The organism is uncultured Photobacterium sp. (genome assembly GCF_947039875.1).
Lineage (GTDB): Bacteria > Pseudomonadota > Gammaproteobacteria > Enterobacterales > Vibrionaceae > Photobacterium.
In genome coordinates this window covers 1-54,924 of sequence record NZ_CAMRAN010000027.1, presented here as the reverse complement: position 1 = coordinate 54,924, position 54,924 = coordinate 1, and the positions used below count along the sequence as shown (strand labels likewise).

The 54,924-nt window shown below is 38.6% G+C and carries 45 protein-coding genes; 19 read left to right on the top strand and 26 right to left on the bottom strand.

From position 1 onward, the window contains the following. Both folE and Q0V26_RS11080 read left to right on the top strand, forming a co-directional pair. The coding region (gene folE / locus Q0V26_RS11085; protein ID WP_297481740.1) for a GTP cyclohydrolase I FolE at window positions 1-401 on the top strand (401 nt) is incomplete at its 5' end. 88 nt (window positions 402-489) lie between these two features. After that, entirely contained in the window at window positions 490-1,425 is a 936-nt protein-coding gene (locus Q0V26_RS11080) for a LysR family transcriptional regulator (protein ID WP_297481739.1), read from the top strand. Here the strand turns inward: Q0V26_RS11080 and Q0V26_RS11075 are convergent. Next, a complete protein-coding gene (locus Q0V26_RS11075; protein ID WP_297481738.1) occupies window positions 1,416-2,288 on the bottom strand; it encodes a YjjW family glycine radical enzyme activase in 873 nt (290 codons plus the stop codon). The genes Q0V26_RS11080 and Q0V26_RS11075 overlap by 10 nt on opposite strands. 17 nt (window positions 2,289-2,305) lie before the next feature. Next, window positions 2,306-3,838 (bottom strand): YjjI family glycine radical enzyme, encoded by a 1,533-nt coding sequence (locus Q0V26_RS11070; RefSeq protein WP_297481737.1) that lies wholly within the window; start codon window positions 3,836-3,838, stop codon window positions 2,306-2,308. A 662-nt stretch (window positions 3,839-4,500) separates the two neighbouring features. On the opposite strand from Q0V26_RS11070, the gene Q0V26_RS11065 reads away from it, so the two are divergent. After that, window positions 4,501-6,282, top strand: a complete 1,782-nt coding sequence (locus Q0V26_RS11065) for a L,D-transpeptidase family protein (protein WP_297481736.1) — start codon at window positions 4,501-4,503, stop codon at window positions 6,280-6,282. A gap of 148 nt (window positions 6,283-6,430) precedes the next feature. Continuing rightward, complete coding sequence (locus Q0V26_RS11060; protein ID WP_297481735.1) at window positions 6,431-7,162, top strand: HAD family hydrolase; 732 nt, start codon at window positions 6,431-6,433, stop codon at window positions 7,160-7,162. An 86-nt stretch (window positions 7,163-7,248) separates the two neighbouring features. Here the strand turns inward: Q0V26_RS11060 and Q0V26_RS11055 are convergent, their stop codons facing one another. Beyond that, the gene (locus Q0V26_RS11055; RefSeq protein WP_297481734.1) at window positions 7,249-8,202 is read right to left on the bottom strand and encodes a TerC family protein; all 954 of its coding nucleotides are present in this window, start codon (window positions 8,200-8,202) and stop codon (window positions 7,249-7,251) included. A 1,002-nt stretch (window positions 8,203-9,204) separates the two neighbouring features. Between Q0V26_RS11055 and Q0V26_RS11050 the strand changes: the two genes are divergently transcribed. Continuing rightward, window positions 9,205-9,603: a hypothetical protein gene (locus Q0V26_RS11050; protein ID WP_297481733.1), complete on the top strand. Its 399-nt coding sequence runs from the start codon at window positions 9,205-9,207 to the stop codon at window positions 9,601-9,603. 73 nt (window positions 9,604-9,676) lie between these two features. Here Q0V26_RS11050 and Q0V26_RS11045 read toward each other — a convergent pair whose 3' ends face one another. The 4 genes from Q0V26_RS11045 to Q0V26_RS11030 all read right to left on the bottom strand — a co-directional run bounded on the left by Q0V26_RS11045 (window position 9,677) and on the right by Q0V26_RS11030 (window position 15,400). Further along, window positions 9,677-11,047 (bottom strand): DASS family sodium-coupled anion symporter, encoded by a 1,371-nt coding sequence (locus Q0V26_RS11045; RefSeq protein ID WP_297481732.1) that lies wholly within the window; start codon window positions 11,045-11,047, stop codon window positions 9,677-9,679. 429 nt (window positions 11,048-11,476) lie between these two features. Then, window positions 11,477-12,313, bottom strand: a complete 837-nt coding sequence (locus Q0V26_RS11040) for an ElyC/SanA/YdcF family protein (protein WP_297481731.1) — start codon at window positions 12,311-12,313, stop codon at window positions 11,477-11,479. A 210-nt stretch (window positions 12,314-12,523) separates the two neighbouring features. Continuing rightward, window positions 12,524-14,212 carry an NAD-dependent malic enzyme gene (locus Q0V26_RS11035; protein WP_297481730.1) on the bottom strand — a complete coding sequence of 563 codons (1,689 nt, stop codon included), beginning with the start codon at window positions 14,210-14,212 and terminating at the stop codon, window positions 12,524-12,526. Window positions 14,213-14,503: 291 nt separating this feature from the next. Next, window positions 14,504-15,400, bottom strand: a complete 897-nt coding sequence (locus tag Q0V26_RS11030) for a 1,4-dihydroxy-2-naphthoyl-CoA synthase (RefSeq protein WP_060998009.1) — start codon at window positions 15,398-15,400, stop codon at window positions 14,504-14,506. 198 nt (window positions 15,401-15,598) lie between these two features. Between Q0V26_RS11030 and Q0V26_RS11025 the strand changes: the two genes are divergently transcribed. Continuing rightward, window positions 15,599-17,998, top strand: coding sequence for a helicase-related protein (locus tag Q0V26_RS11025; RefSeq protein WP_297481729.1), 2,400 nt, complete (start codon window positions 15,599-15,601; stop codon window positions 17,996-17,998). A gap of 110 nt (window positions 17,999-18,108) precedes the next feature. On the opposite strand, the gene Q0V26_RS11020 is transcribed toward Q0V26_RS11025, so the two are convergent. The 3 genes from Q0V26_RS11020 to Q0V26_RS11010 all read right to left on the bottom strand — a co-directional run bounded on the left by Q0V26_RS11020 (window position 18,109) and on the right by Q0V26_RS11010 (window position 20,627). Next, window positions 18,109-18,564, bottom strand: coding sequence for a TerB family tellurite resistance protein (locus Q0V26_RS11020; RefSeq protein WP_080157335.1), 456 nt, complete (start codon window positions 18,562-18,564; stop codon window positions 18,109-18,111). A gap of 104 nt (window positions 18,565-18,668) precedes the next feature. Further along, complete coding sequence (locus Q0V26_RS11015) at window positions 18,669-19,643, bottom strand: zinc transporter ZntB (RefSeq protein ID WP_297481728.1); 975 nt, start codon at window positions 19,641-19,643, stop codon at window positions 18,669-18,671. Between the two features lie 123 nt (window positions 19,644-19,766). Continuing rightward, on the bottom strand, window positions 19,767-20,627 hold the full coding sequence (locus Q0V26_RS11010; RefSeq protein WP_297481727.1) for an AraC family transcriptional regulator: 861 nt from the start codon (window positions 20,625-20,627) through the stop codon (window positions 19,767-19,769). Window positions 20,628-20,753: 126 nt separating this feature from the next. On the opposite strand from Q0V26_RS11010, the gene Q0V26_RS11005 reads away from it, so the two are divergent. Together Q0V26_RS11005 and hrpA are read left to right on the top strand one after the other, a co-directional pair. After that, window positions 20,754-22,145 (top strand): MATE family efflux transporter, encoded by a 1,392-nt coding sequence (locus Q0V26_RS11005; protein WP_297481726.1) that lies wholly within the window; start codon window positions 20,754-20,756, stop codon window positions 22,143-22,145. Window positions 22,146-22,447: 302 nt separating this feature from the next. Next, a complete protein-coding gene (gene hrpA / locus Q0V26_RS11000; RefSeq protein WP_235865913.1) occupies window positions 22,448-26,287 on the top strand; it encodes an ATP-dependent RNA helicase HrpA in 3,840 nt (1,279 codons plus the stop codon). A gap of 93 nt (window positions 26,288-26,380) precedes the next feature. On the opposite strand, the gene Q0V26_RS10995 is transcribed toward hrpA, so the two are convergent. The 5 genes from Q0V26_RS10995 to Q0V26_RS10975 form a co-directional block, all read right to left on the bottom strand. Further along, window positions 26,381-27,814 carry an amino acid permease gene (locus Q0V26_RS10995; protein ID WP_297481725.1) on the bottom strand — a complete coding sequence of 478 codons (1,434 nt, stop codon included), beginning with the start codon at window positions 27,812-27,814 and terminating at the stop codon, window positions 26,381-26,383. A gap of 424 nt (window positions 27,815-28,238) precedes the next feature. Beyond that, window positions 28,239-29,543: an inosine/guanosine kinase gene (locus Q0V26_RS10990; RefSeq protein WP_107275822.1), complete on the bottom strand. Its 1,305-nt coding sequence runs from the start codon at window positions 29,541-29,543 to the stop codon at window positions 28,239-28,241. A gap of 297 nt (window positions 29,544-29,840) precedes the next feature. Next, the gene (locus tag Q0V26_RS10985; protein ID WP_297481724.1) at window positions 29,841-30,539 is read right to left on the bottom strand and encodes a DUF2786 domain-containing protein; all 699 of its coding nucleotides are present in this window, start codon (window positions 30,537-30,539) and stop codon (window positions 29,841-29,843) included. Between the two features lie 143 nt (window positions 30,540-30,682). Beyond that, the gene (locus Q0V26_RS10980; RefSeq protein ID WP_297481723.1) at window positions 30,683-31,063 is read right to left on the bottom strand and encodes a DUF4156 domain-containing protein; all 381 of its coding nucleotides are present in this window, start codon (window positions 31,061-31,063) and stop codon (window positions 30,683-30,685) included. 181 nt (window positions 31,064-31,244) lie between these two features. Beyond that, a complete protein-coding gene (locus Q0V26_RS10975; RefSeq protein WP_297481722.1) occupies window positions 31,245-31,544 on the bottom strand; it encodes a DUF3861 domain-containing protein in 300 nt (99 codons plus the stop codon). 107 nt (window positions 31,545-31,651) lie between these two features. Between Q0V26_RS10975 and Q0V26_RS10970 the strand changes: the two genes are divergently transcribed. Further along, window positions 31,652-32,080 (top strand): MarR family transcriptional regulator, encoded by a 429-nt coding sequence (locus Q0V26_RS10970; RefSeq protein ID WP_297481721.1) that lies wholly within the window; start codon window positions 31,652-31,654, stop codon window positions 32,078-32,080. Between the two features lie 65 nt (window positions 32,081-32,145). Beyond that, window positions 32,146-33,105, top strand: coding sequence for a hypothetical protein (locus tag Q0V26_RS10965; protein WP_297481720.1), 960 nt, complete (start codon window positions 32,146-32,148; stop codon window positions 33,103-33,105). A gap of 116 nt (window positions 33,106-33,221) precedes the next feature. Here the strand turns inward: Q0V26_RS10965 and Q0V26_RS10960 are convergent, their stop codons facing one another. Beyond that, complete coding sequence (locus tag Q0V26_RS10960; RefSeq protein ID WP_297481742.1) at window positions 33,222-33,677, bottom strand: DUF411 domain-containing protein; 456 nt, start codon at window positions 33,675-33,677, stop codon at window positions 33,222-33,224. 680 nt (window positions 33,678-34,357) lie between these two features. Between Q0V26_RS10960 and Q0V26_RS10955 the strand changes: the two genes are divergently transcribed. After that, the gene (locus Q0V26_RS10955; RefSeq protein ID WP_297481719.1) at window positions 34,358-34,720 is read left to right on the top strand and encodes an XRE family transcriptional regulator; all 363 of its coding nucleotides are present in this window, start codon (window positions 34,358-34,360) and stop codon (window positions 34,718-34,720) included. 81 nt (window positions 34,721-34,801) lie between these two features. Here Q0V26_RS10955 and Q0V26_RS10950 read toward each other — a convergent pair whose 3' ends face one another. Further along, the gene (locus Q0V26_RS10950; RefSeq protein ID WP_297481718.1) at window positions 34,802-35,527 is read right to left on the bottom strand and encodes a phosphatase PAP2 family protein; all 726 of its coding nucleotides are present in this window, start codon (window positions 35,525-35,527) and stop codon (window positions 34,802-34,804) included. 451 nt (window positions 35,528-35,978) lie between these two features. On the opposite strand from Q0V26_RS10950, the gene nagE reads away from it, so the two are divergent. The 3 genes from nagE (at window position 35,979) to Q0V26_RS10935 (ending at window position 39,546) form a co-directional block, all read left to right on the top strand. After that, window positions 35,979-37,361 carry an N-acetylglucosamine-specific PTS transporter subunit IIBC gene (nagE, locus tag Q0V26_RS10945; RefSeq protein ID WP_297481717.1) on the top strand — a complete coding sequence of 461 codons (1,383 nt, stop codon included), beginning with the start codon at window positions 35,979-35,981 and terminating at the stop codon, window positions 37,359-37,361. Window positions 37,362-37,544: 183 nt separating this feature from the next. After that, complete coding sequence (locus tag Q0V26_RS10940) at window positions 37,545-38,222, top strand: response regulator transcription factor (RefSeq protein WP_297481716.1); 678 nt, start codon at window positions 37,545-37,547, stop codon at window positions 38,220-38,222. Beyond that, the gene (locus Q0V26_RS10935) at window positions 38,203-39,546 is read left to right on the top strand and encodes a HAMP domain-containing sensor histidine kinase (RefSeq protein ID WP_297481715.1); all 1,344 of its coding nucleotides are present in this window, start codon (window positions 38,203-38,205) and stop codon (window positions 39,544-39,546) included. Before Q0V26_RS10940 ends, Q0V26_RS10935 begins: the two co-directional genes overlap by 20 nt. 102 nt (window positions 39,547-39,648) lie before the next feature. Here Q0V26_RS10935 and Q0V26_RS10930 read toward each other — a convergent pair whose 3' ends face one another. The 6 genes from Q0V26_RS10930 to Q0V26_RS10905 form a co-directional block, all read right to left on the bottom strand. Then, a complete protein-coding gene (locus Q0V26_RS10930; protein ID WP_297481714.1) occupies window positions 39,649-40,365 on the bottom strand; it encodes a DUF3581 domain-containing protein in 717 nt (238 codons plus the stop codon). 175 nt (window positions 40,366-40,540) lie between these two features. Then, window positions 40,541-42,319 (bottom strand): bifunctional molybdopterin-guanine dinucleotide biosynthesis adaptor protein MobB/molybdopterin molybdotransferase MoeA, encoded by a 1,779-nt coding sequence (locus Q0V26_RS10925; RefSeq protein WP_297481713.1) that lies wholly within the window; start codon window positions 42,317-42,319, stop codon window positions 40,541-40,543. Next, window positions 42,306-42,899 carry a molybdenum cofactor guanylyltransferase MobA gene (mobA, locus tag Q0V26_RS10920; RefSeq protein WP_045039561.1) on the bottom strand — a complete coding sequence of 198 codons (594 nt, stop codon included), beginning with the start codon at window positions 42,897-42,899 and terminating at the stop codon, window positions 42,306-42,308. Before mobA ends, Q0V26_RS10925 begins: the two co-directional genes overlap by 14 nt. Next, window positions 42,886-43,599, bottom strand: coding sequence for an energy-coupling factor ABC transporter ATP-binding protein (locus Q0V26_RS10915; protein ID WP_297481712.1), 714 nt, complete (start codon window positions 43,597-43,599; stop codon window positions 42,886-42,888). The genes mobA and Q0V26_RS10915 overlap by 14 nt, the downstream gene beginning before the upstream one ends. Window positions 43,600-43,612: 13 nt before the next feature. Continuing rightward, window positions 43,613-44,314, bottom strand: a complete 702-nt coding sequence (locus Q0V26_RS10910; RefSeq protein WP_297481711.1) for an ABC transporter permease — start codon at window positions 44,312-44,314, stop codon at window positions 43,613-43,615. Between the two features lie 162 nt (window positions 44,315-44,476). After that, a complete protein-coding gene (locus Q0V26_RS10905; protein WP_297481741.1) occupies window positions 44,477-45,250 on the bottom strand; it encodes a substrate-binding domain-containing protein in 774 nt (257 codons plus the stop codon). 361 nt (window positions 45,251-45,611) lie between these two features. Between Q0V26_RS10905 and Q0V26_RS10900 the strand changes: the two genes are divergently transcribed. The 3 genes from Q0V26_RS10900 to Q0V26_RS10890 all read left to right on the top strand — a co-directional run bounded on the left by Q0V26_RS10900 (window position 45,612) and on the right by Q0V26_RS10890 (window position 49,977). Beyond that, window positions 45,612-47,072 (top strand): sigma-54 dependent transcriptional regulator, encoded by a 1,461-nt coding sequence (locus Q0V26_RS10900; RefSeq protein WP_297481710.1) that lies wholly within the window; start codon window positions 45,612-45,614, stop codon window positions 47,070-47,072. 10 nt (window positions 47,073-47,082) lie between these two features. Then, window positions 47,083-49,128 carry a cache domain-containing protein gene (locus tag Q0V26_RS10895; RefSeq protein WP_297481709.1) on the top strand — a complete coding sequence of 682 codons (2,046 nt, stop codon included), beginning with the start codon at window positions 47,083-47,085 and terminating at the stop codon, window positions 49,126-49,128. Window positions 49,129-49,539: 411 nt separating this feature from the next. Beyond that, window positions 49,540-49,977, top strand: coding sequence for a hypothetical protein (locus Q0V26_RS10890; protein WP_297481708.1), 438 nt, complete (start codon window positions 49,540-49,542; stop codon window positions 49,975-49,977). A 71-nt stretch (window positions 49,978-50,048) separates the two neighbouring features. Here Q0V26_RS10890 and pbpG read toward each other — a convergent pair whose 3' ends face one another. From pbpG to fdhD, 3 genes are all read right to left on the bottom strand, one after another. Further along, window positions 50,049-50,948, bottom strand: coding sequence for a D-alanyl-D-alanine endopeptidase (gene pbpG / locus Q0V26_RS10885; protein ID WP_297481707.1), 900 nt, complete (start codon window positions 50,946-50,948; stop codon window positions 50,049-50,051). A gap of 421 nt (window positions 50,949-51,369) precedes the next feature. Next, on the bottom strand, window positions 51,370-52,281 hold the full coding sequence (locus tag Q0V26_RS10880) for a helix-turn-helix transcriptional regulator (RefSeq protein ID WP_297481706.1): 912 nt from the start codon (window positions 52,279-52,281) through the stop codon (window positions 51,370-51,372). Further along, complete coding sequence (fdhD, locus tag Q0V26_RS10875; protein WP_297481705.1) at window positions 52,281-53,126, bottom strand: formate dehydrogenase accessory sulfurtransferase FdhD; 846 nt, start codon at window positions 53,124-53,126, stop codon at window positions 52,281-52,283. The genes Q0V26_RS10880 and fdhD overlap by 1 nt, the downstream gene beginning before the upstream one ends. A 276-nt stretch (window positions 53,127-53,402) precedes the next feature. Between fdhD and Q0V26_RS10870 the strand changes: the two genes are divergently transcribed. Continuing rightward, window positions 53,403-53,894 carry a DUF3305 domain-containing protein gene (locus tag Q0V26_RS10870; RefSeq protein WP_107275843.1) on the top strand — a complete coding sequence of 164 codons (492 nt, stop codon included), beginning with the start codon at window positions 53,403-53,405 and terminating at the stop codon, window positions 53,892-53,894. Next, window positions 53,884-54,609: a DUF3306 domain-containing protein gene (locus Q0V26_RS10865; protein ID WP_297481704.1), complete on the top strand. Its 726-nt coding sequence runs from the start codon at window positions 53,884-53,886 to the stop codon at window positions 54,607-54,609. The genes Q0V26_RS10870 and Q0V26_RS10865 overlap by 11 nt, the downstream gene beginning before the upstream one ends. The last annotated feature ends 315 nt before the right edge of the window (window positions 54,610-54,924 follow it).

The following is a 54,924-nucleotide window of genomic DNA, read 5'->3' as shown; positions in this document are numbered from 1 at the left end:
TCACAGTGATTGAAAATAAAATGAACTGTGATGAAATGGTGCGAGTAAAAGACATCACATTAACCAGTACTTGTGAGCACCATTTAATTACCATCGATGGTAAAGCGACAGTTGCTTATATTCCACGTGGGAAAATTATAGGTTTATCAAAAATTAACCGTATTGTGCGTTTCTTTTCTCAACGCCCACAAGTGCAAGAGCGACTAACGCAACAAATTTTAGTGGCATTACAAACGCTACTTGAAAGTGAAGATGTTGCTGTTACTATTGATGCAACCCATTACTGTGTTAAATCTCGCGGTGTAATGGATGCAACCAGTGTAACGACAACGACGGCACTCGGCGGAATTTTTAAACGCAATCCTGCTACGCGTGCTGAATTTTTAAGTGGTATTCGTTAAGCGCTGTGTCTGTTGTAACTGATTGTTATTTAAATGCTAGTCAATACATGTTGACTGGCATTTTTTATTTATATTCAAGAGATAGTAAATGGATTTAATTAAGCTATCACGCATTAGCATGAAGCACCTTATTACCTTACACGTTATGTTAGACACCCTCAGTGTGACAGCGTGTGCCCATCGATTATGTGTCAGCCCATCCTCCGTTAGTAAAACCCTCACCCAGCTTCGAGGCACTTTAAATGATGAGTTATTTTACCGTAATGGTAATCGCTTAGTTTCAACGCCATTAGCGCGTCGTTTAGGGCCAACAGTACATCAAATGATCAATGACATGAATCAAATTATGACTCAGGAACAATTTGATGTTGCGCATTATGCGGGGAGTTTTTCATTGTCGATGCGTGAAAGCACTTTTGAGTTACTTGCAGCACCGTTATGTGAGCAAGTATTAAAGCTGGCACCCAATATTCGATTAGATATTTGGTCTAAAGATAATATTGGTGTTAGCGGGTTAGCAAAAGGGGTGTTAGATTTTATTATTCTGCCTCATGATCTTAGCCAGCCACCAAATATCGATAATAATTTGGTTTGGGAAACCTTATTTACCGATGAAATGGTGTGTTTAATGTCTAATGAACACCCATTGGCGACTCAATCACTGACGATCGATGATTATTTACATTACGATCATATTGGAATTGTTGATAATGATCTTAGTGTGCCATTTTTTGAAATGCAGCTTATTCAGCAACATAGAAAACGTAAAATTATGGTCAATGTCGCCGATTTTGGTGCGGCAGCGACACTGTGTAAAAATACTAAATTACTGTTTACTTGTTCAAAGAAATGGGCAAAAGTAGCAGCGCAAGCACAATCATTGACTATGAAAGCATTACCGTTTAATTATGGTCAAGTCGGGTACAGTTTAGTGTGGTATCAGCCATGTATGAACGATCCTGCAGTGCGGTGGTTGTATCAACAGATTACAACCGTTGGACATAAAATCGGTCGTTACACATAAACCGTTGGAAGAATTAGGTTAGTGACATTACGTTCGGTTAGTTGCGTTGCTAATGTTTCAATATCGGTTTGGTTACACGTTGTCCAATTTAATGATTCACCGGTAACCCCATGATGTTGAAATGCATTAAGCTTTATACGAACGTCATTACCTAATGTTGCTAAATATCCCGCAACATCATCGATGTATAGCTCATAATCAGTGACGTCTGGAATCTGCAATAAGCGTATCTCATATAATTTTTGATGTTGACTTAACCAACAAATACTCGCCAATACTCGGTCATTATCACGGCCGGTTAACCACCGATGAGTGGTGTTATTCCATGCTTTTAAATCAATCATCGCCCCATCAAGGTAAGGGGAGACTGATTGCCACCCTGTAATACTTAAACTACCGTTACTGTCGATCATACAGCTGAGATGTTGCAAGCTGGGATCGAACTTAATCGCCTTAAAGAGGGCAATTATATATGGTAATTGTAATGTTGCTTCGCCCCCCGTTACCGTAATACCATTAATAAAGAATACGTTATCTCTGATCAATGCCAAGGTATCAGCTATTGTTAGCTGATGTGTTTTTGGTGTTGATTGTCTATTACACGCGATTAAGCATGCATCGCATTCAGTACAGGTTGGCATGTTCCACACGACAAATGGTTTATTGTTTTGTGTGGTGAGCTGTAATGATTGCGTTGGGCAACTTGGTATACAATCACCACATTGATTACACATATCTATAGTTTGTGGATTATGGCAGTTTTTGCAGCGGTAGTTACACCCCTGCAAAAACAGCACCATACGATTACCTGGCCCATCAACACATGAGTAGTTCAATATTTTGCTGACGGTAGCTGAAATCATAATATGGTGCTCTTCATTTATTTTGATGGGTAAACAGGTGACATTTCACGACTAACAACACGTGGCTGACGCTCTAGAATATGTGTATTTTCAGAAGCTTCAGTACCTAACCAAGTTGTATTTGTTCGTGAGCCTTGTTGTTTGAATTTCGCAATATCAGATAGTTTAACCATGTAACCAGTGACACGTACAAGATCATTGCTGGCAACGTTTGCGGTGAATTCACGGAAACCTAACGCTAATGCACCTTTACATAATTGCATTAATGCGAGTGGGTTGTTTTTAATGGTTTCTTCAAGAGTTAAAATTTCACTGATACCCGATGTATAGTATTTATGATGAGCGGCTAATGCTTTAATGTGCATTACAGGATCGGGTTCGGTACCGTAAGGAATACGAATGCCAGGTGTGACTTCATGATCACAACTAATGCCACCTTGAGAGTGTAATAATGCTCGACCATTAAAACCGTATTTTACTGGGGTTGTTGTTACAATGTCACTTAATGTTTCACTGATTTTTAGTGCAATAGTATTTGCCTCTTCGTTATGTCCGTATTTAGCTACTGAGCCTGATTTCTCCATCAGAATATTAACGGCTTCTGCCATGCCATAAATACCAAACATAGGGGCAAAACGATCTTCATTAATCAAACCCTCTGTGGTTAAGAAACCAGTAAAGAAGTTTGATTCTTGATGTAAAAATGCTGAACGTGCGTCAATCAGTTCAAACATTAGTGCACAATAACGAGGCAAGGTCGATGTTAAAAAATCTTCAATGCTATTACTTTGCAATGCCACTTCTTTTAGATTAAGACGGACAAGGGTGTTTGCACCACCGGCAAGCGGAAGAGAGTTATAGCAACTTACAATACCGAATCCCGGTTTGCCAAAAGCATCTGAGAACATTGGGTAGTTAGCGATATGTGGCTTACTGCACTCGCAGATATTATTACATGCTTGTTGTAGCAGGCTATCTGGCGTGGTTGTGGGGTCGTACATAAAGGTTAAATTGGGTGCGACTTGTTTAAGTTCGGCATCGATAGTCAAAATCATGCGGCAAACAATGTTGTCAGTTGGGCCGACATTGACGTGCATGAAGGCATCAGGAAGAGTACGGTCAAGCATAATCCAGAAATTTTTCAGCTTATGGTATAAAATATCTTCGCTGATACCCGTAGTAAATGGCAGTAATATTTCGTCAAGTTGACCAAGATAAACGGGAATATTAGTGACTGACGGTACATGATGATAAATAATAGTCAGTAGATTGATGGCTTCATCTAAATTTGTTGCAGGTTCCAGTTCTAGATACTCTGAACCTTGCTGTAAAAACTTGGCATAATCAGGAAGAACATAACGAGGTTTGAAAGGGGCATTACCTTCAAACATATCACAAATAATTCCAGCTTCTTTGGCCGCTAAAATAGCGCTAGAAATAGGCATGTAATCGACAAGTGCTTCAGCTTCTGATGACAGGAACAACGTTTTTTGTTTTGCACTTAATGTTGCATCAGTAATGATGTTTTTGATATTACTCTGTAGTGTCATTGTTATGTTCTTCTTATATCCATAAGTTTTATATGGTTAATCTAGCGTATATTTTCTTTTTCCCGAAGTGAAAAAGGAAGAATTTGGTTTTTCCAAAATAGAAATTCGTATTGTAAGTATGACTCAGCATCATATTGATGAGTGATAATAAGTATTGCCATTAGGTGCAATACGAAAGTGAAAGCACATATATGCAATAGTGATTATGTAACAGCGATGCGAATAGGGAGGTTGTTGCTATTTTAGGCATGAAGAAGAGGTATAAAGGATCGATATTATTATAGTAGAAATAACCATAGAGCTTAATTATTGAGCAAATATTAGGCGGAAAAACGAAAAATCTATTTTTTTACATTAGATAAAATTTTTAATAAAAAACTGTTTTTTTTAGTGTTAAAATAAAAAGATAAAATTTAATCTCTTTATAATCAATGTTTTATTTATTTTTTTTGTGAGGTTTATAAATAAAAAATCATGATATGGCATAATTAATTTTTAAAGTTTCATTTTTTAAATTGTATCATTTGCCAAAATTTGTCTAAATATACTTAGTTAGTTTTTTTATGAACTATGGATTGCCGTCATTGCATATCAATAAGATAAGCTGTAATGCTAGGTATGGTATTTTTTGTTCTATTTTATAGGTAAGGATCGCTTTGACGATGTTTAATCCTCAACGTATTGTTGCTAAACGTGTAAGTAAACTTTTAATGTTATCATTGATGGTGCCTGGTAGTGTTTTTGCTGCTGAGGTAAATTCTACTATTCCAGAGAATGTTGCTGTTGTATCACAAAATAACGATGTGCCGATTGTCGGTTCTAGTACGGCATTACCTGAAATTCCTGCTGAGACGCGAAAAGCACCGTTAACAACGGGCAGTGTTGATTGGTCTTCATTGAATAATCTACATTTGAAAAGTACGAAAATTTTATGTGGTGAAACAACCAGTAATGTGTGTTTCGTGCCACAAATCGAACAAGCTTATGCGCAAAATAAATTTTACCCGCTCTGGAATACAGAGGCGCTACGTAATGAGTTGTCATTACAGCTTCAAGTACTCGCAGATAGCAAAATGCTGCCGGGTATTGCACAGCGTTTAGCTGAAATGAAGAAACTTGAACAAGAAGGTAATCTACGTGGTTATGATTTACTAGCGACAGATACTTACTATGTTTACCGTGCATTTCAGAATTACATCGCTCAGCACCGCAATGTGTTATTTTTGTCTAAACCTGTCAAAATGACTCATAGCATGATGGAATATGCAAAGGGTGATGACGCATATCCAATGACATTGGCTAAATTAACAAAGTACCGCCCTACATATGTTGATTTTGAGTCAACGATGAAGGTTATTCAGAAATTTGAAAAATTAGCACCACACCATTTAGTTGCATCAAATTTTAAAGGCATATATCGCCGAGGTGCTGTATTACCAAAAGGACATGAAATTGTTAAGGTTCTATATAACCTAGGTGATATGTCCGCAGCTGATCGAGATACCTTATTAGCTCAGTCAACAATTAAAAATACAGGCATTATGTTTAATAGCCTGAAGACCTTTCAAAAGCGTCATGGTCTAAGTGTTGATGGCGTTATTGGTTCGGGTACTGTTAAACAGTTAGTGATGCCTTATAGTGATATTGCACGTGTTCTTGCATTGAATACGCTACGTTTATCTGCTTTAAACCGTCATAACGATACGCGTGCGCATATCTGGGTAAATATTCCGAACTATAAGTTAGAAGTATTCGATAATGGTAAAAAAGTATTTGAGTCTAAAGTTATTGTAGGCCGTGATACTCGTCCAACAAACTTGTTCTCATCTGCGATCACAACCATGGTTGTGAATCCATATTGGAATGTCCCAATTACTATCAAGCAAAACGATGTTATTCCGAAAGTGAAAAGATCGCGTAATTACTTGAAAGCACATAATATGCAAATTCTAAATAGCTGGCGTGATCGTACTGTTATTTCACCAAGTAGTATTAATTGGGCTACAGTAGATCCAAAAACATTCCCTCATGAATTCCAGCAAGGCCCTGGTCCTCGTAATTCATTGGGTACAGTGAAATTCTTAATGCCAAATGACTATGCTATTTTCTTACATGATACGCCTGCACATGGTTTATTTAGCCGCAATAAGCGTGATCTAAGTTCAGGTTGTGTTCGTGTTGAGCGTGCTGATGATTTAGCCAACTACGTTATTAATTATCAAAATCGTAGTAATATGAAATCATTTAAAACAATGTTAGATTCCAAGAAACATAAAGTTGTGAGCCTATCTAAACGTATTGATGTTGACTTTGTGTACTTAACTGCATGGGTTGATCAAGATGGACATCTACAAATGCGTAGTGACATTTATGGTTATGACTCACCACAAGCTAAGCCAATCAAAGTTAAATTTATTACCATGAAAGATTTTGTAAATCACTAAATAATTGTTGATTACGCACTCTGTTTAAAGCCAGCATTTAGATGCTGGCTTTTTTATGTGCGCAATTTGATAACTCAGGGTAGAATTTGGTTATTATTTTTAAACAATATAGTTAGGGTGTCTTAATGTACGGCACAATGGGAACGCAATGTTAAAAGCTATTTTTTTAGATATGGATGAAACTTTATGTGCGACATCAGTTGCAGATAAACAAGCATTAACAACATTAAAATACCATGTTCAATCACAGTTTCCGGCATTGAATGCAGATGTTTTTTGCCAACGCTACATTGCTGGAATTTATAAACAGTTAAATAGTGAATTTCCACAATTAGTGGCGTTATTAGATAATGAATTACTGTTTCGTCAAACATTAGTACAAACACTATTTGCTCAGCAACAGCTCTCTCTTTCTTTTGAGCAAGCAAAGGCTATTCAAGCGGTGTTTGATGATGGCCGTATGGCTGGGTTTGACTTCTTTCCTGAAGTTAAAGCGATGCTTGCGACGCTTCGTCAACACTATAAGCTGGTGGTGATCACTAACGGCCCTGTTTTTTCTCAGTATCCTAAACTAGCCGCTACAGCGATGGATCAACATGTAGACCATATTATTGTTGGTGGAGAAGAACCTGAAGAGAAGCCTGCATTAAGTATTTTCAAAAAAGCATTAAATTTGGTGAAGTGTGAGCCAAATGAAGTTCTTCATATGGGAGATTCATTAGCGGCTGATATTGCAGGTGCGAATAGAGCGGGTATTACTAGTGTGTGGGTTGATACAGGCAAGATAAGTGATCATGATAAGCTATCACAAATCACTCCATCATATATTGTGGCTCAACCACAACAATTACTGAACGTGATAACGCAGCATTTTGCTTAGTACATAGTTAACTTTTTATAAGTAAAAAAACGCCACAGGCTATCTATTTTGTTTAGTTGGCCGTGGCATTTTTATTGAGTCAGTAATTATTGTTCAGTTGTTTCTATATTGCGTGTTTTCCATAGTGATGCACTGATAGCAATCGTAATAGAAAGAATGATCACGCAAAGTGAAATCACTGTTGGAATTGCATATGGCGAACCAACAAGTAACATTTTGATACCAATGAAACTTAATATAAATGCTAATGCAACACGTAAATAGCAGAAACGCGTTAACATACCTTCTAATACGAAATATAGTGAACGTAAACCTAATAGAGCAAACACATTAGCGGTAAAGACTAGAAATGCTTCTTGTGTTACTGCAAATATTGCAGGAATTGAATCCAGTGCAAACATTACATCTGTTAATGAGATAACAGCTACTACGACTAATAATGGTGTTGCAAGCCAACCTTTGCTGTCTTTAATGAACATTTTATGATCGTGATAATCATCAGAAACTCTAAAGAAGCGTTTTACAATACGTACAGGCGCTGAGTTTGAGAAGTCTTCTTGTTCTTCTTCACCTTCGCGCCAAAGTTTAAAACCAGTGTAAAGTAAGAAAACGGCGAAGATGTATAGGATCCAGTGATAATCAGCTAATAGTTTTGCACCAACACCAATCATACCTGCACGTAGGAAGAGAGCACCAACAATACCTAACATTAGAATACGAGGACGTAGACGTTCAGGTACAGCAAATTGGCCAAAGATTAATGCAAAAACAAATAAGTTATCAACACTTAAAGATTTTTCTAATAAATAGCCAGTAATAAATGATGTTGCTGCTTGTTTATTTGTATATGTACTTTCTGGCGCCATTTGAGGCCAGTATAGGTAAATAAACCCCATAAAAACAAAGGCTAAACATACCCAAAACACGCTCCAAATAGCCGCAGTTTTGATCGAAATTTTACCACCACGTGTTTGGTATAAATCCAATGCAAGCATTAATACTGTTAATACAGCAAACCCTTCATAGCTAAAAATACTCATAGAGTTCTCTCTTTATATAAATATCTCGTGCGATAATTTATTGTTATTAATTTTATTGCTTATTTAATGCTATTTAGAAAGGATCGAATTAAATAAACTAGTAATTATAACAATGTGTTATTACACAGAATAAAATACGAAAGGTATGCGATAGGCGAGCCTAAACAAAACCTTCCGCACATTAAAAAACCCATACATTATCTTGTATAGGTTCGATTACATTTTCATGTAAACGATAATGGCATTGGTCTCGTCAAAATGGTGCTAGCAGTGGTGTCTATTGCAGACAATAATTACTGCGAGCAAATCCATTTACGGCTGCCGGAAGTTTGTGACTTCGAGATGACGACAGGCGAACAATTGTGACTACTCCCCAAACGAGGCAATTTTAGACTTGTAGCTCATAAGTTTCCAGTCGTTTTTATGGTTAATTTTACTCAATATTTAAAATGGCGTTAATTTAATGCAATTAATTTCCAATACGGTGAATAAATTATCGTTTTATTGTGATGATAAAGTCAGTATTTTAGGGCGTTAATAATAACTGGTGATATTTTACACTCGTAAGGTAGTTTGTTAAATATAGGCAATGTTATCAATTATAGAATTAACAGTATCAATAATGGGATTTTTACTTACATTTGGGGCCGACTAACAATACGTCCAATGATGTAGGATTATTGAATGATTATTTATTAGGTAGTGATGTTGCTATAAATTGTTTTACAGGAATAAGGTTAATTATTGCTAGCAACGATTTTTTGTAAATGCAGTATAATTTTATAGATATTAAGTTATTTATAAAGTATTCTTTGTAACTTTTTTGTTAAATATTTGTTTTTTATTGTTTTTTTGTACGTTGAAGTGTAAATAGAATGAGATGTTCATCACAGACTTTAATTGTGAAATGTACAATTAGAATTGATATCAACGTATAGTGATATCATTAGGTATTCCCTCATTATACCTAAATGAATTGTATGTTTCTGACTAAGGATAGCTATGGAAACAGGAGTTGATAAGATTATAGAAAAGGATGTAATTTTTGATTATACAGCATTTTTATCTAAATCATGCCAGCAACGTTTATCATTTATGGATGCTTTAACATATTTAATTCCGTTATTTGAAGCGACAGTAAAAACAATAGGTAAAAATAATTTATCTAGTGCTGAGCAGTTAGAAAAAAAAGCATTGAAAATATTATCAAGCCATACCAGTGATATTAATAATTTAATTCGATTGTCATCTTTAGCGAAACAAGAAGGTATTATGCGGCTTGTCGTTTATCTTCCATATTCGCTTGAAGAACGACAATTAATTGAATTAAAAAGTAGAATAAAGGGGACGGTTGATTTTGTTCGGGGTAATAGCGAGCAGCTATTATTTACTCTTGATTAAAGTAACTGATAAAAAGGTGATGCTTTGCATCACCTTTCTAATATATCAATATATTATGTAGTTATTAGTGTTTTTACCAAAATAGCCACGTAAATATAGTCAAAAATATAATACAAACAATATTTAAATAAAGTCCAACTCGCATCATTTCACTTTGCTTTATATAACCGGTACTAAACACAATCGCATTGGGTGGGGTGGCAACAGGGAGCATAAACGCACAAGACGCACTAATAGCAATTAAGGCTGATAATACAACAGGTGATACACCTAACGCTTCAGCTACCGTAGCAAAAACAGGGACTAATAACGCGGCACTTGCTGTATTACTGGCAAATTCAGTAAGAAAAACCACAAAAATAGCTACAGCTAGAATAGTCAGTAGTAGCCCAGCTTGATGTAGCATGTCACTGAGAGCTGTGGCAAGAAAGACACTTGTTCCTGTTACTTTAAGCACGTTACTTAAACAAATACCGCCTCCAAACAGTAATAACACCCCCCAATCTGTTGAGTTCTTAATATCTTTCCATTCAACCACTCTCGATACTGCGAGCATGATGATGGCACTTAAAGCAACTAAGGTGTCAAATTTAGCATAGCCACCTAAAAAAGCATTAATGGGTTTACTGAATACCCATAAAGCAACAGTTATTATGAAAATAACCATTGTGATTAGCTTACCGTTACTCCATTGAATAGGGGTATGCTCAAGTTCAAATTGGTGGTTTAGATCGGGTTTTAAGGTGATATACAGTAATGCGACAGTGAGTGGCAATAGAATAATAGTAACTGGAACACCAAAGGCCATCCATTCAGTAAAGCTTAAACCCACCTCAGCTGCAGCAATGGCGTTAGGTGGACTTCCAACAATTGTTGCAATGCCGCCGATACTGGCACAATAGGCCGTACCTAATAATACAAAAACATAGGTTTTATGATTACTTTTGGTATTTACTTTACTTAGTACACCGAGGACAAGCGGCAGCATCATTGCGGTTGTGGCGGTATTACTGATCCACATCGATAATACAGCGGTTACACCAAATAACATAATTACCGCCACGGACATACGCCCCTTGGCTGCGATCAGCACTTTATCCGCAATCACTTGGTCAAGTTGTTGTTTATGTAGTGCTGCAGCAAGGGCAAACCCACCTAAGAATAGGAAGATGATCGGATTTGAAAAGCTTGTTAATGCTTTAGATGTATCAAAAACACCAAACCCTACAGCGAGTAGCGGAACGAGTAGGGCTGTAATACTGACATGGAGGGCTTCAGTTAGCCACATTACAGCAACGAAGAATAATATGCTTAAACCAATCACAACATTACGTTCAAAAGGTAATGTATTGATGAGTATGAACATCATTAAACTATTGCCAATCAGAATTAAACTATTCTTATTGAATAGCCAATGTTTGAGTGTAAGAGCAAGCGTTGTCATAGGTGAATCTTCCATATGTTGAGACTATATTATTTTTATAATTAGCTTTTAGTAAGCAGGAGCGATCATACGATGGGTTGCGGTAGTATGAATGTGATAGAAGTATATTTATAAAAGGTACTTGTTGAGTATTTGTGTGTATTGTGATCTTAATGTGATTTTTAATGTGCTAGGTTGTATTTTCTGGAGGCTATATATTGCTGAAATAATGCTTTTTAGCGTTATATAATTTGGCTTAAGATAACTAGTGCTGCGCGATCTAGGTTATGCTATTATAGGCACTGCAATGGAGTGCTTATAAGCATAAATACTAGTGGATAATGAAAGAAAAAAAGATTAGCTTAACTAAAAAAATTCATAGAGAAGCGCAAGAGCATATGAAATGTGTTCGACAGCGGGTTTTTGATAATATGAATAATAGAAATAAAGTCAGTCAAATAGTTTAATAAAAGACTGATTAAAAGCCAGATACCTCATGAGTACGGGTCTGGCTTTTTTAATGTTAATTTTTAATGCTGGTGGTGGTGAAATTGTTTTTATCGCGGCAGAGGGGACGATTATTTTAATTGGAGTCTGATCAGTTATTGGTGCAAGAATATGTTCCACAGGCGCGGTAATTAATGGATCAATGATGGGTTCTTTAGGGCCTAAGAACTTAGGTTGTGCATGTAATATAAATAAATCAATCATTGCTTTTATACGAGCAAATACTTCGCGAACTCGAATTTTAAAACTAGCCATACCGCGACGAGGCTCTTTAACTGCTAGGCAGGTTGCGTTGATATTATAGTGATTAGCAATAAAGAGCGCACGCTCACAATGAAATTGCTGAGTAATAATAACAAAACGATTAGTATCAAAAACTTTTTTAGCTCGAACAACTGAGTCAAGAGTACGGAAACCTGCGTAATCTAATACTATTTCATTCTTAGACACACCCGCCTTTAATAAATCACGCTTCATTGTGCGAGGCTCATTGTACGAACGATGTGCGTTATCACCACTAACTAAAAAAACATCTACTTTATGCTTATTATATAAATCGATAGCGGCTGACATGCGGTAGGTATAATAAGGATTAAGTGTTTTAGCAATGTATTTACTGGTGCCTAAAACTAATCCAACTTTATAATCTGGTAGTTTTGAAGGGTCGTGATAAATCTGGTTTGCTGTTTGTGCAGAAACCCAACGATCAAGTAATAATAACGTGGCAACGAAGATGATAAAGAGAACTGCAGTAATGCGAATAATGTTGAGCAGCTTCATAATTATCCAATCAAAAAATATAATGCTTTCTTAATATCTTACCTTAATAGATGATGTTTTTGTTTAAAAAAGATCAAACAGAAGCGTCAATCAGGACAGTTTGTAGGTTTTGTGCACAATATCATGTATTAAACTGCTTGAAATAAACATTCGAAGTATTAATCAATACTTCGAATGTTGGTAATGGGTTAATAATAAGTTGGTATTTAGTTAAAATGAAGTGCGCTTGTAGCGGCGGTATTCTGATTGCCAGAAGTTAGCATCGATCTTTTCACGAATGCGCTCATCAGAATTTTTAGGTGCTTTGTGTTGTTCCACTGCTTTTTTAGCAACGGCAAAAGCAATCTTACGGGATACTTTTTGAATATCTTCAAGCCCTGGCAGTAATGGACCTTCACCATGAATCGCTAATGGTGAGCATTCTGCTAGTGCACGGCTACTTTCCATCAACATTTCACTGGTTACGCGGCGCGCATTAACAGCTAGAACGCCTAAACCAATCCCCGGAAAGATGTAACTATTATTACATTGAACGATTGGGTAAGTTTTGCCTTCGTAAACGACAGGATCAAACGGTGAGCCTGTTGCGACTAATGCATTACCTTCAGTCCAATGAATGAGATCAAACGGTGTTGCCTCAACACGGCTGGTTGGGTTCGATAATGGGAAAATAATTGGGCGAGGGCAATGAGCATACATTTCACGAATAACTTCTTCGCTAAATAACCCTGGAACACCTGAAACACCAATTAATACTGTTGGTTTAGCGTTGCGCATAACATCTAATAATGAAATATTGCTATCTGATAGTTCCCAATCTTCAATATTAGTGTTCTTTTGTACCAAGGCTTGTTGGAAGTTGAGTAAGTTAGGCATATTCTCAACTAATAAGCCCCAACGATCTACCATAAATACTTGGCTACGCGCTTGAGCATCAGTAATACCGCCAGCGACCATTTGGGCAATGATAGCTTCAGCAATACCACAACCAGCAGAACCTGCACCTAAGAAAGTCACACGTTGATCGGATAATTTGGTGCCAGCCGCTTTACATGCCGCTAATAATGAACCAACAGTAACCGCTGCAGTGCCTTGAATATCATCATTAAAGCAACATACCTTATCTTTATAACGTTCAAGTAATGGCATCGCATTTTTTTGAGCGAAGTCTTCAAATTGGATCAATGCTTCAGGCCAACGGTGTTTAACAGCTTGAATGAAATCATCAACAAAGCTGTCATACTCAGAACCAGTGATACGTGCGTGTCGCCAGCCCATGTACATTGGATCAGAAAGACGTTGTGGGTTATTGGTACCTACATCTAGTACAACGGGTAATGTGTAAGCAGGACTAATACCACCACAAGCGGTATAAAGTGACAGTTTACCGATAGGAATACCCATACCACCGATACCTTGATCACCTAAGCCAAGAATACGTTCGCCGTCAGTGACAACAATCACTTTTACATTTTGGCGAGATGCATTATTTAACATGTCTTCAATGCGATCACGGTTTGGGTATGAAATGAATAAACCGCGGCCACGACGGTAGATATTAGAGAAGTCTTCACAGGCAGAACCAACTGTTGGTGTATAAATGATCGGCATCATTTCTGTGATATGGTTTTCTACAAGGCGGTAGAAAAGCGTTTCATTGGTATCTTGGATATTGCGTAGGTAAATATGCTTATCCATATCGTTATCAAATTTCTGATATTGCTGGTAAGCACGTTCAGTTTGTTCTTCTATTGATTCGATAGCTTCAGGAAGAAGACCTTCTAGGTTGAAAAACATGCGCTCTTCAATAGAGAAAGCACTGCCTTTATTTAGTAATGGCGTCTCAAGGAGTATTGGGCCGGCGTAAGGAATATATAGAGGTCTTTTATTATTGTTCATACGATAAACTCTGTTGCGATTAAGCCAGAAACTGGACTGAGAATTTCTATGCTGCTAATGCTAGAACTTCATCGTTGATAATTCAAAGGGTAGAGTGATTTATTTCGAGAAAGCGGTCATGTTTCTGATGTTTATTTTATTAATAAGCAAAAATAGACCTGTTTTTTATGGCAACTAATAATTAGGGTAAAATAAAAGCCCTTGAATAAGAGCTTTTGTTTATAAAATGAGATATGCCTCAGTGTTAGTAACGCAATAGGATCATCTTGTTACTATTTTTTGTAATCCGTATTAATAATGCCAAGGGAATTTGCTGAAATCTTGATCGCGTTTTTCTAGGAAAGCATCACGGCCTTCTTGCGCTTCTGCGGTGCCATAAGCTAAACGGGTTGCTTCACCGGCGAATAATTGCTGACCAACTAAACCATCGTCTGGTAAGTTAAAGCCATATTTAAGCATACGCATTGCTGTTGGTGATTTACTGTTAATTTCTTTCGCCCAGCGTAGTGCTTCTTCTTCAAGCTCAAAGTGATCAACTACTTTGTTTACCATTCCCATGTCATAAGCTTCTTGCGCACTGTAGTTAAAACCACAGAAGAAGATTTCACGCGCACGTTTTTGACCGATCATCTTCGCTAAATATGCAGAGCCATAACCAGAATCAAATGATGCAACATCAGGATCAGTTTGTTTAAATACAGCATGCTCTTTAGAGGCAAGAGTTAAATCACAAACAACATGTAGACTATGACCACCACCAACAGCCCAACCAGGTACAACCGCGATTACTACTTTTGGCATAAAGCGAATAAGACGTTGTACTTCAAGGATATGCAAACGACCCATACGAGCAACATCAGCAGTACCTTCTTCAGCACCTTCATATTTGTAGCCATCTTTACCACGAATACGTTGATCGCCACCCGATGAGAAAGACCACTGTCCTTTATGAGAAGGGCCGTTACCGGTAATTAATACGCAACCTACATCTGACCATTGACGAGCATGATCAAGCGCTGTGTAAAGTTCATCGACAGTTTTAGGGCGAAAGGCATTTAAGCAATCAGGACGATCAATGGCAATACGTACTGTTCCATGCGCTTTAGCACGATGGTAAGTGATGTCTTCAAAGTTAAAGCCTGGAACGGCTTCCCATAATTCAGGGTTAAAAATGGTTTTGCTAGTCATACGGCACAGCCTCCATAAGTTGATGCTGTAAGGCTAGGGAGTTACAGCAAAAAGTCAATTATTGTAGCGGTAAACTGCCATATTTACTGAAAATTAGTGTTGATTGTTTATGGAATCAACAACTATCAAGGCTAGTCAATGACAACATCGCTGAATATTGTCACAATAACCACGTCAGAATCAGTAATAGATTGAATTATGTACGCTTCATTGCCTATTGATAGTATTAAGTCCGATTTTTTAGTTGCATTATCTCAACAACACATTGTGGTAGAGGCTGAAACCGGATCAGGGAAATCAACCCGTTTACCCTTGTGGGCTGCCGAATTAGGCCGAGTATTAGTGGTTGAACCGCGACGAGTGGCTTGTACATCATTAGCCGAATATTTAACAACTGATGTTGCCAATCCCCAGCAGATATCCGTTGGCTATGCGATCCGTTTTGAACAACATTTTGATGCAGATACTCAAGTGATCTTTGCGACACCGGGGGTTGCATTACGTTGGTTAAGTGATAATCAGTTAGCTTTGTTTGATACGGTGATCATTGATGAATTTCATGAACGGCGTTGGGATACTGATTTACTGCTCGCTCTTTTAAAACAGCGTCAAAGTCATCGTTTAGTTGCTACTTCGGCGACCATGGATAGTCAACGGTTAGTTGAGTATTTAGCGGCGACGCATTTGCATGCAACAGGACGTAATTTCATGGTGGATGTATCTCATCATGCTACTGATACTCAAACCATGCCCAGCAATGAGCATTTGGAACAACGGATCGTTAAGTTAACCAGTCAATATTATGCTGATCATCAAGATATCTTAGTATTTTTACCTGGTAGAAAAGAAATAACGGCTGCTACGCAAGCATTGAGTCGTTATTTTGCTGCTGCCATTGCCGCCGATGAAATAGATGTGATCCCGCTACATGCTTCTGTTACCGATGATGAACGTCAACGGGCATTAACCGCAAGCAATAAGCAACGTATTATTTTAGCGACCAATGTTGCTGAAACATCACTGACGATTCCGGGTGTTACGCTCATTGTTGATTCAGGGTTAGAGCGCCGTACCCACCAGCGTAATGGTCGTACTGTATTAGCATTACATGCCATTTCAAAAGCAAGTGCTGAGCAACGTAAAGGTCGCGCAGGTCGAGTTAAAGATGGTGTTTGTCTGCGTTTATACGGCAAAGCTGCACCACTTGAGCGATTAACGCCCGCAGAATTACAACGTGAAGAGTTAGTTGAACCCTATTTAGCCGCGTTGTGCTGCGAGGCTAAATTTTCACAATTAGCGTTTATTGATCCTTTGCCAGAAAAAACGTTAACGAGTGCGTTTCAAACATTACAAACGATGAAAGCGGTAACGGATGATGAAGTGGTGACCGATTATGGGCGACGTTTGTATCAATTACCGATTGATAGTTTATTTGCCCATTTGATTACTGCAATGCCTGATCGCCGTCATCAAGAAGCTATGGTTGACTTAGCTGCTGCATTATCGATTCCGCAAAAACTGTGGCAGCCTCCTAAGTCAGAACAAGATCAACAGGCGTTATTTTTATGGTTAGGGCAACAATATTGTGATGCGACAGCGTTAATTAAAATTGTAAGGGCAGATGTTGTACCCGAATGGCTAACCGTTGATGACAATATGCGTACAGAAGCACGACTATTGGCAGCAAAAATGCGAGAAGTACTGCAATTACCTCAACTTGAGGCTACTAGTGCTTTTCGTCGTCAACCGTGGATAGATGCTGTTATTACCGCAGTGCCTGAACTTGTTTATGTGCGTCGAGAGCGGCGACGACAAGCTTTAGGTAATGGTTTTAATGAAGTGACACTTAGTCGTGATACTTTATTTGCAATAGAACATGATCAAATGGCAGAGGCTGCGGTGGTATTTGACCAATTTGCTTTACCGGGTAAGGGTGTTAAACAAAATCTAGTCTTAGCCACATGTATCTCACCTGTGACGTTGTCACAAATAGTAGCGCTTGATCTCGGTGAAAATCAATACGGACAAACCATTGAAACCAGTGCAGGCCATTTTCAAACGGCAATTGAACGAATTTATGCTGGGCGGGTGATTGATACCCAATGGCAAGATGTTAGCGGTGCAGCAGCCAGTACTGCTATTGTCGATTTGATTTTAGCTAACGAAGTTTTAGCAGGATTAGCGGCACGCTTAACGACAGATATACACCAATGGAATTTGTACCTTGGATTAGGACGTTATCAAGCTGATATTTGTCAGCGCAAACCTGAAATTGTTGAGGTGACTGAATGGTTATCACAACAGATTGTAGATATTGGAATTGAAACAATTGATGATATTGCTTTGTTCAGTGCCGACGATTTTGTATTCAATGGTATTCCTGAATGGGAACGCGAAGAGTTTGACAATCAATATCCACACAGTGTGAATTTAAATGATTTTGAGCTCCGTATTGAGTATCAGATTAGCCGAAAAACCGTGATTGCGCATTATCTTCATGGAAATCGTAAACAAGATCCTAAGCGATGGGAGTTACCACGTTGGCAAGGATGGCGAATTAAATATAAGAAAGCGAGTCGAACTATTGATATTCATTGATAGGGCGAGATAAATCAGCATAAAAACAACCACGGTAGCAAATGTCTACCGTGGTAGTGTTTTGATTGATCATAAGAGAAGTAAGATGTTATATGGAAAGCATGCAGAAATTATGAGGCTAATTTACCCGCATTGAGCTTGGCGCGAATATACTCAGAGTGATCTAAATAGATCAAATCAGACACCTGTCTGATCACCGCTTCTTCTAAAGGATCTATTACGCCATCAGCATAGGCAACTTGCCACATTGCTTCAATTAATTGATAACGTTGTGGTTGTGATAATTCGCGTAGTTTATTAGTAAATTCATATAAAGAAATAGATTGCTGGCTTTGCTGTTGTGCTTGGCTCAGTAATACCGTTGCTTGTTCTTCTGTGGTATCAAGTAATTTAATCAGTAGCTGCACTTTTGCTTGTTCTTCACGCGGGTCACGATCATGATCGGCATTCGCCACTTCACATAACAATGACGCCATCGCTAAATTAAGTGTGGGTGTATCTACTGCGCCAGCGCTGGCACTTTCATTCATAACTTGTCTAAACAAAGTTCGTAATGTTGAAAACATTGTAGCCCTTATTCTGATGATAATTACGTATAACTAATACCTAAGTTTATATCGATATACGATAAAAATAAAAGCCACTAAAAATACGTTTGCAGTTTTATCTGTTATATCCATTTTCGACGATAAAATAATGCGAGTTGCAGAATCAATACGCCAACTAATAATCCACAGAAGATTGAAAATGACAAATGATCTTCTGCGCCGGGAATACCGTCAAGGTTAACCCCAAATAAACCAGTTAAAAATCCTAGCGGCAAGAATACCGTGGTAATAAGTGAGAGGAAGTATAGTCGTTGGTTTAATGCTTCTGATTGCAGACTCATTAACTCTTCTTGGGTTACATTAGCACGTTCGCGAATAGCATTAAGATCATCAAGCGCATGACTGATTTTTTCATCTACTTCATGAATTTTTTGACGTTCCGCCAGAGATAGTAGTGGTGTCTCTATGGTTATTAATTTTGCTAATGCATCACGTTGAGGTGTCATTGAATGACGTAACTTTACTGTTTCACGACGTAATACAGCGATATTATTACGTAAGTTCATATCGCTATCCGTCATGACTTGCTCTTCAAGCTCGGTCAATTGTTCATCAATGGTATCAATCACCGTCATTTTATGACTTACCAAATGATCACATAAGCTTAAAATAAAGTTACCAATCGTTGTGGGGCCAAAGCCACCTTCAATATGATCGGCTATACGTGAAATAGCGACAATAGGCTGGTTTGACGTGGTAACAATCAAGTTTTTAGTAAAATAGCCACGAATAGAAACCATACTGTCTGACGGTTTATTTTGGGTGTTTTTATCAATATCGATACCACGTAATGCTAAGAAGAACCCATCTTTGGTTTGGTTTAATCGTGGCCGTTCACGATCATTGGTCAGGGAGTCCTTTTCGATATCAGGTAGCTGACTTTGTTGAATCCATTGTTGTGCTTGTGGTTGGGTATAGTCGAGATGCAGCCAAAGTAGACCATCAGTGGATTGCCAGTTATTAATTTTATCAAGGGTCAGTGCGGGTTTGGAATGATCGCCATTAAGTCGATAACAGTAAGCAAAACAATTTGGCATGGAGGGTCCCTTTTAGAGCACTAAGTACTTAAGTCTTATTTATTTTATGACTATAAGCTTAACCGATATAAGTCATCGATAGAAAATAAAATATTTGATGATTATTGATTGAGCTGTTGATGCTTAAGATTCACTCTGAAACCGTGATCTGAATTGACGTGGGCTAAAAGAACTCCAGCTTTTAAAACGGGTACTAAAATTAGTTGGGTTTGGATAACCACAAAAGTCACTAATATGTTGAATTGGCCAGGAAGTGGTGGTTAATAAGCCGGCGGCATGTTCCATACGTAAGTGCGTTAAACGTGCCATAGGGGCTTGGCTATAATATTGCTGACATAAACGGTGTAAATGTGGTTCAGAACATGGATACAGTGCAGCTAGATCTTTTACTTGCCATGGGTGGTGTAATTGCTGTTTAGCATGCTGAAATACACGCTCTAAACGTTGCAATGCTAATGGTGAATGAGGCGAAGTGCGGTTAGCAACAATTAAGCATAGTTGTTCAGTGATATTTGCCGAAAGTTGATCCGCAAGGGGATAGCTCAAACACAGTGCTTGTTGAAGACAACCGATAGTTTGAAATAATAATGTTCCTGATTGGGTTGGATAATAAGTTATCTCATGAGGTAAGCGCCGATCCCAATAACTTTGCTGTTCTAACATTACCCACGCCATATCCCAAATAAGCTCAGGATTCTCGTTGGAATTGATATCAAATCCATTCTCATTGCCTGGTGGTACATAAATAACATGGTCAGGCTGTAAATCCCATTGTTTGGCTGGAGTGTTAAGTATTCCGCGACCTTTAATGGTAAATAGCAACATATGCATATCAGGATTGCGGCGATAAATAGTAAAAGCCTCCTTACCATAATTAGTGCCACATTGAATGATGTGTTTTTGTTCCAAGGCCAAAGATTGAACCTGATCAATAATAATTGATTGGCATCGAGGTGAAATATTTAAATGTTCAAACCACGCCATTATTAGCCCTTATTTAATTAAAGTTGATAGTTTGGCAAACGTTTTTGATTGCTTAGAATAACCGTAATTTAACAACTCTAGGTATGATCGTTGTCACAAGGTAAAACAGTTAATGAGTATGTAACTATGACGACATGGCGCACATCAGCAGATAGAAATTTTTGGAAAAAGACATGGCGGTTAGCATTACCGGTTTCAATGCAGTCAATGTTGTTCGCATTACTGGGGTTAGTCGATGTGCTGATGGTGTCAAAACTGGGCGAATCACCAGTGGCAGCAGTAGGTATTGGTAATCGTATCTTCTTTTTTAACTTATTGCTGGTGGTCGGTGTCAGTGGTGCCGTTGGAGTATTAGCTGCTCAATATTTTGGCGCTGGCAGAATGGACGGTGTGCGTCGCACCTTATTGCAATCTTGGGTGTGTGCGATTGTTTTTACGTTACCTTTTGCGATTATCTATCGTTTATTTCCACAACAAATTGTTAGTGTTATTAGCGATCAGGCTGATTTTGTTGTACATGCTAAAGACTATTTGTACGTTTGTGGTTGGAGCATCATTTTTACTGCGATTGTCGTGCCTTTAGAGGCGGCTTTACGTGCTGTTGGTGAAGCAAAAATGCCAACCTATGTCGGTTTAGTGGCTGTGCTATTAAACGCGACGTTAAATGCGCTATTTATTTTTGGCCTATATGGTTTCCCTGAAATGGGGGTTGCTGGCGCTGCATTGGGAACAACGATTTCACGCGGTATTCAAACAGTAATTTTATTAGCTGTGACTTATTACCGACATCGTGAAATTCTGCCGTTAGCGATTGATATCGAAACAGCAAAAACACCTCAAGCGCGTAAACGTTATTTAACCATTGCATTACCAATGATCATTCATGATGCAGGTTGGGCGATGGGCGTGTTAGTTTACAGTATTATTTTTGCTCAGTTAGGTGTCACTGAATTAGCAATCATTAGTCTACTTGCACCGATTGAGGGCGTATTGATTTCTGCCTTTATCGGTTTTGCCGTGGCCGCTTCGACTATTTTAGGGCATGAATTAGGCGCTGAGAATTACCAGCGGGCTTGGCATCAATCATGGTTCTTTATTGGGTTGAGTGTGTCGATGGCTTTTGTGTTGGGTATTTCAATTTGGCTGGCGAGTGATACGGTAAGTCTGTGGCTTCAACGGGCAGATACACCGAACTTAGCTATGTCATTAAATGTCACCATGGTGCTTGCGCTGGGGCTATTTTTAAAAGTGTTTAATATGGTGGGTATTGGAGGGGTATTGCGTAGCGGTGGCGATATCAAATTCAGCATTTTCATTGATTTGTTCGGTCAGTGGGGTGTGGGTATTCCTTTGGCTATCTTTACCGGCATTTTTCTGGGGTGGCCTTTACATTGGGTGTTAACCGCTATTTTAGCTGAGGAAGTAGTGAAAGTTGCACTGACGACTTATCGTATTCGAGGTCGTAAGTGGCTAGCTAATTTGATTAATGATACTGACCAAGTATTAGTATCGGTGTAATTGTTTGTAAATATACGTTTATAAATAAAATTTTGCCCATTTGAATGCCAACAAATGGGCTTTTTTTATGGCTGATTAGGTCGTTATGAGTAATTGTCTTTTAAGCAGATCTCACACCGTTTCATTTGTGATAGAATTAACAAAATTTCGAATCGCCAAGTTATACCGATAGTATTATTGTATTTGAATGGTCGGTATCATTAGTCATTGAAAAGACAGGAATTACATTGAGTCAGTCGAATCAAACTCAAGCAGACGTGTTAAATAATGAAAAAACATTAAAGTCTGCGATTAAAGATTGCATGATGCGCGATCGTTTTCGTCTACACAAACGTGTACAAGGCGCATCAAGAATTAAAAATGAAAAATCTAAGCATGCAGTATTTGATGAAATTGCGTTAGATATTGCTAAATCAATGCAGACGGTAGAATTACGTCGAAATCATCGTCCCAAAATTATTTATCCTGCTCAACTGCCTGTTAGTCAGAAAAAAGATGACATTGCAGAAGCGATTAAACATAACCAAGTGGTTATCGTTGCAGGTGAAACTGGTTCAGGTAAAACGACCCAGTTACCTAAAATATGTTTAGAGCTTGGTCGTGGTACTCACGGTATGATTGGCCATACCCAGCCTCGTCGTTTAGCTGCACGTTCTGTTGCAACACGTATTGCCGAGGAAATGGAGTGTGAACTGGGTTCACATGTCGGTTATAAAGTACGATTTAATGATCAAGTTTCTGAGCGCAGCCACGTTAAGTTAATGACTGACGGTATTTTGCTGGCTGAAATTCAGCACGACCGTTTTTTAAGTCAATATGACACCATTATTATCGATGAAGCGCACGAACGTAGTCTTAATATCGACTTTATCATGGGTTACTTACGCGAATTATTGCCTAAGCGCCCAGATTTAAAAGTCATTATTACCTCGGCCACTATCGATCCTGAGCGTTTTTCAAAGCACTTTAATAATGCACCTATTATTGAAGTATCAGGCCGTACCTTCCCTGTGGAAGTGCGTTACCGCCCAGTAGTTGAAGATGGCGATGATACAGATCGCGATCAACTCGATGCTATTTTTGATGCGGTTGATGAACTGTGCGATGAAGGCATGGGCGATATTCTGATCTTCATGAACGGTGAGCGTGAAATTCGTGATACTGCTGATGCATTAGAAAAGCGTAATTTACGTCATACTGAAATTCTGCCGCTGTATGCACGATTATCAGCTAATGAACAAAATAGAGTCTTCCAGTCTCACAACGGTCGTCGAATTGTGCTTTCGACTAACGTCGCGGAAACCTCGCTAACTGTACCTGGTATAAAATACGTTATCGATCCCGGTACTGCGCGTATTAGCCGTTATAGCTACCGTACCAAAGTTCAACGTCTACCGATTGAGGCAATTTCACAAGCCAGTGCTAATCAGCGTATGGGGCGTTGTGGTCGTGTGCAAGAAGGTATCTGTATTCGTTTATATTCTGAGGATGATTTCTTATCACGCCCAGAATTTACTGATCCAGAAATTCTTCGTACTAACTTAGCGTCAGTTATTTTGCAAATGACTGCGATTGGTTTGGGTGATATTCAAGCCTTCCCATTTGTTGAAGCGCCTGATAATCGCAATATTCAAGATGGTATTCGTCTACTTGAAGAATTAGGGGCAATTAACCCTACTGCAACCGATCCACGTAAGCGTTTATCAAATCTTGGTCGTCAGTTAGCACGTTTGCCTATCGATCCGCGTTTAGCTCGTATGGTACTAGAAGCACCTAAAACAGGTTCATTACGTGAAGTGATGATCATTGCTTGTGCGCTATCCATTCAAGATCCACGTGAGCGTCCATCAGATAAAAAACAACAGTCAGATGAAAAGCATCGTCGTTTTTACGATAAAGATTCTGACTTTGTCACGTTTGTGAATTTATGGGATTACATTCAAGAACAGCAGAAAGAATTATCTAATAACCATTTCCGTCGTTTGTGTAAGAAAGAATACTTAAACTATTTACGTATTCGTGAATGGCAAGATATCTATTACCAAGTTAACCAAGTAGTCAAAGAGCTTGAGTTAAAAATGAACGGTAATGAAGCTAGCTATGACGGTATTCATATCGCACTGTTGAGTGGTTTGCTATCTCATATCGGTATGAAAGATCAAGAGAAGAACGAATATCAAGGTGCGCGTAATGCTCGCTTTAATATCTTCCCCGGATCTGGCATTTTCAAGAAACAGCCAAAGTGGGTAATGGTGGCTGAACTGGTTGAAACCTCGCGTTTATGGGGCCGGATTGGTGCCAAAATCCAGCCTGAATGGGTAGAGCCATTAGCCGAGCATTTGATCAAGCGCAGTTACAGTGAACCGCATTGGGAGAAAAAATCAGCCGCAGTGCATGCGTTTGAGAAAGTCACTCTTTACGGTATTCCTGTTGTTGGTAAGCGTAAAGTTAACTACGGCAATATTGATCCCGCGTTATCACGTGAAATATTTATTCGTTCAGCATTAGTTGAAGGGGATTGGGAAACCAAGCATAAGTTCTATCAACAAAACCGTAAGCTATTACGTGAAGTGGAAGAGCTTGAGCATAAATCTCGTCGTCGCGATATTTTGATTGATGATGATGAGCTGTTTAATTTCTACGATCAACGTATTGATTTACAAGTTACCTCTGGACGTCATTTTGATAGCTGGTGGAAAAAAGCCTCAAAAGAAAACCCAGAGCTGCTTAACTTTGAACGTGAAATGCTTTTCCGTGGTGATGCCAGCCATGTAACGGATCTTGATTATCCTAATTTCTGGCACCAAGGAAACTTGAAGCTTAAATTAAGCTATCAGTTTGAGCCGGGTGAAGATAACGATGGTGTGACAGTACATGTGCCGCTGGCGATTTTAAACCAAGTGAAACCAGATGGCTTTGATTGGCAAATTCCAGGTTTACGTCAGGAATTAGTGATTGCATTAATTAAATCATTACCTAAACCGTTACGCCGTAACTTTGTGCCTGCACCTAATTATGCAGATGCATTTCTTGCGCGTGTTAAGCCAATGGAAATGCCATTACTTGATGCTCTTGAGAAAGAGTTAAAGCGAATGAGTGGCGTTACCTTAGTGCGCGAAGATTGGAATTTAGATCAGATCCCTGATCACCTTAAAATTACCTATCGTGCCGTTGATCATCGCAATCGTAAACTGCGTGAAAGCAAAGATATCTATGGCTTAAAAGAAAACTTGAAAGAAAAGGTACAAGAGACCTTATCACAAGTGGCTGATGATGATATTGAGCAAGAAGGTTTAAAAACATGGAGCTTTGGTGCATTACCTGAGCGTTACCAACAAAAACGTGGTGGGTTTGAAGTTAAAGCGTTCCCTGCGTTAACAGATAACAAAGACTCTGTTGGTATTAAACTGTTTGAAACCGAAGAAGAACAACACAACGCTATGCAAGCAGGTCAACGTCGTTTGATTTTATTAAACGTACCATCACCGATTAAATACTTGCATGCAAACCTACCGAATAAATCGAAGCTAGGTTTGTATTTTAACCCATACGGTCGTGTGCTTGATTTGATTGATGACTGCATTGCGTGTGGTATTGATAAGCTTATCGAACAAAAAGGTGGTTTAGCGTGGCAGCCTGAAACCTTTGAAGCATTGAAAGAATATGTTCGTGCAGAGCTTGGTGATACTGTAGTTGAGATTGCTAAGCAAGTGGAAGCCATTCTAACAACGGCATTTAATATTTCTAAGCGTTTAAAAGGCCGTATTGATTTACGTATGGCGTTTGCAATGTCAGATATTAAAGCACAAATTGAAAGTTTAATATTTAAAGGCTTTGCGACTGAATGTGGTTGGAAGCGTTTACCTGATATTTTACGTTACATGCGTGCCATTGAACGTCGTATGGAAAAACTGCCTATTGATCCTAATAAAGATCGGGTTCATATTCTAAAAATTGAATCAGTGGTTAATGACTACAACGAGTTGTTAAACAAGATCCCTAAAGGTCAACCTGTACCTGATAAAGTCAAAGAAATTCGCTGGATGATAGAAGAACTGCGTGTAAGTTTCTTTGCTCAACAGTTAGGTACACCTTATCCGATTTCTGATAAGCGGGTTCGTAATGCGATTAATGAGTGCTAGTCACTTATAGTTTAGCCGCAATATAAACCTTATAAATGAAAAGGCCGATGCGATAACCGCATCGGCCTTTTGTTTTTGGGGGAACATGTCAAATTAGTGCGTTTGTGTGGTAATTTTAGTCTTTACTGATGTTGATGCTTTAGTTGCTTTTTTCTCAAAGCGAGAGATCCACAAGTAAGCTAATCCTGCAAATACAGCGGTCATAAACACGTTGATAAAGAATGCCTTAACAAGATCGACACCAGGAGGGAAAGCAGAAGCTGTCATACTTACCATAAAGATAACAATCAATACTGACACCATTCCCATACCAAATAGGCGCGAGCCCATACGGAACTCACGTGGGGTATCATCATGCTTAAGACGGAACACAAAATACGCCACCATGATAAAGATTGGCGGTAACATTGCAGTACCTGCGGTTAAGTTAATTGCTGTACTCATCATTTCTTGAACAGACTCAGAACCAAAACCGTTAGCAATTAGCATCACTAATACAAATCCAAACTGCCACCATGCAGCACGAACAGGTACACCATGTTCATTTAGCTGAGTTGTTTTCTCACCGTAAACACCTTCCGGAATTTCAGAGAAGTGAATTTTAACCGGTGCAGCTGTCCACATCATCATTGCACCAAACATAGCAATAAAGAGTACGACACCAACAAAACGACCGACTAATGGTGCCGAGATATCAAAGTAATGGGCCATACCGGTGAAGATCTCAACCATACCACCTGAATAGGTTAAGTCACCACGAGCCACAAATACGTTAACTAATAATGAACCAATGGCATACATGCTACCAATCAGCACTCCAGCAACAATGATCACTTTAATGAATGATTTCTGACCGCCTTTAACATCGTTCAGATAAGCCGCTGCGGTTTCTGCACCGCCAGCTGCTTGGAAAATCCAACACATAATACCCAATGTTGCCCAATTAATGGTTGGCGTCATGGCTTCAAGTGTAATGGGTTCAGCTGGCGGCGCGTCACCATTTAATGCCATTAAGGCACCGATAACATAAACCGCAAATAGGGCAAAGACACCATAAGCAACGATTTCTGAAATTTTACCTAACCACGATGCACCTTTGGTTGATATATGTGTCGCTGCGGCAAATAAAACAATTGAAATCATTGACGTTACCATTGGCGAGAACGCATATTCATAACCAAGCATGGCGTATGAAGCATAAGCAATAACGTTCGGTAACAATGAGATAAACCAAAATAGATTTACAAACCAATATAAGAATGAGCCCATGTAAGCCGCTTTTGTACCCAGCGGTTTTTTGATCCAGTCATACATACCTGATTCAGAGTTTTTATTGGCAGAGACAAATTCAGCAATAATGAAAACAAAAGGAATGAAATAAACCAATGTAGCAAAAAGAAAAATAGGTGCTGAGCTTAATCCTAATTCAATGTTGTTGTTAACGATATTACGGACATTGAATACAGCTGCAAATGTCATCGACAGTAGAGCAAACTTTCCAATTGTACCGCGCATAGATTCAGACATAATATTCTCCATGAATCAGATCGATGATAACGTAGATAGAAATAAGCTGGTTATCAAAGGATGCGAGAAATAAATTACCGACTCAAAGCACTAAAGCAATGAAGTCAGTTAACATGGAATGGATTTTAGTAAAACTTTTACTAAAATGTAGTGATGAAAACGTTTTCCTTTAACTTGATCACAGTTTGTTGTTCATTGAATGTCGACGATGTGATGTAGTTAAAATTTGTTATTTGATCGTATATATGACAGAAAAGTCACTAAAAATGACTATTATTAGGCGTGTTTCTTTATCTTTATTATTTATTTCAATATATTACAGAAGGAGGGGGGAATAATTAGCTACGGGTTATTTATAGCAAAATAGAGATATAAAAAAAGAGCGACAATTCGCTCTTTTTTAGGAAAAGATAATCAGTGTTGGTTAACGTTCCCAGTAAGCTTCTTCTAAACAGTCTTCACGTTCAGGTAAACCATGAGAAAGACGAGGAGCATGTTGAATGAGCACTTCATAGCTTACACGGTTTGAGTATTGGCAAATTTGTGAGAACGAAGAGTAAGACAAGAATTGTGCAGTGTGTTTAGCTGAATTTGGAACATTGATTTTATGGAAACGGTTAGCTGACATATCATGCAGTAGGGCAGATAAAGCGGCATCACCAGCACCATTAGTGTTTTTTATCTCCATCGGGCCACCAAGGTAAGGGGAGATGTGAGAGTAAACACGAACAGGGTTGATACAATCAGCTTTCGCCATTGGACGACTGAATTCATATTTATTAAATTCAGGAATACGACCTGGTAATAATGGCAATGTTGATTCGCGTTTTAGCTCGTCATCAGTGTAACCCGCCATGTAAAGACCAGCAGGTCCCGCAGTACACAACACCATATCAACCCATTCTAGTGCTTTATCAGCAGCCATTAATGGATCTTTTTCGCCAGTAAGGGCTTCAGCTTCTTCTTCGTTCATAGCGATACAAGTTACGTGTTCTTTGATGAATTCAATCCACCATTCACGTTTATCTTCAATCACGTATTTAGTGCCAAGCGTCAGTACCACCGGTACATTATTCTTTTTCGCAAACTCAATCGCTTTCAGTGCTGCATCTTTCATTGGGTCGGTTGGCTTACCGCGAACCAAGTAAGAAGAGAGGACTAATGCTGAGGCTTGCTTAAATGCACATTCAGGAATACTTTCAGGACGTAATTGATTCATCTGTCCTTCATTAATTGCAAATGTACGTTCACCATCTTTAGTGATCAACGTGTAGCAACGACCAATAGGACCACAAACAGGTTGTAGATAATCAAGATCAATACGGCTAGATGTATTGCAAAGGTAGCGGTAAGCGTAAGATCCAATTTTTAGATCTTTACTCATTACGCCCAGTAAGATGGATTTATCATCAGCAAGAACAGAGTAATTATGTAACGTATTACCAATGGTATCGCCAGGGTATTCATGGCTAATTAGTTTACGTTCTTTTAATTCTTGATACAGCAGTTCTGCTTTATCTTCATCAAGAACTAGAGAGTGGCCTTTACTTAGAGCATGTCTGGCTAAGAAGTCATCGTCGACGCGCGCTTCAATATCCACAATTGTTTGACCTACGCCAACAAGATGTGATTTAGCTAATGGGTTTTCTTGTTGAATTTGAACAACCAATGGATCGCGAGCATTGACGGGGAAGTAATGCTTTGACTTACGTTGACCAGGAAATTTCATGTCTAAAGGCTATAGAAATAAGGGATTTTGATTCATTCTATCATAAAAATGAGAGATAAATCTCACTTCTTTGACGTTCTTACATTGAAACTGATTCTTTTGCCGTTTTTTTAAACGACTTGTTCAAAAAGCTATGGTTAGATACTAATAAGGGAAGTTTAGTGGTGCTTTTATTGTTCAATTGGGATGTTTAACTATAAATAAATCATACACTCTTTATTGCTATAACAGGCTATGGCAAGACGTATTTATAAAAAAAAAGCCGCAAAAGCGACTTTTTGTTTAGAAACGACAAATTTAGTTTAAGCGTTTAAGCTCTTGTTGTGCACTGGCACCACCTACTGGACGGTTAACGGAAATAGAACGGCCTTTTTTCATGCCTTTTTCATAATCATCTGTCAGTGCTTTCATCGCTTCTTGAAGTTGTTTTTTAAAGGTTTCACGATCTAAATTTTCAAACTGTTTATCAATGTAGTTTGCCATACGCTGATCGTGATCATCATCGGTATTTAATACAGGCAGTTTTTCTAATGCACCTTCAAGCCAACCCGCTAAAAATGATGATACGCGGCGAGTAACTTCAGATGTACTTGTGCCTGTTCCTGCAAAGCTATTACGGAATTGACCTGTTTGCTGGTTCATTTCGCGGTAAACAATATCAAATGCAAAAGCGGCAAAAATAGCACGCTCAGCAGCACCAATAAACTCTGCTTGTTTTAAGCCTTTGTAATTAGTTAGAACGCACTCAACCCCAAAGCGACGATTAATACCACGAATGATTTTTAGAATTTGTGGGCTAATATCCGTTGGTAATAGTGTTTTTGACTTAGTTTTTCCCATCTTAATGAATTCAATATCGTCTTTTTCTAGACCATATTTGAGCATGAGGCGGTGAGCCATACGAATGGCTTGGGCTGCTTCGTTTACATTTGCTGAATTACCCAACTCAAGGCATTTTGCGATTTTCTTGAGGGCCTTTCGCTTCTGTTCTGACATTAAACATTCTCATGACTAAAAGAGGGCACATATTTTACCGCTTTATGGACTCATACTACAAGCATGTAATTGTGATAACAGTGTGAATCGGTGTTAAATTCACAATTTGGCACAAGAATGCGAAACCAAGAACTGTTATGGTGTTATTTAGAATCAGGTATTACTTCAAGCTTGGTGGCAGAGGCGGTTTTTGGTTGCTGGCATAGATAGGCATTAGCAAACATAGTCACAGAGCTAGAAAAATCTAGCGGTTGATAGAGATACACGGTATTTGCACCTAATGCTGCCGCCTTAATGCGCATTTGGTTTATTGCTCCCCATACCATGTCTTTGTCAGCATGGAACCAATAGTCATAAAAATGGCCTTCTGAGCCATATACAATACCTAAGCGCTCACAGTTTTCAATTGCTTTTGTATCATCCCAAATGACACCAACTTTGGCTGATTCTGTCGTAGGAAAAGTGACACAGCCACTTAATAACAGTGTTGAGGCTAACATTGAGCTAACCATTAGTTTTTTCATGTAAGGATCACGGACAAAATAAATGTCGCGCGAGTGTATTTAAAAAAAGATCATTAGCAAGTAAATAAAACCAATATTCAGATCGCGACAACATTAATTAATGAGTCGTTTAATATTATGCGCAACTTAGTCTCGGTATTGATGTTTTTAGCTTGTAAAAAGGGTGTTTAACCCGATGAAATTACTTATCAATTAATGATTGTTTAACGGTATTTTTAAGTGATTGCATAAATGTTTTAAAGTGAGGCATAAAATCAGCAAAAAGCGGATGTTTACGGTTCATCATCACTGGACCTAATAACCGTAAAGCAACACCGACTCTTGTTGCTTGTATTGCATCTAATTCACTGCCTTTTTTTAAATTTTCAACGATCTTAAACAGATCTTCTCTATCTTGAAATTCAAACTGTATGGTTTGGGCGATAGTTGATTGAGATTCTACTTCTTCAATGGTAATTCGATAGTTTTTTTTATTAGACATAATTGGACTCTTATTTGAAATAAAGTGAAGCGTGGTTGATAATGTCAACTATACTTAATTTTAGTTGATTTTGTCAACTATATATTTATCGACACGAAGGAAATGTAATGGCTAATAACAAAACGCTAGATAACTTATTTCAATTGGTACATGCGTTAAAACGTCAATTGCATGAACAGATTGAACAACTTGATCTCGGTGTGACGCCGATGCATGTTCGAGTGATTAAGATCATTAACAAAATGACACCCTGTACCGCTATTGATATAGCAACAATGTTAGAACGCGATAAAGCACAAATCACTCGTTTAGTTAACACATTAATAGAAAAAGAATTTATTACTAAAATAGCGAATCCAACAGACAAGCGAAGTTCGTATTTATGTGTTACCGAACGTGGTGTAAAAATTGTTGCAAAGTTGGCTGTGATTGATAATGCAATGGAAGAAAAAATAACAAAGCATATTAGCTCTGATGAGATAGCTGTCTTTCAACAGTTAGCCGATAAAATGACGGATAATCTTCGTCATAAATAACCTTGTTGTTGGGGAGCAGTCTTTGCATAATACTCAACGTACTTTAACTTACAAATAGCAGATAAATGACTTCTTCATACCATAATATTGATGTGCCTTTTGACTACCGTCATACCTGCTGGTTTTGCGGTGAACCGTATTTTGATAGTCATGCTTTTATGGCTGTCCCAAATTATGATAATCAGTCCTTGCCGATTATGCTGCCGTGTTGCCAAGAGTGTTTTGCTTTTGCTAACGCGGTAAAGGTCAGTAGCTTAGATTTATTGCGCGACAAAGTGAAACAACAACTGCATAAGAAATACCATAAGCATCTTCAAATTGGTGTTAATTGGACCAAAGAAGAACTTGAATCATCAGAAATGGATGGTAAAGCTCTAGAAGGTTTCCGTCTTAGTGGCTGGAAAATGTTTGAAATCGCCAAAGATCGGGTTAATTACGCGGGATGGGCAATTAATATTGATGGCTTGCCTTGCTATGATGTGACGACAACATTTCAATTTGAATATGATGGCATTATCTATACTAGCTTAAACCACGCTGTAACTCAGTTAGCTGCGTTGTATGCGATTCCACAGCCTTACCTTGAGCAAGTGATTGAGTTGGTGGGGCGTGAAAAAATGCCTTATGCCTTACGTTTTTGTAAAACGACTTATGGCTATTCGACAGCCGAACGTGAATCAAGCTTAGCGAGCCTACGAGCGTTACTGGCAGAAGAGCAGGCGAATGCGCAGGTGTCACACCGTGTAGTGCAAGAACGACGTAAAATCGCATTAGCTGATATTAAACAATTGATGCTGTATCGGACTATTATTGCACCTCCTGCGATTCAATGGGCATTAGAGCAGGGTATTCAAACGCTGGTCGAGTTAGCGGATCACGAAGACGTATTTTTTGAACATTTTGGTAAAGATTCAGAGTTGACAGCTTTTACTTATTTTAATGGCTTACAAATTTACTTTGAAAAACGCGAATTAGATCCATTATGGGCAGAAAATGATGACCCTAATCGAGCTTTATTTCAGTAACAGAATCCAATAAATAAGCCCGTTGATGTGTTTATCTCTTTTGAGTTAAAACAAGCTCAACGGGCTTTTTTTATTTCATTATTACTGTTTAATGACAAGGCAATAGATGCGTATGATTAATTATGTTGAGCCCATACCATTGTTCGACCTTTATCATCAAAAGCGACCACATTATAACTGTCTTTCTGATCGCCATATTCCATCCCCGGTGATCCTACAGGCATTCCACCAACAGCCAATCCTTTCATACGTGTAGGCTTACTTGCTAAAAAGCGTTTGATATCCGCAGCAGGAATATGACCTTCAAAGGTATAGCCTTCAATTTGGGCTGTATGGCAAGATGCATATTCAGGTAATACACCCAGTCTTATTTTTGTTGGCGTTAGGTTTTCTTGGTAAACGTTTTCTAACTCAAAGCCATTATCTTTCATATGTGCGACCCATTCTTTACAACAGCCACAGTAGGGAGATAAGTAATTCGTGCCTTTGATTATTGGTGATGCTGTTGGTGTAGTTTCCGCAACGGTAGTTGCTGAAACAAAAAGAGCACAAGCTAATAAAGTATGTTTGATGATCATAATAATATTCCTAAATAACGCGATGCATACCATTAAACTATGGCTGCAAATAAATGATGTAAGTAAGTGGATAAATATAGTGAAGCACTTACGCCATTGGCGGTTTTAGCAAGGGCTCATGATAATAACGAGGGGAGTGACACAAAGCACTTATGAGTATTTCGGTACTATGGAGGGATTGAAAACTAAAGTTAGAGAGCAACGCTGGCTGATGCTGTGATGAACAATCAGTATTATTACAGTCATCGTTGCAATCAGTGGTAAGAGCATTGGTCATAGTTTCTGAATTATCGCAACAACTGACCATTTTTATCTCGCTACAATGAGTTATTGGCATTGGTGTTATTGTTGTCATGTGTGCATACGCTGTATTGATGAATACAGTGATGATTAGCACACTATGTACAATAAAATATAACCAAGAACGTAGCATCTTTAGTTTCATTATCCTTTATAATTTTTGTGTATTATAGGTTTAATACGCAATTCAACAATGAATAACTTGTAATAAAGTATTAAATATACCTATATTACATTGCTGTATGAATGGCTGACACATATTCTTACAGCTAACTTATGGATGAAAAAAATCAATTCGTTTAAATTCACCTTGCGTAATGTGATGAATAACGTTGGGTTTATTCAATGTATTGAAAGCGCTTTTAGGAAAAAAAATGCAATATACTGAAAAAGATCGTCGAGTTTTGCACGATACATGGATGAGCTATAAAGCAAAAATGCGTATAACTCAAATTGAAATGGCTAAAAAGCTAGAGCTAACGCAACTTGAATTTTCAGACATTCTGCGAGGGGATGCTGTTATTCAGCACCAGTTTGTTAATGATTTTTGTGGCATTTTAAATATTGATCCCGTTTTAATACTTCCTTCGTTACGTGAAGCCGTACAAAAAGGATCGTTAGCAAATTCTATCGTTAAGAATACTTTTATCTTTGATGGTGAAATTAAGAAGGTAACGTATGTCGGTAATCAACTTGTTGTTGAGTATGAATATAAGCCAAGCATTAGTGAGGTGTGATATAACGTTGTCTATTCTTTAAAAAAAAGGCTCATAGCATAATGCAATGAGCCGTTTTAAATGGTAGTGGTAGTTACTTTACTATTGTTTTTTGCTTTTCTTCGCGTTTTCATCCCACTCAGGAACAAAGAAGTAAAGTACTGTCGCGGCAAGTATTGAGCCCATGACATCAGAAGGAAAGTGCATTCCTAGCCATAAACGGCTAATACCCACACCTGTTGCCCAAACAATTAATCCTCCTGCTAAAAGATATTTACCTCGGCGAATAAAGAAACCACCCCAGAATAAAACACAGATAGCAGCAAAAATAGTATGGCCTGAAGGGAAAGAATAGTTTGTTTCACCTTCCCAGCTACGTAACCGCCAAGAGCTTACATAAGCAGAGGCTTCTTTTACAACATTATCTTTAGCGGTTGTATCTAATGTGTAGAAAGCTTCAGGAGATTCCACTAAATGTAAGCGTTGTAATTCATAGCTGTAAGGGCGAGGAATAGCAGTTTCGTGTTTTAATACTGTTTTAGTGACAAAACTTAATACTAATAAAATACCAAATTGAATCCACACTTTCGTGATTGTTTTCTTTGGTAACCGCATGAAAACAGGTGACAGACACAGTAATGCGGTTGTGATTAGGAAAAATGGGCTGCCTGCACTATCAGTAAGTAACGCAAATGAGATGCCTGCTAGATTGCTGACAGGTGTAGTGAATGCCGGTATCGGGAAAATATGAATGGCGGTAAAGAGTAATATAGCAAATAAACCTAAAGCAAAAAAATTAGGTAATTTTTTAGATATAAAAGTCATCATGGAGAGAGTTCAATCTTGTCATTTAGTAATAATTAAGTAAGCCATAAAAAAAGATAAGCTGTCATAAAATGGACATTTTTTTCATGATTTAGAACGGCTGCCTTTTTCGCATAAATTGTACTTAATGTCATTAAGAAAATCGTCGAATAACAACATCTATACTTATTTGTCAGGTAAGGTTCATATTCTTTATTTTTTTAACAATAATACAATAAACCACTATCATAAAACCCACAAACTTATAAGTTGTAAAAATGTGAAAATTGTAATGTTTGTGAGCGTTTTTTTGTGAGCTTTCTTAAATTGTGAAGGTTGTCACGTGAAAATGAGTAAACATTAAGAAAACTTAATGTTTATCTTAAACTAAGTTTAGCTAACTACTGTATGGTTAGCACATGCTTAAACGACATATGTTGTTTATTAATTTTGATGTAATGATATGGAGAAGGGAATGAGTATTCTTGGACATTTCCAAAAGCTCGGAAACGCGATAATGTTTCCAATCGCAGTATTGCCTATTGCTGGTATTTTATTGCGTATTGGACAACCCGATCTATTAAATATACCTTTTATTGCAGCGGGTGGTCAGGCGGTTTTTACCAACTTAGCACTTCTATTTGCAATGGGTGTTGCGGGTGGTTTCTCAAAAGATAACTCAGCGGCAGCAGCAATTGCGGCAGCGGTTGGTTATTTCATTATGATGGCTGCGATTAAGACACTTAATGCTGATGTCGACCCAGGTGTTGCGGGTGGTATCATTATTGGTGTGTGTGCAGGCCTGTTATACAACCGTTTCCATGCAATCAAATTACCAGAGTTCTTAGGTTTCTTTGGTGGTAAACGTTTTGTTCCTATCATTACTGGTTTAGTTGCATTGATTCTTGCTTTTGCATTCAGTGTAGTATGGCCTCCTATCCAAGGTGGTATTAACCATTTAGGCCAATGGATTCTAACCAGTGGTGTACCTGGCGAATTCGTATACGGTGTTGCTAACCGTTTATTGATTCCACTTGGTCTGCACCATATTCTTAACACTATGGTTTGGTTTGTGTTTGGTAACTACACTGATCCTGCAACGGGTCAAGTAGTTACGGGGGAAATTTCACGTTTCTTTGCGGGTGATCCATCTGCGGGACGTATTTTAAGTGGTTTCTTCCCTGTAGTAATGTTCGGCCTTCCAAGTGCGGCATTGGCTTTCTATGTAACGGCTAAGAAAGAGAACAAGAAAGTTGTTGGTGGTATGTTATTGAGTGTGGCATTAACTGCATTCTTAACTGGTATCACTGAACCAATCGAATTCATGTTCATGTTTCTAGCACCTGGCTTGTATGTTGTTCACGCTATCTTAATGGGTATTAGTATTGTTGTTGCATCAATGCTTAATATCCACATGGCGTTTAGCTTCTCATCTGGCTTGATTGACTATATCCTGAACTTTAACGCTCCAGCAGCGCATAATTCATGGGAAATTATCCCAATGGGTCTAGTGGTTGGTGCGCTTTACTTCGTGATCTTTGTTGGTGCAATTAAGATGTTCAATCTTAAAACTCCGGGCCGTGAAGATGCACCAGCAGAAAACTCAAATCCAGATTCAGATAGTAAAGCTGATTTAGCAGTACAATACCTAGAAGCTCTAGGTGGCAAAGATAACCTAACCGATATATCTGCTTGTATCACTCGTCTTCGTCTGGGTATTGTTGACCGTTCAATCATCAATGATGCAAAACTTAAACAGTTAGGCGCTAAGGGTGTGGTTAACGTAGGTTCAAACAACCTTCAAGTTATTTTAGGTCCACAAGCTGAGATTATTGCTAACCAAATGAAAGCACTTTAAGTCATCATTAGTTAGGATAAATACAGTCTTCGCGATTTCATAACTTCCCCCTATGGTCGCGTTAAACGGTCTACCTTTTGGTAGGCCGTTTTTTATATCTAAAAAATAGAAGTGGACTGTGTATAATACTGGCGCGTTACGAATAAAGTATGAAGAAGTGATTAGCTCTAGGTTAGGCATGAAATGAAAATATTAATAATTGAAGATGATCTTACTACTCGTGAATTTGTTGCAAGAGGATTACGCGAGCACGGGTTTGTAGTAGACGAAGCTGAAGATGGTCATCAAGGTTTAATGATGGCAACAAGTTGCGAATATCAGTTGATTATTTTAGATCGAATGTTACCACAATTAGATGGTTTGAAAGTGCTAGGAGCATTAAGAGCAACGGAAAATTACACGCCAGTAATGATATTAAGTGCAATGGATAGTGTTGAAGATCGTGTTGTCGGTTTAACATCGGGAAGTGATGATTATCTGACGAAGCCTTTTGCTTTAGCTGAACTTATTGCTCGCGCCAATATTCTAGTTAAACGCAATCAATTAGCCGCAACAGTTTCGTCTGAATATGGCTATGATGATTTACGCTTAGATATTAAATCACATCGTGTATGGCGTGGTTCTCGACTGATTAATTTACAACAAAAAGAATTCTTGTTGCTGCAATATTTAATGGAACACGTTGAAAGTGTTGTGTCCCGAATGAGCCTGTTTGAATCAGTTTGGAGCTACCATTTTGACCCCAAAACTAATGTTATTGATGTACATATTGCTAATTTACGTAAAAAGTTAGAACAAGAAGGAGAGCCGAGCTTAATTCATACCGTTCGAGGTGCTGGTTATGTCTTACGCCGGGTCTGAAAACCTGTCACGATCAACTATTTTTAAAGTGTTGATGTATTTTATTACCTGCGTAGCTTTTATATTTATGCTATTTATCAATCAGGTAGTGGTTAGTTCTGAAACGTTTTACCACCAGCAATTAAAACGTGATTTGGTTAATGAAGCTAATTTGTTTTCGATGATAGTTAATAAAGGTGACAGTGGTGCACTATATCGAACGATAGCGCAACGTAAACTAAGTAATGCGACATTTAGTTACGCCATACAGCCAACAAAGCGTATTAACAAAGAATTATTAATTTATCCAACAGCGTCTTTTATCTTTGGTCATGGTAGTAAAACATCGCAATTATCTCAGGTGGTACCGTTGCCTTTAGGAATGGAATTAGTCATAAAGATTAATCCTCAATTTATGCAATCGTACCGACAAACTGTTATTCCTATGTTGCTTTCTGGTATAGCAGTGCCTGTGATTCTTATGTTGGCTGGTGCATCGTTATTTGCGGTGGTCATATTAAAAAAATTAGCACGAGTTAATCAGGCAATGAATCGCGTTATATTGGGCGAAAAAGGGGTTAAGTTACCGGTTAGTGCCAATGATGATGAATTTGATGTATTAGCTATGCATCTTAATTTTATGATTGAACAGGTAGAGAAGAAAGAGACATCATTAAAGGTATTATCGGTTGGAATGGCTCATGATTTACGTACCCCAATTGCTCGAATGAAGCTGCGCTTAGAACGATTACTGACACAAAACACAGCGCCACATACCAAAGAATTAGAAGCATGTCATGATGACTTAGAAGTCTTGTTAAGTATGTTTAATGGCATGCTTGAAATTGCTAATTTAAACAGTGGTAAGCAACATATAGATAAAGAATGGGTTGATTTATCTCAAGTTTGCCGAGATGTGGTTGAGTTTTTATTACCCATTTCAGATGAAAAACAGCAACGACTGAGTTTTAGAGAAGATCAACCATATCGATTACAAGGTGAACCGAGTTTATTATTTAGAGCCGTATATAATCTGGTTGAAAATTCAATTAAATACACACCAGAGCAAGGTGTGATTGATGTGATTGTTGACCATTTTGGTGTGGTTGTGATTGATAATGGCATGGGGGTATCTGATGAAGACAAGCAACGTATTCGTGAACCTATGTTTCGTGCTGATCGTAGTCGAACTCATCAAGGATTTGGATTGGGGTTATCGTTAGTTGAAGCGGTGGTTATTCGCCATAATGGCGAGCTAGTTTTCAGTGACAATAACCCAGGATTACGATCACGACTGTATTTACCGCTAGCGTCTGAATTAGTAGCAAAGATCGGTGAGGTATAACTAAAGATCATCGCCATCAAAAAAGCCCAATCGATAGTCGGTTGGGCTTTTTTGATGTAATACATTTTTGAGTAATAATCAATGGGACTGATTAATGATTACTTAATTGTGAATAGTGTTAAATTTATCTTTGCGTTCATTAAAACGCGACACTAAATCATCAATACCATCTTGGCAATAAGGCTTTAAGCCACTCATCAACATGCGCTTACTACCTGTGCCTACAATTTCTCCATTTTCTTTAAAGCAAAAATGTAGAGTCACATAACCACGTTTGCCTTCTACTTCAATAATAGAGTCAGTGAGTTCAACAGTCGGTGCTGTTAGATCTAAACGAGTGAAATCTAGCTCCATACATTCATAGATCACCAATGGGCGAGCAGGATTGATCATGATGTCTTTTGATTTCATCAATGGAACCATGATGTGAGGAAAGTTCATTCCTGAAAATTGCACATAGCTTTTAGTTACTTGTGAAATTAGCACTTCATCTTTTGTTGTTTCGCCACTGCGTGTGACATCCATGTATACTTTGCCCTTACAGTCGACAACTGAGAGCTCAGCAGGGGATTTTATATCTATAAGTAGGCAGCTTGATTCATTGATCATGCCTGCAAATTCGAAGCGCATTTTTTGGCTAAGGCCAACATTTGCTAGCAGAACCGAAAATAGCAGATCGCCAGGTACACAAAAACGCTTGTTATCTTCATCGTGAATAGGGTTAAAGTCACCGGCTACGCGTTTTGCAAAATGACTTGCTTGTGCACGAGTAAAAGATAATTCACCGCTGTTATCTGAATAATATGAATCTAAAAACATGTTTACTTATAATACCTAAAAATAAGACTGTCGCTATTCTACAACATAAATATCACTTTAATGGTCTAGCCAGATGATATTAATGTAAATACATATATTGATAAAATACATACTAATAATAGCGGGAATAAAAAAGCCCCTGCAAACGTGCGAGGGCTTCATAAGGTTGAATGTGCTATAGACGTATATCCAGTGGTATTACGGTGACTTTATCACCAATTTGTGCATATTCTTGTTGTGGTGAAATTTCTATTAGGCAATTAGCCTCACTCATTGAACGTAAAATACCAGACCCTTGAGAGCCAATAGTTTTAACTGAAAGGCGACCATTGGCATCCCACTTATAATAACCACGTAAATATTCAGTACGGCCAATACGAGACCGCAGAGGCTCTGCTGCAATAGCGGTATACGTTTGTGGCTGCCAATCTTGATAACCTTGTTGTTTGCGAATAGCGGGTTCTACAAATTGTAAGAATGTCACCATAACAGCGACAGGATTTCCCGGTAATCCAAAGAACGGAATGTCATTAATATGACCAAAGGCGAGTGGACGACCTGGGCGCATATTAATACGCCAGAAGTTAATTTTCCCTAGTTTATCTAATACAGTTTTGATGTAATCAGCATCACCAACAGAAACACCGCCAGAGGATAGAATCATATCTGCTTGTTGGCTGGCTTGATTTAATGTTGCTTCAAGTGTGGCTTCACTGTCTTCGATAATACCTAAATCAACGACTTCACAACCTAGACGAGTCAGTAAAGCAAATAAGCTATAGCGGTTAGAATCATAAATACAATTTTGTCGTTGTGCTTCACCGGGAGCTTGTACTTCATCACCGGTTGAGAAAATAGCGAGACGAAGAGGAGTGTTGATGGTTATTTCATTGAGCCCAAGTGATGCGACCATGCCAAGCTCTGGTGCTGTGATGGTTTGTCCTTTTGCGACCGTAACTTGATCAATCGCCAGATCTTCACCCGCTAAACGGACATTTTGACCCGCTTTAATCGCACCCATAGCAAGATTGAACGTGACAGTGTCACCATTTTGATGTGCTTGTTCACGCATAATCACGGTATCAGCAGCTTGAGGAACGGGGGCGCCTGTCATGATACGCACTGCTTCACCTGCTTGTAGCGGGTGTGGATAATGATGCCCAGCAAGCACTTGACCGACAACGGTATAGCTATTGAGATCAATATCTGCGCCACGAATAGCGTAACCATCCATCGCGGAATTAGTATGTTGTGGCACATTCACAGGGGAAAGGATATCAGTGTGTACGATCCGACCAAGTGCTTGTTTTAGTTCAACCGTTTGTGGGTTATCAATGGTTTTTATTTGCGCAAGAATACGCTGGCGACCTTGCTCAACCGATAACATACCTTGTGGTTGAACCTCATCACAACTGGCTGTTTTTATTGATTGTTGTTGTGATTTCGAACTGTATTTAACCACAAAATTGGTTAATTGTTCGATATCATCAATACTTATTTGCGGCAAGCTTGTATCGGCTTTGATATCACTCGCAACGGCAATAATATTATTATCATTTTGAAATAACCACGGTTTATTGATCGCTTGACGGTGTAATTCAATTTTAGGGAAATCAAGGTTTTTAAAACCTTCCACTAAAATAAGATCGAGGTGGGTTTGATCTAATTGGCGAATTAAATACGCTAAGGTCGCTTCCGTTGTTGGTGTCTCGTTGATCAATGCGCGGCGGTAACGCGAGGAGATAAGCATTTGGCTTGCACCTGCTTTGCGTAAGCGGTAGCTATCTTTGCCCGGTTCATCAAGATCAAAATCATGGTGAGCATGTTTGATTACAGCGACGCGCAGACCTTGTTCAACTAATTTAGGTAACATCGCTTCAATAAGGGTCGTTTTTCCTGTACCACTGAATGCAGCAAAGCCTAATAATGGCACTGATGCGTTAATTTGAGTCATGGCGTGCTCCAAATTGTGATAATTCATCAGGGGTGTTGAGATTGATAAAAGCATCTGTTTGATCACTAAAATCAACGGTGATCATATTACATTGACGATATAGCAAAATGATCTTGCGATCGCCATTAGCTAAAAAAGCTTCTAGCTTAGGTAAAATACGGCGATGCAGTAGAGTAACAACGGGCTGAATGTAATCACCATTATGAGCAACCGCTATATCAGTGTCAGGCTGACATGCTGCTGCCATTCGAGAAACTAAATCATGCGGTAGTTGCGGGCAATCGCAAGGTACAAAACCAATCCAATCGTTATCAATGTGGTGTAGTGCTGCATGCATACCACCCAGTGGGCCGGGGTAGTTTTCAATGCTATCACCAAACACATCACCATATTGGCTGTAGATATTCTGATTACGGTTAGCATTAATGCTGATATGAGATGTTTGGGGGGTCAGAGTATCAATAACATGTTGAATAAAGGGTTGACCTGCAAGTTCAATCAGGCCTTTATCGTTGCCTCCCATACGGCTGGCTTGGCCACCCGCTAAAATGACCCAATGGGTTTGTTCAGGCGTAGGCATAATTATCCTTATTGTTTTTGATATCTGTAACGAGTTGGAGATCGGCTCGTTCAATTAATTGGGTGTCATTGATTGTCCATTGACGGCGACAAAGTGCAGTAAGTGCATTTTGCTGGTGGCTGGTGATCACTAAACTGGTGCCACGTGACAATAAATCTTCCGCTAAAATGACTTGGCGATTGATGGATTCTTGATCCATGCTAGCACTGGATTCATCCATCAATAATACGCTAGGTTTAAGTACCCATGCGCGTGCCATTGCGACGCGTTGACGTTCACCACCAGACAATACAGAGATATGTTCATCAGCTAAGGTTTCAAGGCCGACCATTCGTAGCGCATTAATGGCTTCATTTCGACGTTTTTGGCGATCTTTAATCGCAAATCTTAGTCCATAGCATACATTGTTAAATACTGTTGCATCAAACATATACGGTGTTTGGTGTAAGTAGATAATACTCCCTTCATAGCGTCCGCTAAAGAGACGTTTAAAAAAAGTATGCTGATGGATATTAACACTGCCTGTTGTGGGTTTTTGTAATCCAGCTAAGATTTTCAATAAGGTTGTTTTACCAACACCATTATCGCCTGTTAAATAAATGGCATCTTTAGGGGCTAAATTTAATTGAGGAATGTGAAATAATAATCGGCTTTTAAAACGAACAGAGAGGTCGAGTGCCTGAATGGAAGCATGGATCATAAGAAGGCCTCGCTTAGTTTGTTCGCAAATGGGCTTTGCCGCGCGCGATAGATAAAATAAAGTTTAGACCTAAGGCTAAAATAAGTAACACCATTCCTAAAGCTACTCCTTGAGCGAATGCGCCTTTTGAGCTTTCAAGCGCAATGGCTGTCGGAATATTTCGAGTTGAATTTAAAATATTACCACCGACCATCATTGAACAACCGACTTCAGTGATCACACGACTAAAAGAAGCAACAACAGCAGCAAGTAATGGAAATCGACTTTCCCACATTAAGCTGAGTAAAGCACGAGGATAGCTAGCGCCCAAAGTGAGTGCTGTTTCCCATGCGCGTCGATCACTGTTTTGAAATGCGGCATGCATCATCGAAATAAGTAACGGAAAACAAATCAGCACTTGGCCTAAAATCATCGCTTTTTGAGTAAACAGCATTTGCCAATCACCGAGAGGGCCAGCACGAGAGAGCAACATGTAAAGCAGTAAACCAATCACCACTGTCGGCACTGATTGTAGTGTGTTCATTAAAGAGAGGATTAGCCAGCGCCCAGGAAATTTGCCGTAAGCTAAAGCAAAAGCAATCAATAGTGAGGGAATAATCACTAAGGCAATAGCAAAAAGAGACACAGAAAATGACACGCCCACAATGCCCCAAAGTGCGCTATCGCCGCTAAAAAGAAGTTGGGTCGCTTGTTGCGTTGTCTGCCAAATATTCATGGTAGTGTTTCTTTTAACCTAAAAAAATACGCCAATGGAGCTATCATTCACGTTATTAGTATTAAGTCTAAAACGTTATATTATAACTGTGATCTCATTATAGTTAATGAGCTAAATAAACAACCATTGGCGAAATATTACATTAAATTAGAATGTTATCTTTTATTGCGTTTGTGCATCTGCAACGAACAATTGCTTACCGTGACGTTGGTAGTTATTAATTAGTTTTTGTGCTTTAGGATTAACTAACCAATCGCTGAATGTTTTCGCACCTTGATAGTTCAGATTCGGGTAGCGGCTAGGGTTAATTAAAATTACCTGGTAAGGGTTAAATAGGCGCTTATCACCTTCAACCATAATTTCAAGATCAAGCTTGGTTTCATACGCTAACCATGTGCCACGATCTGTTAAGGTGTAGGCTTGTAATTCTGATGCCATGTTTAGCGTTGGCCCCATACCTTGACCGACTGCTTTATAGCCACCAAAGTTAGGCTCCATTTTTGTTTGAGCCCAAATGTTCAGTTCTTTTTTGTTTGTACCTGAATCATCACCACGAGAAATAAAGGTGGCGTTATCAGTGGCAATCGCTTTTAGTGCATCAGCAACATTTTTATCACCTTTAATTTCAGCTGGATCACTTTTGGGTCCAACTAAAACAAAATCGTTGTACATTAATTTACGAGGCAATACACCAAAGCCTTTTTCAACAAACAGTGCTTCTGACTGTGGCGCATGCGTCATGACTAAATCAACATCACCGTGTTCACCCATACGTAATGCTTTTCCTGTGCCAGCAGCTAACACTTCGACGGTATATCCGGTGTCTTTAGTAAATACAGGCAATAAGTAATCCAGTAACCCTGAATGATAGGTGCTGGTAGTCGTTGCTAGGCGCACAGTCTTATTCATTGCTGTTTCTGTGGTTGCATAAGCCATCGTTGCTGATGCGCAGCCAAGAATAACTAAAGTTGTTTTTAATAGATTCATCAACGTTCCTGATCGATTGGGTTGCATTAAAAAATATTGAGGTAATAAGTCGCAAGTTTTTACTGCCGACACATGCGCCAAAATGACCCGTATCATCGAAATAAACCGCGTAGATCTGCTATAAGCAAATAAAGTGCCACTTTTAAATCTTGATGAAAAGGACTAGTTATGTGATTTTGGTATTATATATTGATTGAAATAGGTTAAAGGTAACCGAAATTATACCGAATGATAAAACAATTTTGACTTAATGACTCATGGTGAGACAAAATGTCGCAAATTTTAGTTTGGTTAAAATGTCCCGGTATCTATGTCTGATTTTAGTTTGCCTTCATCTTGGACCGCCGTTTCTGTATTAGTGGTTGATGATGAACCAGGAATGCGCACGATTTTAAAAAAAGCGTTAAGTAAAAAGTTTGCTCAAGTAGATACCGCAGGAAGTATTGAAGAAGCTGAAGAAATTCGTAAACGCTGTCATTTTGATTTGTTAATTGTTGATATTAACTTACCTGGCCGTTCTGGTATTGAATGGCATGAAGCGTTTGATCCGACAACCCGTCGCAGTGATGTGATTTTTATGACGGGTTATGCTGATTTAGAAATGGCAATTCAAGCTCTACGTGCTGGTGCGTCTGATTTTATTCTAAAACCATTTAATCTTGATCAAATGATGCAGTCGGTTAATCGTTGTATTGAACGTCGATTAGTGGAACGCCAAAATTTCGCATTGCAACGCGACGTTGAGCGTAGTTATCCCGTCAATATCATTGGTGATGCGCCAGCAACGCAACAAATGAAAAAACTGATCGCCCAAGTTGCACCATCGATTGCTGCGGTTTTAGTCGAAGGTGAGTCGGGGACGGGTAAAGAATTGGTCGCTCGCGCATTACACCAGTTAAGTAAGCGTACTGGACCTTTTGTACCCATTAACTGTGGTGCTATTGCGCCTGAACTTTTAGAGAGCGAGCTGTTTGGTCATGTCTCTGGTGCATTTACTGGTGCGAAGAAAAGCCGTGAAGGCCTGTTTCGTGTTGCCAATAATGGTACGTTATTTTTAGATGAAATTGGTGAAATGCCATTGGCAATGCAATCATCATTGTTACGCGCATTAGAACAAAAAGCGATTCGTCCTGTGGGCTCAGAGCGAGAAATTCAAATTGATGTTCGTATTGTTGCCGCGACAAACCGTAATTTAAAATTAGAAGTTGAAGAAGGCCGCTTTCGTCGAGATTTGTACTATCGATTAAATGTTTTAACCATTGATTTGCCATCATTACGTGAGCGTGTAGAAGATATTCCGTCGTTAACCCATCATTTTACACACCAACTTTCAAAAGATTTAGGTATGAAAACCATTAGTTGGACTCATGAAGATATTTTGGCGATGCAAGCTTATTCATGGCCCGGTAATATTCGTGAACTTCGAAATATGATGGAACGGTGTATTTTATTGGGTAAGCCGCCCGCTGATTATTGGCGTGAATTACAAGGTGATGCATTACCTGTTGCTATTGCGAATGAGCAAGGGGTGACGGGGGAGGAACTTGAACTTAATAGCGCCTATCCTCAACGTCCCTGTCAATGCCATGAAGACGGAGAAGACCAATATTGTTATCCCGTTACATGGACATTAAAAGAAGTTGAAAAAGCACATATTATGCAAGTTGTTGATGCCAGTGATGGTAATAAATCAGCAGCAGCTCGTCAACTCGGTGTGGCAAGAAAAACATTAGAGCGCAAATACAAAGAATGGACAGAAGAATTACAATGAAATTAATACTATGAAAGCAAAAGCATTTGTTTTGATGTGGTTACAACGATTTCAGACCATGGTGCGCTATCGGTTATTAGTACTGACTTCTGTGCCTATTTTTCTGACGTTATTGACCTTAATTGTGATCACTTTTTATTGGACGGTTACCTACACTTGGCAAAATGCATTAATGAATGTTAGAGCCGATTTAGCCGTTGCGCATCATAGTATGGTGTTACTAAAAAAAGAACAACGCATGGAGTTACAGGCTTTTGCTAATTCTTATGGTTTTCAACAGCGGTTACGTTTTGATGAAACGACATTAAAAGATTGGGTGCGTCAGCAAGATAAACATTATCAGTTAGATTTTGTGGTGTTACATCCTGTGAGCCAGTTGAATCTATTTTCAAGCCAAGAACAGGCGTTATTATTATCAGGAAAAGAGCAGACATCTTTTCAGGTATTAGATGGTGCTGCACTTTATGATTTGAATCCTAATTTGCCAGCAAAAGCGCAATTGCCATTACTTAAAGAAGGCACAATTGAACAAAAAGGACTCGTCAGTCGTAGTTTAGTACCAATCTTCAATCAACAAGGCGATCTGAAATGGATTTTAGACGGTGGTATTTTATTAAACAATAGCACCTTGTTGGTGGATCGTATTCGTGATTTGGTTTATGCCGAAGGTACGTTACCAAAAGGCAGTCTTGGCACTGTTACCTTGTTTATGGGGGATGTGCGCATTAGTACTAATGTACCATTAGACAGTGCCAACCTTATTGGTCGAGCTGTGGGAACGCGTGTTTCTGAAGACGTTCAACACCATGTATTACAACAAGGACAAACGTTTGTTGATCGCGCCTTTGTATATGATAGTTGGTATGTTTCTGCTTATGAGCCGTTACATGCAAATGACGGTAAAGTTGTTGGCATGCTCTATACTGGTTATTTACAATGGCCTCTCATTTATCGTCATTTAACCAACATTATTGAAATGAGTGTGAGTATATTATTGGTACTGATATTTACCAGTGTCATTGTGTATCGTGGTTCGCGTGATTTGTTTTTACCGATTGAGAAAATTTACCAAGTAGCCAAAGCGGTACAGATGGGAGTAAAGCGACGAGTCGGTAAGTTAGATTTATCTGAAGGGCATGAATTACAAATATTGGGTAAACAGTTTGATTCTATGTTAGATCAACTAGAGCAACGTAACGGACTCATTAAACTGACCGCGATAGAGCTCGAAGACAAAGTCGAACAGCGTACTCAGAGTTTACATCAGAAAACAGAAGAGCTAGAACGCCATATTCAGTTACTGCATCAAGCTCGTTCAAAGCTGGTGGCAACAGAAAAATTAGCTGCATTGGGTGAGTTAACTGCGGGTATTGCGCATGAAATTAATAACCCAGTTGCTGTCATTCTAGGAAATATTGAATTAATTCAGTTAGAGTTGGGTGATAATAGCACTGCTGACGTTCAAGAAGAACTGGCTGCAATTCATCTACAAATTGATCGTATTCGTAATATCACTCGCAGTTTATTGCAATACAGCCGTCAAGGTGGTGTGCAAGATGAAGTGACATGGCATCACTTAAATTTGATTGTTGAAGAAAGTTTAACGCTTGTACGTTCCGGTACGAAAAAGATGGATGTTCAATTTGAGGTTAACCTTGAAGCTAAATGCAGTGTTGAAGTCAATCGTCATCAATTATTGCAAGTGTTAGTTAATTTACAGATGAACGGTATCCATGCGATGGACGATAAAGGTTTATTGAAGATAGCTACCGATGACTGGTTAGATGAACGGGGTGAGGTGCGTGGAGCTATGGTAGTGATTACTGATCATGGCTGCGGTATTTCAGCACAAAATATGCAACGTATTTTTGATCCTTTTTTCACGACCCGCCGTTCAGGAACGGGATTAGGTTTATCGGTCAGTCAGAGTATTGTGGCTAATGTCGGTGGAGAAATAACGGTTGAATCTGTTGAAGGTCAGGGTTCAACATTTACCGTGTATCTTAAACATAAGAAAGAATCGCCTAGTGAGCTGGATCTTCATGTGACAGCGTAACAACGAAGAAGGTTTATGAATCACAAAAAGCCCCTTGGTAACTGCTTGTTCATTGCAGTTATCAAGGGGCTTTTTTGTCGCGTTGTGTTTTTAATAGATTGTAATATAAGCCATTGTTACATAATGGATAAACCAAGGAAAAGAAACAGTGAGGCGATAAGAGATATTCGGCTAATAAGCCCTAGTGAGGAAGGGATGATCATTTCAGTATGCGGCATAGATGCTCCTTTTGTTTAAGACAATTTAAAGCATAGCTGATTTTTTAATTTTTTGTGAAACCTTAAGCATAAATTAACTTATTGAATCTTTGTTGTTTTTAATGTGGCGTATATTGGGCGAGATAGTCTGGTAATACGTTTTTATATTCCACTAGTGATTAATTAGCGTTCTATATCATTGGAGATCATTTACATGACAAAACACATAGCTAACTGGAAGTTAATTAAACAAATCGCTATTGAATGGATGTCGAGCAATAACAATAAGGCAATCTCACTGGAAGAGCTTGAGAAACTGTTTATAGCAAAACATCCAGAGAGAAATCCGGTAAATGTTTCACTAGATACAAGAATGCTGACAGTAAATTCTAATTCACGCCTCAGTTATTTATATATCTTTGGATGTCCGAGTTCTGGGAAAAAAATTCGAAACCCACACTTGGAAAATTTGGTAAACAGAAAGGCAGTAGAATACCCACGTAAATCATCCGAAAAAAACGAGAAAGATTTTTTCTTTCGTATTGATAGCGGGGATTCATCATTATTTGAGCGCTACAACTCAGAAAAGCATGGAAAGTGGGAAATAGAATTGGAGAGTAATAATATAAATAAGTTAAAAAAGATAGAATAGTCATAAGGTTAAAAAAAAGCCAGCATCACGAATGCTGGCTTTTTACGATATGAACTAACAACAAGAATTAATTATTTGGTTAATTGTTTCAGTTTTTGCTTTTGGTAGTATTTAGCATCAGCAGTAATTGATGTGCTCTTACCTGTTTGTAGCCATTGCTTTATACGGCCAGCATCACCAATTGGTGTCATTTTGCCTTGTGAATCAAGCATCACCATTAGGATCTTCTTACCATCAATCGTTGTAACCATAGTTAAACAACGACCCGCTTCATCAAGAAAGCCTGTTTTACTTAGGTTAACGGTCCACTTTTTACCACGTACTAGCGCATTGGTATTAGTGTAACCTAATTTATAAGGAGGATTAGAAAAGTAAGCTGTATGAACAGCGTCATTGGTACTATAGTTACGAATGGTTGAATATTTGTAAGCGGCACGTACCATTTTAGCAACGTCTGATGCTGTTGAACGGTTTTTAGGGCTAAGACCTGAGCTATCAACAAAGTGAGTATTTGTCATGCCGAGAGCTTTAGCTTTAGCATTCATTGCACGAATAAATGCGTTGTAACCGCCTGGGTAGTTAGCAGCAAGTGCAGCAGCGGCTAAGTTTTCAGATGACATTAATGCAATGTGTATTGTCTCACCACGGCTTAACTTTGAACCAATACGAACGCGAGAATATGTGTTGTACATATGCTTTTTATCCGTTTTAGTGAAAGTGATTTTTTGGTTAAGCGGTAACTTTGCGTCTAATGTTACCATCGCGGTCATTAGTTTTGTTAATGACGCGATAGGCATCACGACATTGGAATTTTTTCGATAAAGCGTTTTTCCTGAGCTTAGATCGATAACATAATTACTCACAGAAGCAGTCTGAAGATTGCTTGATTTGAGTTTGCTGGTGTTTATACTTGCGAAAGAAGAAAAGCTGACACTTGCAAGTGTAAAAAATAAAATTAAAGTGTTGCGCACAATGGCTCCTTGGATCCCATTTAATAGGGGAATAATTATTCTGATATTGTTATCTTTTCGATTGAGGTTAAGCAAGTCATGTTTGTGTAAATCCTATTTATAATTGAGTATAAAACCAGCAGTTAAACATAAGTTACTAATGAAACATGATTCAATAAAATAATTGTTTAATATATTCATTGTAAAAGTGATTGTAATGCATTTAATTACTTCTAGTGATAAATAGAATTCAATGAGATTTTTTTAAAAAAAGCATAATGGATGAAAATATTTATTATGAGTGCATTTTTACTGGTGGTTTTTTTCAATTAATTTTTAGATGTCTTTTTGTTGGGTGGTTATCTTGATGGTTTGTAGTTAATGCAATCATTAATGAAAGAGTAAGGCCATCAAGTGATGACCTTTGTTGTTGACGCTTAAATTAATTAGCACTCCACACTTGTTGGCCTGTGCGAGTAAAATTATAACCACCTAATTGATCGCCACGTGTTTGAATATTACTCTTGGTTAATGACTGTAATAGCTGTTGTTGTAGAGTACGGAAGTAAATGTTTTTAGGAATCACCAGTTCAAACGCTTCGGTGCATAAAGGAATAAACCCTAATCCAAATTCTCCTGCGGTACTTTGACTGGCACAACCAATATCCGCTTGTCCTCTTGCAATAGCCGAAGCCAATTCTCGTTCACTATTACAACAATCAACTTGATTAAGCATGGTCATGTTATATCCATGACCATGGATCCATTCCTCTAATGCTCGCATACTTCCTGCGCCTTGCTGACGTAAAGCCCAACGCCAACGAGGTGACAGTAACTCATGCAGTTGAATTGAACGGCTATTAACGGCATCTGCTAGATCTGGGCTTACGACTAAGCCTTGTTTACGCTCAAAGGCATGGACTAAAACCCAGTTTTTATGCCCAGGATATTGTTGTAATAAAGCGGGATGTCGCAAATTGGCTTCTTCTACATTTCCCCAATGGATAGCACAGATATCAACGTGGCCTTTGCTTAACATTGCCAGTCCTTGACGTGTTCCTGTTGAGGTATAACCAACAAGGGCTGTACTACCAAGTTGATTTGCCATTTTACCGACAATACACTGTAGTAATGGATCATCAGAGCCTGCAATCAGTAACCGATCGTTTAAAACGCCATTATGGCAAGATTCTAATAACCATTTATCCAGCATTGCCTTAGGAAAAAGCCATTTACCCGTTACTTTTGTTGCAGGCAATAGTCCGTCATTGGCTAAGGCATAAACCTTCTTTTCATTAAGGTCGAGATATTCGGCTACTAATTTGGCATTCATAAATTCAGGAAAATCAGCCATTATTCTTGGGTACCTTTACTCTCGTTGCCTTTAACATCAAGTTCTATATTGTCGTTACCGTTATAGATTTGAAAACGTAGTCCTTTAGCGCGAGCAATCATAGTGATACCGAGTTTCTTAGCAAGATCGTAACCCATTTGTGTCGCTCCAGAACGAGATAACAACACAGGAATACCCATTTGCGCGACTTTAATAACCATTTCAGAGGTTAAGCGGCCTGTAGTATAGAAAATTTTATCTTCACCTGTTTGTTGTTGCAGCCACATTTCACCAGCAAGGGTATCTACTGCGTTATGTCGGCCGACATCTTCTACAAACGACAAAATATCAGTGCCTTTACAGACGGCACAACCATGAACAGCACCTGCGGCTTTGTAGGTTTCATTATGATGAGTCAATGCTTCAAGTAAACCATATAACAGCGATTGTTTAATTTGCGGTTGTGGCAGGGTAATACCTTCAAGCTTTTTCATGACATTGCCATACATCGTGCCTTGCCCACAGCCAGAGGTGACGGTTTTCTTTTCTAATTGCTGCGCTAAGTTTTCAGTATTTTCATGAGTTATAACAACCGCGGCGTTGGTTTCCCAATCGATCATTACAGATTCGATAGCGCTAAGGTCATTAATAAAGCCTTGGTTTTTTAAATAGCCTAATACTAATGCGGATGGGCGCTCACCTAAGGTCATAAGTGTTACTACTTCAACCCAATTAAGGTACACCGTTAACGGATGCTCACAGGCAATCTCTTTTGTTTGTGGATCACCATATTCATCAATAATTTCTACCGACATTGTCTGCTGCACTGTCGCTTTGGTTTTTATAATTTTAGGCAATGTCGCCATTTGAGATCCCTGCATAATAATTGTGGTGTGTTTCAGTATGGATACTAAAGCCTAAGTTAAGCAAAGATTGTTCCAATATTAATTACATTCACCAATCTACCGTTAATCCCTCTATATTGCTAAAAATGCGTACTTTTAATATGGTTTTTTGTTATTGGTCTAATATTTGCTTATAGCTCCTTAATACGTGAAATCTTAATAAGTGAAATGTCGTTTCACACCACCAGTTTCAATAACAAGATAAAGGCGAAATAGAGCACGCCAGTAGGAGTGAATGTGCCAAAACAAGCAGAACTTGAATTAAAGAAAAATGAACATGTTTGGCCAATTAATTTTCGCTTACAAGCAGAAGAACGCCAAGTAGGTCGTTGGACAACTTATGCATGGACGATTGAAGACATTTGTTTGTATGAAGAAGATCTCGCCGTTGATATGGCATTTGCTGATATAGGGGCTGGTAACTACATGATGCCTCTAGAACTTTTTCGTGATGAACGGATGGAATATCGATTTAACTTAAATTCACAGAGTCCGCATTTATTCTTTATTTGTGCTGAAGAGAATGAGCAATTAAAACCTGTTTTAGTTACCGCAGCGCAAGGTGTAGCGGCTCGTTATATGGATGGTGATTATGTGGTTTTACATATTGATGTTCCATTAGCAATTCAAGCATGGATGGAAGCCTTTTTAGGTCGTCATGGGGAATTGTTTGAATTTAAACGTAAACGTGGCGGCGATAAGAAAAAAGGACGTTCAAGTGGCAACTAATTTCTTTCAGCGTTGGTCAAGCCGTAAGTTAACTCCTGTTGATAATACGGAACGTGCTATTTCGGAAACGCTAACTGAAACGGTTGATGAGTCACTGACTCTTAATGCTATAGATACAACCGAAGAAGAAGTAACAAAGACCAGTGATCATGAACAAACATCAATTGTTCCCTCTGCAACGTCACCAAATGCTATAGCTGAAGAGCCTGTCATTGCATTGACGATTGATGACGCTGATAAAGTAACTTATGACTCAGGTGTAGCGTCATTTATGCAACAACAAGTGACTAAGTCTGTGAAAAAGGCGGCATTACGAAAATTATTTCATTCTGAAGAATTTAACTATATCAGTGACATGGATGATAGCACTGAAGACTTCAGCAATATGCAAGGTTTAGCGCCAGAAATCGCATCACAAATGCGGGGGTGGATAAATACGGTTACGGAGACGGCAACTGAAGCTCTCAAAGACGAGGGAATAACAGCATTAACATCAACGTCTGATCTTTATACGGCTGATTCTACGACTGTTGATCTCACAACAGCTGATTTGTCAGTTAATCATATAGCCATAGCCAGTAAGGATGACGAGGAGGATGGATTAGTTAATCACCTAGATACAACACATACCGATGAAGAGGCTTTCCCTACGGCTGATTTATCGTTAACACCGATTCTTAATTGTGACAATGAAAGTAATGAACAGAAATCCTAACGTAAAAAAATAAAAACGTTTGAGAATTATTAATACTAATCATAAAAACAGACTGGGACAAAAAGGGAAGATCAATAAAATCGTAAAGAGAGACAATTTGGCGCGTTAGTTCGCTACAAGTAAGACAAAATGTCTCATTAGTTGATTACGCAATATCGTCGTTATGATTTTAGTTCCTTTTAAGTCATTTTATTCCGTGAAAAGTTGGATCGGTTATTGCTCTATAGAGAGTAGAAGAAAAGTCATTATTTTCTAACGATACTGATTAGCGGTAGTGAGCAAACAGGAATAACAATGTTAAAAAGTACATTAAAT

What these genes read in the sequence shown, in the direction of transcription:
- Q0V26_RS11080 (WP_297481739.1), top strand. Translation starts at nt 490, where the DNA reads ATGGATTTAATTAAGCTATCACGCATTAGCATGAAGCACCTTATTACC.
- Q0V26_RS11075 (WP_297481738.1), bottom strand. Translation starts at nt 2,288, where the DNA reads ATGATTTCAGCTACCGTCAGCAAAATATTGAACTACTCATGTGTTGAT.
- Q0V26_RS11070 (WP_297481737.1), bottom strand. Translation starts at nt 3,838, where the DNA reads ATGACACTACAGAGTAATATCAAAAACATCATTACTGATGCAACATTA.
- Q0V26_RS11065 (WP_297481736.1), top strand. Translation starts at nt 4,501, where the DNA reads ATGTTTAATCCTCAACGTATTGTTGCTAAACGTGTAAGTAAACTTTTA.
- Q0V26_RS11060 (WP_297481735.1), top strand. Translation starts at nt 6,431, where the DNA reads ATGTTAAAAGCTATTTTTTTAGATATGGATGAAACTTTATGTGCGACA.
- Q0V26_RS11055 (WP_297481734.1), bottom strand. Translation starts at nt 8,202, where the DNA reads ATGAGTATTTTTAGCTATGAAGGGTTTGCTGTATTAACAGTATTAATG.
- Q0V26_RS11050 (WP_297481733.1), top strand. Translation starts at nt 9,205, where the DNA reads ATGGAAACAGGAGTTGATAAGATTATAGAAAAGGATGTAATTTTTGAT.
- Q0V26_RS11045 (WP_297481732.1), bottom strand. Translation starts at nt 11,047, where the DNA reads ATGACAACGCTTGCTCTTACACTCAAACATTGGCTATTCAATAAGAAT.
- Q0V26_RS11040 (WP_297481731.1), bottom strand. Translation starts at nt 12,313, where the DNA reads ATGAAGCTGCTCAACATTATTCGCATTACTGCAGTTCTCTTTATCATC.
- Q0V26_RS11035 (WP_297481730.1), bottom strand. Translation starts at nt 14,212, where the DNA reads ATGAACAATAATAAAAGACCTCTATATATTCCTTACGCCGGCCCAATA.
- Q0V26_RS11030 (WP_060998009.1), bottom strand. Translation starts at nt 15,400, where the DNA reads ATGACTAGCAAAACCATTTTTAACCCTGAATTATGGGAAGCCGTTCCA.
- Q0V26_RS11025 (WP_297481729.1), top strand. Translation starts at nt 15,599, where the DNA reads ATGTACGCTTCATTGCCTATTGATAGTATTAAGTCCGATTTTTTAGTT.
- Q0V26_RS11020 (WP_080157335.1), bottom strand. Translation starts at nt 18,564, where the DNA reads ATGTTTTCAACATTACGAACTTTGTTTAGACAAGTTATGAATGAAAGT.
- Q0V26_RS11015 (WP_297481728.1), bottom strand. Translation starts at nt 19,643, where the DNA reads ATGCCAAATTGTTTTGCTTACTGTTATCGACTTAATGGCGATCATTCC.
- Q0V26_RS11010 (WP_297481727.1), bottom strand. Translation starts at nt 20,627, where the DNA reads ATGGCGTGGTTTGAACATTTAAATATTTCACCTCGATGCCAATCAATT.
- Q0V26_RS11005 (WP_297481726.1), top strand. Translation starts at nt 20,754, where the DNA reads ATGACGACATGGCGCACATCAGCAGATAGAAATTTTTGGAAAAAGACA.
- hrpA (WP_235865913.1), top strand. Translation starts at nt 22,448, where the DNA reads ATGATGCGCGATCGTTTTCGTCTACACAAACGTGTACAAGGCGCATCA.
- Q0V26_RS10995 (WP_297481725.1), bottom strand. Translation starts at nt 27,814, where the DNA reads ATGTCTGAATCTATGCGCGGTACAATTGGAAAGTTTGCTCTACTGTCG.
- Q0V26_RS10990 (WP_107275822.1), bottom strand. Translation starts at nt 29,543, where the DNA reads ATGAAATTTCCTGGTCAACGTAAGTCAAAGCATTACTTCCCCGTCAAT.
- Q0V26_RS10985 (WP_297481724.1), bottom strand. Translation starts at nt 30,539, where the DNA reads ATGTCAGAACAGAAGCGAAAGGCCCTCAAGAAAATCGCAAAATGCCTT.
- Q0V26_RS10980 (WP_297481723.1), bottom strand. Translation starts at nt 31,063, where the DNA reads ATGAAAAAACTAATGGTTAGCTCAATGTTAGCCTCAACACTGTTATTA.
- Q0V26_RS10975 (WP_297481722.1), bottom strand. Translation starts at nt 31,544, where the DNA reads ATGTCTAATAAAAAAAACTATCGAATTACCATTGAAGAAGTAGAATCT.
- Q0V26_RS10970 (WP_297481721.1), top strand. Translation starts at nt 31,652, where the DNA reads ATGGCTAATAACAAAACGCTAGATAACTTATTTCAATTGGTACATGCG.
- Q0V26_RS10965 (WP_297481720.1), top strand. Translation starts at nt 32,146, where the DNA reads ATGACTTCTTCATACCATAATATTGATGTGCCTTTTGACTACCGTCAT.
- Q0V26_RS10955 (WP_297481719.1), top strand. Translation starts at nt 34,358, where the DNA reads ATGCAATATACTGAAAAAGATCGTCGAGTTTTGCACGATACATGGATG.
- Q0V26_RS10950 (WP_297481718.1), bottom strand. Translation starts at nt 35,527, where the DNA reads ATGATGACTTTTATATCTAAAAAATTACCTAATTTTTTTGCTTTAGGT.
- nagE (WP_297481717.1), top strand. Translation starts at nt 35,979, where the DNA reads ATGAGTATTCTTGGACATTTCCAAAAGCTCGGAAACGCGATAATGTTT.
- Q0V26_RS10940 (WP_297481716.1), top strand. Translation starts at nt 37,545, where the DNA reads ATGAAAATATTAATAATTGAAGATGATCTTACTACTCGTGAATTTGTT.
- Q0V26_RS10935 (WP_297481715.1), top strand. Translation starts at nt 38,203, where the DNA reads ATGTCTTACGCCGGGTCTGAAAACCTGTCACGATCAACTATTTTTAAA.
- Q0V26_RS10930 (WP_297481714.1), bottom strand. Translation starts at nt 40,365, where the DNA reads ATGTTTTTAGATTCATATTATTCAGATAACAGCGGTGAATTATCTTTT.
- Q0V26_RS10925 (WP_297481713.1), bottom strand. Translation starts at nt 42,319, where the DNA reads ATGACTCAAATTAACGCATCAGTGCCATTATTAGGCTTTGCTGCATTC.
- mobA (WP_045039561.1), bottom strand. Translation starts at nt 42,899, where the DNA reads ATGCCTACGCCTGAACAAACCCATTGGGTCATTTTAGCGGGTGGCCAA.
- Q0V26_RS10915 (WP_297481712.1), bottom strand. Translation starts at nt 43,599, where the DNA reads ATGATCCATGCTTCCATTCAGGCACTCGACCTCTCTGTTCGTTTTAAA.
- Q0V26_RS10910 (WP_297481711.1), bottom strand. Translation starts at nt 44,314, where the DNA reads ATGAATATTTGGCAGACAACGCAACAAGCGACCCAACTTCTTTTTAGC.
- Q0V26_RS10905 (WP_297481741.1), bottom strand. Translation starts at nt 45,250, where the DNA reads ATGGCTTATGCAACCACAGAAACAGCAATGAATAAGACTGTGCGCCTA.
- Q0V26_RS10900 (WP_297481710.1), top strand. Translation starts at nt 45,612, where the DNA reads ATGTCTGATTTTAGTTTGCCTTCATCTTGGACCGCCGTTTCTGTATTA.
- Q0V26_RS10895 (WP_297481709.1), top strand. Translation starts at nt 47,083, where the DNA reads ATGAAAGCAAAAGCATTTGTTTTGATGTGGTTACAACGATTTCAGACC.
- Q0V26_RS10890 (WP_297481708.1), top strand. Translation starts at nt 49,540, where the DNA reads ATGACAAAACACATAGCTAACTGGAAGTTAATTAAACAAATCGCTATT.
- Q0V26_RS10880 (WP_297481706.1), bottom strand. Translation starts at nt 52,281, where the DNA reads ATGGCTGATTTTCCTGAATTTATGAATGCCAAATTAGTAGCCGAATAT.
- fdhD (WP_297481705.1), bottom strand. Translation starts at nt 53,126, where the DNA reads ATGGCGACATTGCCTAAAATTATAAAAACCAAAGCGACAGTGCAGCAG.